The organism is Mesorhizobium sp. UC74_2, assembly GCF_042701485.1.
In the GTDB taxonomy this organism is placed as follows: Bacteria; Pseudomonadota; Alphaproteobacteria; order Rhizobiales; family Rhizobiaceae; genus Mesorhizobium.
Genome location: NZ_CP170562.1, coordinates 2,654,609 through 2,710,854 on the forward strand (window position 1 = coordinate 2,654,609; position 56,246 = coordinate 2,710,854).

The 56,246-nt window shown below is 61.1% G+C and carries 55 protein-coding genes and 2 pseudogenes (2 of these 57 running past the window's edge); 22 read left to right on the forward strand and 35 right to left on the reverse strand.

The genetic code is table 11. From position 1 onward, the window contains the following. The 4 genes from ACFJIU_RS12820 to ACFJIU_RS12835 form a co-directional block, all read left to right on the forward strand. Nucleotides 1-23: the end of a DUF1127 domain-containing protein gene (locus ACFJIU_RS12820; RefSeq protein ID WP_129415560.1), read on the forward strand. 118 nt of this gene lie to the left of the window's left edge; only the last 23 of its 141 coding nucleotides appear in the window; the start codon falls outside the window, past its left edge; it ends in the stop codon at nt 21-23. A 45-nt stretch (nt 24-68) separates the two neighbouring features. Beyond that, entirely contained in the window at nt 69-209 is a 141-nt protein-coding gene (locus ACFJIU_RS12825; protein WP_129415561.1) for a DUF1127 domain-containing protein, read from the forward strand. A gap of 684 nt (nt 210-893) precedes the next feature. Beyond that, nucleotides 894-2,321 carry a methylenetetrahydrofolate--tRNA-(uracil(54)-C(5))-methyltransferase (FADH(2)-oxidizing) TrmFO gene (gene trmFO, locus ACFJIU_RS12830; protein WP_379071967.1) on the forward strand — a complete coding sequence of 476 codons (1,428 nt, stop codon included), beginning with the start codon at nt 894-896 and terminating at the stop codon, nt 2,319-2,321. Nucleotides 2,322-2,384: 63 nt separating this feature from the next. Continuing rightward, nucleotides 2,385-2,948 (forward strand): hypothetical protein, encoded by a 564-nt coding sequence (locus tag ACFJIU_RS12835; RefSeq protein ID WP_379071969.1) that lies wholly within the window; start codon nt 2,385-2,387, stop codon nt 2,946-2,948. A 73-nt stretch (nt 2,949-3,021) separates the two neighbouring features. Here ACFJIU_RS12835 and ACFJIU_RS12840 read toward each other — a convergent pair whose 3' ends face one another. The 6 genes from ACFJIU_RS12840 to yajC all read right to left on the reverse strand — a co-directional run bounded on the left by ACFJIU_RS12840 (nt 3,022) and on the right by yajC (nt 8,736). Further along, complete coding sequence (locus ACFJIU_RS12840; RefSeq protein ID WP_379071972.1) at nt 3,022-3,972, reverse strand: sterol desaturase family protein; 951 nt, start codon at nt 3,970-3,972, stop codon at nt 3,022-3,024. After that, entirely contained in the window at nt 3,972-4,409 is a 438-nt protein-coding gene (locus ACFJIU_RS12845) for a hypothetical protein (RefSeq protein WP_379071975.1), read from the reverse strand. The genes ACFJIU_RS12840 and ACFJIU_RS12845 overlap by 1 nt, the downstream gene beginning before the upstream one ends. Before the next feature lie 128 nt (nt 4,410-4,537). Then, nucleotides 4,538-5,362, reverse strand: a complete 825-nt coding sequence (locus tag ACFJIU_RS12850; protein WP_379071976.1) for a phytoene/squalene synthase family protein — start codon at nt 5,360-5,362, stop codon at nt 4,538-4,540. A 20-nt stretch (nt 5,363-5,382) separates the two neighbouring features. After that, nucleotides 5,383-5,778, reverse strand: a complete 396-nt coding sequence (locus tag ACFJIU_RS12855; RefSeq protein WP_379073080.1) for an Mth938-like domain-containing protein — start codon at nt 5,776-5,778, stop codon at nt 5,383-5,385. A 23-nt stretch (nt 5,779-5,801) separates the two neighbouring features. Then, a complete protein-coding gene (secDF, locus tag ACFJIU_RS12860) occupies nt 5,802-8,348 on the reverse strand; it encodes a protein translocase subunit SecDF (protein WP_379071979.1) in 2,547 nt (848 codons plus the stop codon). Nucleotides 8,349-8,397: 49 nt separating this feature from the next. Continuing rightward, nucleotides 8,398-8,736, reverse strand: coding sequence for a preprotein translocase subunit YajC (yajC, locus tag ACFJIU_RS12865; protein WP_379071981.1), 339 nt, complete (start codon nt 8,734-8,736; stop codon nt 8,398-8,400). A 231-nt stretch (nt 8,737-8,967) separates the two neighbouring features. Here yajC and ACFJIU_RS12870 point away from each other — a divergent pair, with 231 nt between their 5' ends. Then, nucleotides 8,968-9,837, forward strand: a complete 870-nt coding sequence (locus ACFJIU_RS12870) for an ATP-binding protein (protein ID WP_379071984.1) — start codon at nt 8,968-8,970, stop codon at nt 9,835-9,837. A 116-nt stretch (nt 9,838-9,953) separates the two neighbouring features. On the opposite strand, the gene ACFJIU_RS12875 is transcribed toward ACFJIU_RS12870, so the two are convergent. The 5 genes from ACFJIU_RS12875 to ACFJIU_RS12895 form a co-directional block, all read right to left on the reverse strand. Continuing rightward, the gene (locus ACFJIU_RS12875; RefSeq protein WP_379071987.1) at nt 9,954-11,546 is read right to left on the reverse strand and encodes a peptidoglycan DD-metalloendopeptidase family protein; all 1,593 of its coding nucleotides are present in this window, start codon (nt 11,544-11,546) and stop codon (nt 9,954-9,956) included. A 136-nt stretch (nt 11,547-11,682) separates the two neighbouring features. Then, complete coding sequence (locus ACFJIU_RS12880; RefSeq protein ID WP_379071990.1) at nt 11,683-12,333, reverse strand: protein-L-isoaspartate(D-aspartate) O-methyltransferase; 651 nt, start codon at nt 12,331-12,333, stop codon at nt 11,683-11,685. Continuing rightward, nucleotides 12,330-13,088: a 5'/3'-nucleotidase SurE gene (surE, locus tag ACFJIU_RS12885; RefSeq protein WP_379071992.1), complete on the reverse strand. Its 759-nt coding sequence runs from the start codon at nt 13,086-13,088 to the stop codon at nt 12,330-12,332. The genes ACFJIU_RS12880 and surE overlap by 4 nt, the downstream gene beginning before the upstream one ends. After that, on the reverse strand, nt 13,088-14,392 hold the full coding sequence (serS, locus tag ACFJIU_RS12890) for a serine--tRNA ligase (protein WP_379071995.1): 1,305 nt from the start codon (nt 14,390-14,392) through the stop codon (nt 13,088-13,090). The genes surE and serS overlap by 1 nt, the downstream gene beginning before the upstream one ends. Before the next feature lie 80 nt (nt 14,393-14,472). Continuing rightward, nucleotides 14,473-14,997 (reverse strand): hypothetical protein, encoded by a 525-nt coding sequence (locus tag ACFJIU_RS12895; protein ID WP_379071998.1) that lies wholly within the window; start codon nt 14,995-14,997, stop codon nt 14,473-14,475. 59 nt (nt 14,998-15,056) lie between these two features. Between ACFJIU_RS12895 and ACFJIU_RS12900 the strand changes: the two genes are divergently transcribed. Beyond that, nucleotides 15,057-15,230, forward strand: coding sequence for a hypothetical protein (locus ACFJIU_RS12900; protein ID WP_379072001.1), 174 nt, complete (start codon nt 15,057-15,059; stop codon nt 15,228-15,230). Here ACFJIU_RS12900 and tatC read toward each other — a convergent pair whose 3' ends face one another. From tatC to nagZ, 6 genes and pseudogenes are all read right to left on the reverse strand, one after another. Then, nucleotides 15,231-16,103, reverse strand: coding sequence for a twin-arginine translocase subunit TatC (gene tatC / locus ACFJIU_RS12905; RefSeq protein WP_379072004.1), 873 nt, complete (start codon nt 16,101-16,103; stop codon nt 15,231-15,233). Then, a complete protein-coding gene (gene tatB, locus ACFJIU_RS12910) occupies nt 16,100-16,777 on the reverse strand; it encodes a Sec-independent protein translocase protein TatB (RefSeq protein ID WP_379073082.1) in 678 nt (225 codons plus the stop codon). The genes tatC and tatB overlap by 4 nt, the downstream gene beginning before the upstream one ends. A 152-nt stretch (nt 16,778-16,929) precedes the next feature. Continuing rightward, nucleotides 16,930-17,147 (reverse strand): annotated as a pseudogene (locus tag ACFJIU_RS12915) (twin-arginine translocase TatA/TatE family subunit). A 178-nt stretch (nt 17,148-17,325) separates the two neighbouring features. Continuing rightward, on the reverse strand, nt 17,326-18,066 hold the full coding sequence (scpB, locus tag ACFJIU_RS12920) for an SMC-Scp complex subunit ScpB (RefSeq protein ID WP_379072007.1): 741 nt from the start codon (nt 18,064-18,066) through the stop codon (nt 17,326-17,328). Then, nucleotides 18,063-18,860, reverse strand: a complete 798-nt coding sequence (locus tag ACFJIU_RS12925) for a segregation and condensation protein A (protein ID WP_379073083.1) — start codon at nt 18,858-18,860, stop codon at nt 18,063-18,065. Before ACFJIU_RS12925 ends, scpB begins: the two co-directional genes overlap by 4 nt. 67 nt (nt 18,861-18,927) lie before the next feature. Continuing rightward, nucleotides 18,928-19,948 (reverse strand): annotated as a pseudogene (nagZ, locus tag ACFJIU_RS12930) (beta-N-acetylhexosaminidase). Between the two features lie 114 nt (nt 19,949-20,062). Between nagZ and ACFJIU_RS12935 the strand changes: the two are divergent. After that, nucleotides 20,063-20,362, forward strand: a complete 300-nt coding sequence (locus tag ACFJIU_RS12935) for a putative quinol monooxygenase (protein ID WP_379072010.1) — start codon at nt 20,063-20,065, stop codon at nt 20,360-20,362. Between the two features lie 52 nt (nt 20,363-20,414). Here the strand turns inward: ACFJIU_RS12935 and ACFJIU_RS12940 are convergent, their stop codons facing one another. Next, entirely contained in the window at nt 20,415-20,537 is a 123-nt protein-coding gene (locus tag ACFJIU_RS12940) for a hypothetical protein (RefSeq protein ID WP_379072013.1), read from the reverse strand. Here ACFJIU_RS12940 and ACFJIU_RS12945 point away from each other — a divergent pair. Then, a complete protein-coding gene (locus tag ACFJIU_RS12945) occupies nt 20,536-21,357 on the forward strand; it encodes a DMT family transporter (RefSeq protein WP_379072016.1) in 822 nt (273 codons plus the stop codon). The genes ACFJIU_RS12940 and ACFJIU_RS12945 overlap by 2 nt on opposite strands. 13 nt (nt 21,358-21,370) lie before the next feature. Here ACFJIU_RS12945 and ACFJIU_RS12950 read toward each other — a convergent pair whose 3' ends face one another. The 3 genes from ACFJIU_RS12950 to ACFJIU_RS12960 all read right to left on the reverse strand — a co-directional run bounded on the left by ACFJIU_RS12950 (nt 21,371) and on the right by ACFJIU_RS12960 (nt 23,538). Then, complete coding sequence (locus ACFJIU_RS12950; protein WP_379072018.1) at nt 21,371-21,838, reverse strand: hypothetical protein; 468 nt, start codon at nt 21,836-21,838, stop codon at nt 21,371-21,373. A gap of 9 nt (nt 21,839-21,847) precedes the next feature. Then, nucleotides 21,848-23,053 (reverse strand): MFS transporter, encoded by a 1,206-nt coding sequence (locus tag ACFJIU_RS12955; protein ID WP_379072021.1) that lies wholly within the window; start codon nt 23,051-23,053, stop codon nt 21,848-21,850. Between the two features lie 164 nt (nt 23,054-23,217). Continuing rightward, nucleotides 23,218-23,538, reverse strand: coding sequence for a DMT family transporter (locus tag ACFJIU_RS12960; protein WP_379072022.1), 321 nt, complete (start codon nt 23,536-23,538; stop codon nt 23,218-23,220). Nucleotides 23,539-23,877: 339 nt separating this feature from the next. Here ACFJIU_RS12960 and cml point away from each other — a divergent pair, with 339 nt between their 5' ends. After that, nucleotides 23,878-25,074 carry a CmlA/FloR family chloramphenicol efflux MFS transporter gene (gene cml / locus ACFJIU_RS12965; protein WP_379072025.1) on the forward strand — a complete coding sequence of 399 codons (1,197 nt, stop codon included), beginning with the start codon at nt 23,878-23,880 and terminating at the stop codon, nt 25,072-25,074. Between the two features lie 47 nt (nt 25,075-25,121). On the opposite strand, the gene ACFJIU_RS12970 is transcribed toward cml, so the two are convergent. Together ACFJIU_RS12970 and ACFJIU_RS12975 are read right to left on the reverse strand one after the other, a co-directional pair. After that, nucleotides 25,122-25,721, reverse strand: a complete 600-nt coding sequence (locus ACFJIU_RS12970; RefSeq protein ID WP_379072028.1) for a YdeI family protein — start codon at nt 25,719-25,721, stop codon at nt 25,122-25,124. Continuing rightward, complete coding sequence (locus ACFJIU_RS12975; protein WP_379072030.1) at nt 25,721-26,086, reverse strand: hypothetical protein; 366 nt, start codon at nt 26,084-26,086, stop codon at nt 25,721-25,723. The genes ACFJIU_RS12970 and ACFJIU_RS12975 overlap by 1 nt, the downstream gene beginning before the upstream one ends. Before the next feature lie 100 nt (nt 26,087-26,186). Here ACFJIU_RS12975 and ACFJIU_RS12980 point away from each other — a divergent pair, with 100 nt between their 5' ends. After that, on the forward strand, nt 26,187-26,840 hold the full coding sequence (locus ACFJIU_RS12980) for a CGNR zinc finger domain-containing protein (protein ID WP_379072033.1): 654 nt from the start codon (nt 26,187-26,189) through the stop codon (nt 26,838-26,840). A 129-nt stretch (nt 26,841-26,969) separates the two neighbouring features. Here ACFJIU_RS12980 and ACFJIU_RS12985 read toward each other — a convergent pair whose 3' ends face one another. The 3 genes from ACFJIU_RS12985 to ACFJIU_RS12995 form a co-directional block, all read right to left on the reverse strand. Then, nucleotides 26,970-30,017: an SPOR domain-containing protein gene (locus ACFJIU_RS12985; RefSeq protein WP_379072036.1), complete on the reverse strand. Its 3,048-nt coding sequence runs from the start codon at nt 30,015-30,017 to the stop codon at nt 26,970-26,972. 102 nt (nt 30,018-30,119) lie between these two features. Then, the gene (gene argS / locus ACFJIU_RS12990) at nt 30,120-31,877 is read right to left on the reverse strand and encodes an arginine--tRNA ligase (protein ID WP_379072039.1); all 1,758 of its coding nucleotides are present in this window, start codon (nt 31,875-31,877) and stop codon (nt 30,120-30,122) included. Between the two features lie 62 nt (nt 31,878-31,939). Beyond that, entirely contained in the window at nt 31,940-33,154 is a 1,215-nt protein-coding gene (locus ACFJIU_RS12995; RefSeq protein WP_379072041.1) for a deoxyguanosinetriphosphate triphosphohydrolase, read from the reverse strand. A 73-nt stretch (nt 33,155-33,227) separates the two neighbouring features. On the opposite strand from ACFJIU_RS12995, the gene erpA reads away from it, so the two are divergent. From erpA to ACFJIU_RS13015, 4 genes are all read left to right on the forward strand, one after another. Then, on the forward strand, nt 33,228-33,575 hold the full coding sequence (erpA, locus tag ACFJIU_RS13000) for an iron-sulfur cluster insertion protein ErpA (RefSeq protein ID WP_379072044.1): 348 nt from the start codon (nt 33,228-33,230) through the stop codon (nt 33,573-33,575). Next, nucleotides 33,572-34,084: a hypothetical protein gene (locus tag ACFJIU_RS13005; RefSeq protein WP_379072047.1), complete on the forward strand. Its 513-nt coding sequence runs from the start codon at nt 33,572-33,574 to the stop codon at nt 34,082-34,084. The genes erpA and ACFJIU_RS13005 overlap by 4 nt, the downstream gene beginning before the upstream one ends. A gap of 1 nt (nt 34,085) precedes the next feature. Then, nucleotides 34,086-34,469 (forward strand): VOC family protein, encoded by a 384-nt coding sequence (locus ACFJIU_RS13010; protein WP_379072049.1) that lies wholly within the window; start codon nt 34,086-34,088, stop codon nt 34,467-34,469. 120 nt (nt 34,470-34,589) lie between these two features. Further along, a complete protein-coding gene (locus ACFJIU_RS13015; RefSeq protein WP_379072052.1) occupies nt 34,590-35,495 on the forward strand; it encodes a DMT family transporter in 906 nt (301 codons plus the stop codon). Between the two features lie 30 nt (nt 35,496-35,525). Here ACFJIU_RS13015 and ACFJIU_RS13020 read toward each other — a convergent pair whose 3' ends face one another. After that, complete coding sequence (locus tag ACFJIU_RS13020) at nt 35,526-36,416, reverse strand: response regulator transcription factor (RefSeq protein ID WP_379072054.1); 891 nt, start codon at nt 36,414-36,416, stop codon at nt 35,526-35,528. 212 nt (nt 36,417-36,628) lie between these two features. Here ACFJIU_RS13020 and ACFJIU_RS13025 point away from each other — a divergent pair, with 212 nt between their 5' ends. Then, the gene (locus ACFJIU_RS13025) at nt 36,629-38,329 is read left to right on the forward strand and encodes an amidohydrolase (RefSeq protein WP_379072057.1); all 1,701 of its coding nucleotides are present in this window, start codon (nt 36,629-36,631) and stop codon (nt 38,327-38,329) included. A 72-nt stretch (nt 38,330-38,401) separates the two neighbouring features. Here ACFJIU_RS13025 and ACFJIU_RS13030 read toward each other — a convergent pair whose 3' ends face one another. Then, nucleotides 38,402-39,022: a cysteine hydrolase family protein gene (locus ACFJIU_RS13030; protein WP_379072060.1), complete on the reverse strand. Its 621-nt coding sequence runs from the start codon at nt 39,020-39,022 to the stop codon at nt 38,402-38,404. Nucleotides 39,023-39,144: 122 nt separating this feature from the next. Between ACFJIU_RS13030 and ACFJIU_RS13035 the strand changes: the two genes are divergently transcribed. The 3 genes from ACFJIU_RS13035 (at nt 39,145) to xth (ending at nt 42,322) form a co-directional block, all read left to right on the forward strand. Continuing rightward, nucleotides 39,145-40,113 carry a GlxA family transcriptional regulator gene (locus ACFJIU_RS13035; protein ID WP_379072063.1) on the forward strand — a complete coding sequence of 323 codons (969 nt, stop codon included), beginning with the start codon at nt 39,145-39,147 and terminating at the stop codon, nt 40,111-40,113. Continuing rightward, complete coding sequence (locus ACFJIU_RS13040; protein ID WP_379072066.1) at nt 40,106-41,335, forward strand: nucleoside hydrolase; 1,230 nt, start codon at nt 40,106-40,108, stop codon at nt 41,333-41,335. The genes ACFJIU_RS13035 and ACFJIU_RS13040 overlap by 8 nt, the downstream gene beginning before the upstream one ends. Before the next feature lie 192 nt (nt 41,336-41,527). After that, a complete protein-coding gene (gene xth / locus ACFJIU_RS13045) occupies nt 41,528-42,322 on the forward strand; it encodes an exodeoxyribonuclease III (RefSeq protein WP_379072069.1) in 795 nt (264 codons plus the stop codon). 35 nt (nt 42,323-42,357) lie between these two features. On the opposite strand, the gene ACFJIU_RS13050 is transcribed toward xth, so the two are convergent. The 4 genes from ACFJIU_RS13050 to ACFJIU_RS13065 form a co-directional block, all read right to left on the reverse strand. Then, nucleotides 42,358-43,191 carry a tetratricopeptide repeat protein gene (locus ACFJIU_RS13050; protein ID WP_379072072.1) on the reverse strand — a complete coding sequence of 278 codons (834 nt, stop codon included), beginning with the start codon at nt 43,189-43,191 and terminating at the stop codon, nt 42,358-42,360. Beyond that, nucleotides 43,178-43,429 (reverse strand): hypothetical protein, encoded by a 252-nt coding sequence (locus tag ACFJIU_RS13055; RefSeq protein WP_379072074.1) that lies wholly within the window; start codon nt 43,427-43,429, stop codon nt 43,178-43,180. Before ACFJIU_RS13055 ends, ACFJIU_RS13050 begins: the two co-directional genes overlap by 14 nt. 287 nt (nt 43,430-43,716) lie before the next feature. Beyond that, the gene (locus tag ACFJIU_RS13060) at nt 43,717-44,922 is read right to left on the reverse strand and encodes an outer membrane protein transport protein (RefSeq protein ID WP_379072077.1); all 1,206 of its coding nucleotides are present in this window, start codon (nt 44,920-44,922) and stop codon (nt 43,717-43,719) included. Between the two features lie 423 nt (nt 44,923-45,345). Further along, nucleotides 45,346-48,252 carry a valine--tRNA ligase gene (locus ACFJIU_RS13065; RefSeq protein WP_379072080.1) on the reverse strand — a complete coding sequence of 969 codons (2,907 nt, stop codon included), beginning with the start codon at nt 48,250-48,252 and terminating at the stop codon, nt 45,346-45,348. A 235-nt stretch (nt 48,253-48,487) separates the two neighbouring features. On the opposite strand from ACFJIU_RS13065, the gene ACFJIU_RS13070 reads away from it, so the two are divergent. Continuing rightward, the gene (locus tag ACFJIU_RS13070) at nt 48,488-49,123 is read left to right on the forward strand and encodes a VOC family protein (RefSeq protein ID WP_379072083.1); all 636 of its coding nucleotides are present in this window, start codon (nt 48,488-48,490) and stop codon (nt 49,121-49,123) included. 53 nt (nt 49,124-49,176) lie between these two features. On the opposite strand, the gene ACFJIU_RS13075 is transcribed toward ACFJIU_RS13070, so the two are convergent. Beyond that, entirely contained in the window at nt 49,177-49,821 is a 645-nt protein-coding gene (locus tag ACFJIU_RS13075; RefSeq protein ID WP_379072086.1) for a TetR/AcrR family transcriptional regulator, read from the reverse strand. Between the two features lie 141 nt (nt 49,822-49,962). Here ACFJIU_RS13075 and ACFJIU_RS13080 point away from each other — a divergent pair, with 141 nt between their 5' ends. Continuing rightward, on the forward strand, nt 49,963-51,486 hold the full coding sequence (locus ACFJIU_RS13080; RefSeq protein ID WP_379072089.1) for a DHA2 family efflux MFS transporter permease subunit: 1,524 nt from the start codon (nt 49,963-49,965) through the stop codon (nt 51,484-51,486). A gap of 5 nt (nt 51,487-51,491) precedes the next feature. Here the strand turns inward: ACFJIU_RS13080 and ACFJIU_RS13085 are convergent, their stop codons facing one another. Beyond that, nucleotides 51,492-53,264, reverse strand: a complete 1,773-nt coding sequence (locus ACFJIU_RS13085; protein WP_379072092.1) for a gamma-glutamyltransferase family protein — start codon at nt 53,262-53,264, stop codon at nt 51,492-51,494. A 117-nt stretch (nt 53,265-53,381) separates the two neighbouring features. Continuing rightward, nucleotides 53,382-54,896 (reverse strand): NAD(P)H-hydrate dehydratase, encoded by a 1,515-nt coding sequence (locus ACFJIU_RS13090; RefSeq protein ID WP_379072095.1) that lies wholly within the window; start codon nt 54,894-54,896, stop codon nt 53,382-53,384. A gap of 304 nt (nt 54,897-55,200) precedes the next feature. Here ACFJIU_RS13090 and ACFJIU_RS13095 point away from each other — a divergent pair, with 304 nt between their 5' ends. Further along, the gene (locus ACFJIU_RS13095) at nt 55,201-55,539 is read left to right on the forward strand and encodes a P-II family nitrogen regulator (RefSeq protein WP_379072098.1); all 339 of its coding nucleotides are present in this window, start codon (nt 55,201-55,203) and stop codon (nt 55,537-55,539) included. Nucleotides 55,540-55,597: 58 nt separating this feature from the next. Beyond that, a protein-coding gene (glnA, locus tag ACFJIU_RS13100) for a type I glutamate--ammonia ligase (protein WP_379072101.1) crosses the window boundary here: on the forward strand, nt 55,598-56,246 show its 5' portion. The gene runs 761 nt beyond the window's last position; the window shows 649 of its 1,410 coding nt (coding positions 1-649); it begins with the start codon at nt 55,598-55,600; the stop codon falls past the right edge of the window.

Below are 56,246 nucleotides of genomic sequence, written 5' to 3' on the forward strand. Positions count from 1 at the left end.
ACGTGGCCCGCAAGGCTGCGTAACCAGTCGGGCCGAACCCGGCCCGAACCGAATTGAGAGACACGACAATGAACCTGATCCGCAGCTACCGTAACTGGCGCGCCTACCGCGACACGGTCGAACAGCTCGGTCGCCTGTCGAACCGCCAGCTGGAAGACATCGGCCTGTTCCGTATGGAAATCAAGCAGGCCGCTCGCAAGGCGAGCTAAGCAATTTCGCCAGGGTCTACCTCCTCCCAGACCCTGACGGATACGGTCACCCCTTACCTCCTCCCAAGGGTTGACCACCGAAATGGCGCCCGCCGCACTCCTCCTCCCAGCGGCGGGCGTTATTTCCGAATGAGAGTTTCGTCCTCTCTGATTGGCGAAAGAGATTTTGTCAGAGCCGACCTCCTCCCCGGCGATGACGAATAGGTCGGCTTCCTCCTCCTCCCTGAGGCCGACCACCGAAACGGTGCCCGCCGCACTCCTCCTCCCAGCGGCGGGCATTGTTTCCGAAAGAGAGTTTCGTCCTCTCTGATTGGCGAAAGAGATTTTGTCGAAGCCCACCTCCTCCCGGGCAACGACGAATAGGTCGGCTTCCTCCTCCTCCCTGAGGCCGACCACCGAAACGGTGCCCGCCGCACTCCTCCTCCCAGCGGCGGGCATTGTTTCCGAAAGAGAGTTTCGTCCTCTCTGATTGGCGAAAGAGATTTTGTCGAAGCCCACCTCCTCCCGGGCAACGACGAATAAGGCCGACCTCCTCCTCCTCCCTGAGGTCGGTCACCCAAACGACACCCGCCGGACCTCCTCCCCCGGCGGGTGTTGTGTTATTCGGGCTCCTGCAACAGCTTTGAAAACCGGTCGGCATCGCGAGAATTGCATTCGCACTGCCGAAGGACTATTGCGGGCCGCATGAGCAAAGACCCTATTCACATTGTTGGCGGTGGCCTCGCCGGTTCGGAAGCAGCCTGGCAAGCCGCACAGGCCGGCGTGCCGGTGATCCTGCATGAAATGCGCCCGGTGCGCGGTACCGACGCGCACAAGACACAGGATCTTGCCGAACTGGTCTGTTCGAACTCCTTCCGCTCGGACGATGCAGAAGCCAATGCCGTCGGCCTGTTGCACGCTGAGATGCGACTGGCCGGTTCGCTGATCATGGCCGCGGGCGACGCCAACCAGGTTCCGGCCGGCGGAGCACTTGCCGTCGACCGCGATGGTTTTTCGGCCGCAGTTACTGCCAGGCTCGAGGCACATCCGCTCATCACTATCCAGCGCGAGGAAGTGACTGGCCTGCCGCCGGCGGAATGGGGTCAGGTCATCGTTGCAACGGGACCGCTGACGGCACCTTCACTCGCCGAGGCCATCGCCACCGAAACCGGAGCCGATGCGCTCGCCTTTTTCGATGCCATCGCACCGATCGTGCATTTCGAGACGATCGACATGAACGTGGCCTGGTTCCAGTCCCGCTACGACAAGGTCGGCCCCGGCGGCACCGGCAAGGACTACATCAACTGCCCGATGGACAAGGCACAATACGATGCCTTCGTTCAGGCCCTGATCGAGGGCGGCAAGACCGAATTCAAGCAGTGGGAAGGTACGCCCTATTTCGACGGTTGCCTGCCGATCGAGGTCATGGCCGAACGTGGCGTCGAAACACTGCGACATGGGCCGATGAAGCCGATGGGCTTGACCAACGCGCATAACCCGACGGTCAAGGCCTATGCGGTCGTGCAGCTGCGGCAGGACAATGCACTGGGCACGCTCTACAACATGGTCGGCTTCCAGACAAAGCTGAAGCATGGCGAACAGGTCCGCATCTTCAAGACCATCCCGGGTCTGGAAAATGCCGAGTTCGCTCGTCTCGGCGGCCTGCATCGCAACACCTACATCAACTCGCCAACCCTGCTCGACGGTTCGTTGCAGCTGAAGAGCCGTCCAGGCCTGCGTTTTGCCGGCCAGATCACCGGCTGCGAAGGATATGTCGAAAGTGCCGCTATCGGGCTGTTGGCAGGACGCTTCGCCGCGGCCGAGCGGCTCGACGCGGCGATTTCGCTGCCACCAGCCACCACGGCCTTTGGCGCGCTGCTCAACCACATCACCGGCGGTCACATCACCTCCGACGACGAACCAGGCAAGCGCTCGTTCCAGCCGATGAACGTCAATTTCGGTCTGTTTCCGCCGCTTGAAGCTGGCACGAAACTACGCCCCGATGGTTTCGAGGGCCGTTTCCGCGGCAAGGACAAATCGATCGCCAAGAAGAAAGCGACAACCGCACGGGCACTGGCCGATTGCCGCGCATGGCTCGGTCTGCCGGCGCGCGCCGCCCAGGCAGCAGAATAAGCGGATTTACGTTTAAGCGATGGCGGATTAGCCTGCGACCCTCATATCGGTCGGGGGGCCATCATGTTTTCACGCAGAAGGATGCTGGCCTTCGTTGTTCTGTCGGCCTGCGCCGGCTGTACCACGGCACCGGAAGCGCTGCAGTCGCTCGGTGATCGCAACTACATGCGGTATGCGACCGGCAAGCCTTACATGCAGATCGCATCGCAAAGCCAGATGTCGGTCGAAGGTCTGGCGGGTGCGACCATCTATGGGCCGATGATCGGCGAGTATCGTCTGGCGGACGGCGATACTGTCTACCGGCATATCGACAATGTGGAGTCCACGCGAACGAATGTGGACGCCGGCGTGCTGATGCAGCGCGAAAGCGTGGGCACGCGCTATCGGCTTGCTTATTTTCGTGTCGGGCCCGACGGGGTCGTCAAGGATTGGGCCACGGGCGCCTTGCCGGGCGAACGGCTCGGTTGTACCTGGTACGCGGGTGGCTTCGTCCGGCAATGCAGCAGCGAAACGCAGCGCCTGCAGAGTCTTGCCGTCTATGATTCGCTGGTGAGGACGTCGAACGACAGCCCCCTGCCTTCATGGGGTGCTCCCATCAATGGCGCGCAACAGCTCAAAGCCGGTTGACCAGGGCATAGTTGGACTTGGCCGAGATCAAGTCTGCGGCACGGCTAGCGCGGCACAAATCTCAATATGCCGCCTATTCGGCAGCTTCGATCTTCTGATCGGGCAGCCCCGGCTTGCCCGCTTCAGCTGGATTTCGACGCACATAGGCCGCCTTCAGCGTTTCGGAGGTGTCGCGTGAGCCGTCATGGCTCCAGCCTGGTGGCATGAACAGATACCGAAGCCGCTGGCCAAAGGTCAGGCCTGGAGAAAATGCGTCCCTGAACATGCCGATCCATTCGTGGAACGCTACCTTCACCGGATTGAAGGTGCCGATGTTCTTGACGATGCCATAGCGCGGCCGGTCCTCTTCCAGTTCCTCGACAAAGGTGCCGAACATCCGGTCCCAGATGATCAGTGTACCGGCGTAGTTGGCGTCGAGGTAACGCGGATTGGTGGCGTGATGCACACGGTGATGCGAGGGCGTGTTGAAGACAAACTCCACCCAGTTCCACATCTTGCCGATGGTCTCGGTGTGGATCCAGAACTGGTAGACGAGGTTGAAGCCATACACAAAGGCGATTACGGCCGGATGGAAGCCTAGCAGCACCAATGGCACCTGCAGCACGAACATGCCGGTGAACAGCCCTGTCCAGCTCTGTCTGAGCGCGGTCGAGAGATTGTAGTGCTGGCTCGAGTGATGGTTGACGTGCTCGGCCCACACCCAACGGCAGCGATGGGCGATACGATGATAGACGTAGTAGCGGAGATCATCGATCAGGAAAGCGGCAATACAGGTCCAGACCGAGACACCAAGGTCGAAGAAACGGAACTGCCAGACCCACATCAGCGCGGAGAAGGAAACGATACCCAGGAGAATTCCCGCCGCGACATTGCCGGTGCCCATCATCAGGCTGGTCAGCGTGTCGCGTGTTTCGAACTCTCCCTTGGCCCGGCCGGTGCGCACCAGCCAGACTTCCAGAAGTATGGCGACGACGAAGAATGGAATCGCGAGTTTGGTGACATCCGGAAACTGATAGGTCTGCATCAGACGGCCTCCTGCCTAGCCTGGTGATTTTTCGGATCCAACGCCGAGAAAACCGCAGAAGCGGTTGCGGCATCCGCAAAGGCAAAGCGTCCTTCCCGCCATGTGAAATCCTTGAAGCGCAGCGTCAGGATCCTGCCATCGCCGATTCTGGCGAGTTCGATCTCCGACGGCGCCACGAGACGAGTCAAAAACCGGTCGCCGATGGCGTGGACGATACCGGTGCGCCCATCGCCGAGGTCGATGAAAGCCGTATCGCCATTTTCAGTGAGCTGCACCGCTCCCGGCGTAAGATCAGGGAAATCCACGGCAAAGCGGTCCAGAGCCTGTCCGGCATCAACCAGCCGCGTGACCCGGCTGCCGCCGGTGAAATGCACGGCTGCGACGGCCATCGAAATACCGACGACGACCATCACCACGAGAACTGGCAGACTGATCAAAGGCGCTCCTCCGGGCGAACGCCTCCTCGCGCCCAACCCCCGCGCGAAAACTAGCACGGTTGACGTTTACGTCAAAGAAAATCGACGTAGCCGCGAACCCCAGGAGCAGCAGACTATTGGATGCGCGGTCAGGCCCAACCGCGCCCGGCCCGGCGAAACAGCAGCCAATGCCGCTTCAAAGCCGACAACTGCACAGTTCCGGAAACTGATGCAACCGCATCGCGGCTGTTCATCGAAGTCAGGTACGCTTTGGTCAGCGTCAGCGGGAGAAAGGCTGGGCGCAGTGTAGCCGGCAGCTTTGCCGCGCCACGTTCGAAAGCGGCCATATGCTCCTGCGCCAAGGCGATCATCGCGGTGACGACTCGGCCAGCCGCCGGACCGCCGTTGCCTGCCAGGAACTCCTGCGGCGACGAACCGACCGCGGACAGGATATCCGAGGGCACATAACATTGCCCCCTCGCCCGGTGCTGAGGCAGCAAAAGCAGCAGACCCGTGATCGCCTGCGCGCAGCCCGCATGGCCTGCAAGTTCGGCAAAACTCGGCGCTTCGGCACGGTCGAGGACCAGGGCGACCAGTTGGATCAGGGCCGACGCCGTCTCACCGCAATAGCCCTCGAGATCGGTGCGCGACGGCATCGGGTCGTCATAGAGATCGAAAATCCGAGCCTCGAGATAGTTGTCGAAGGCTTGCCTTGGCAGGTCGTACTGCCGGATCGCCGCCGTCAGCGCCTCGGCAAGCGGATGGCCAGCGCCGGAATCCGGCGCGTTCGACGCGATGACGTCCCGCCACCACTGCAGACGCACTTCGCCCGGCAACGCTTCACGAATGCGGTCACGCACACCGGCGATTTCGGCGTTGAAAGCATAGAGCGCCAGCAGCGCATCACGCCTGTCGCCGGGAGCATAGAGCGCGGACAGGTAGCGGTCATGATCAGCCGCTCGCACCGTGTCCATGACGGTCGCGCCGGGCACGGTCAATCAACCGCGATGAAAGCGGCGGCGACGGCGCGGTCTTCAGCAAGCAGCACGTTGTAGGTCCGCACGGCAGCACCGGTCGACATCGGATCGGCGGAAATCCCGGCCTGCCTGAATGCCGCCTTCAGGGCGGCGGGCAAGGGCCGCAGGTCCGGCCCCATGCCGACCAGAAGGATCTCAATGCTGGCGGCTTCAGCCAGAACCTTGTCGAAATCCGCAGCGGTCAAGGCAGCCGGATTGGCTGGCTGCCAACCGTGGACGCCCGATGGCAGGCACAGCAGCGAACCGCGATGCGACATGTCAGCGAAGCGGAAGCCGCCATTGCCGTAGGCCTCGATCGCCGCGCGGCCGGGGAAGTGGGCCTCGCGGATGATTATGCCTTTGCCGCCGAACAGGCTCTTGGCCACGTTCTTGCCTATCAGGTCGTGAGTGCCTTGCCGTTCGCTGGCTTCTCTTCGGCTGCATCAGGGGCCTGGCGCAGCTTGAAGAGGATGAGCAACGGCGCGGCGATGAAGATCGACGAATAGGTGCCGAACACCACACCGAACAGCATTGCCAGCGTGAACGAGCGGATCACTTCGCCGCCGAACAATACCAGCGCCAGCAGGGCCAGAATCGTCGTCACCGCGGTCAACGTCGTTCTGGACAGCGTCTCGTTGATCGCCGTGTTCAGAATCGTCGGCATCGGCGTCTTCTTGTATTTGCGCAGATCCTCGCGGACACGGTCATAGACCACGATGGTATCGTTCAGCGAATAGCCGATGATCGTCAGAATCGCGGCGATCGATGACTGGTTGAACTCTATGCCGGTTATACAGAAGAAGCCGATCGTCATGACAATATCGTGCACGGTCGCCACGATGGCGCCGACAGCGAACTGCCATTCGAAACGGAACCAGACGTAGATCAGGATGCCAACCAGCGCGACCAGCATGCCGATCGTGCCTTGCGTGGCGAGTTCGCTCGATACCGTCGGACCGACAACTTCGACGCGGCGGAATTCATATTTGTCCTGCAGTTCCGCGCGCACCTTGTCGATGACGCTCTGCTCGGCATTGTCGCCTTCCTCCTGCGCCGCCACGCGGATCAGGACATCGGTCGGACTGCCGAATTGCTGCACCTGCACATCGCCGATGTTGAGTTCCGACAGCTTGCCACGGATATCTGCGATGTCCGCCGGTCCGCTCTTCGACTGCACCTCGATCGTCGAGCCGCCCTTGAAGTCGACGCCATAATTGATGTCGACGGTCATGAACAAGACGACCGACATGATCGACAGCAGCGTCGACAACGCGAAGGTCCATCGGCGCAAGCCCATGAATGGGAACTTTGTGCCGGGCTTCACGAAGGTCACGGGAGCCCGCGGGAGTTCCTTCGGCTTTGCGCGGCGCAGCCAGATCGAAACCAGCAGGCGCGTAAAGGTGAAGGCAGTAAAGACCGTAGTCAGGATGCCGATGGCGAAGGTAACGGCAAAGCCCTTGACCGGACCGGAACCGAGCCAGAACAGCACGATAGTGGCGATGAAGGAGGTGACGTTGGAATCGACGATGGTCGCCAGCGCTTTGGCAAAACCGGTATCGATCGCCTGGATGACCGAGCGCCCCTGTCGTCGTTCCTCGCGGATACGCTCGTAGATCAGCACGTTGGAGTCGACCGCCATGCCGATGGTCAGCACGATACCGGCAATACCCGGCATTGTCAGCGTGGCGCCAAGCAGCGACAGCAACCCGACGATCATGGCAACGTGCACGGCCAGTGCAATGTTGGCCAGGAAGCCGAGGAAACCGTAGGCGACGAACATGAAGCCGACGACCAGGATCGAGCCGATGATGCCGGCGATCTTGCCGGCCTGGATCGAGTCCTGTCCGAGGCCTGGACCGACGGTGCGTTCTTCGACGACGGTCAGCGTTGCAGGCAAAGCGCCGGCACGCAACAGGACCGCAAGGTCATTGGCGCTCTGGGCCGTGAAATTGCCAGATATCTGGCCAGTGCCCCCGAGGATCGGCTCGCGAATCTGCGGCGCAGAAATCACCTGGTTGTCGAGGATGATGGCGAAGAGCTTGCCGACATTCTGCTGGGTCGCCTGGCCAAAACGCGTGGCGCCCTTGGAATCGAAGCGGAACGAGACGACCGGTTCGTTGGTCTGCGAGTTGAATGTCGCCTGAGCATCCGTCAGGTTCTCGCCCGAAACGATGACACGGTTCTCGATCAGATATGGAACCGGCGGATCATCCTTCGAATAGAGCACACTGGAGCCCGCGGGCGGACGGCCATTGATGGCCTCCTGCACCGGCATCGTCTGATCGACCATCTGGAAGGTCAGCTTGGCGGTCTGGCCAAGAATTTCCTTCAACCGTTGCGGGTCCTGCAGACCAGGCACCTGCACGACGATACGATCATCACCCTGGCGCTGAACGATCGGTTCCGTGGTGCCGAGTTCGTTGACGCGCCGGTCAACGACCTCGATCGACTGGGTCAACGCGGTTGAGGACCGATATTTGACGCCAGCATCCGTCATGGTGAAGCGTAGCAGACCGGGCTCCGGCTCATCCTCGGTCCACTCGGTGATCGTGCCACCGCTGAACAATCCGGACGTTATCGGTGCCACCAGCCCCTTCAGCGCCTCTTTGGCGGCGTCGACCTGGGCTACGTCACGGATACGGACCTGAACCACACGGCCTGAACCGGACAGACCGGTGTAACCGATCTTGGCGTCACGCAGCAGGGTGCGGATTTCGTCCCGGCTGGCTTCGAGCCGATCCTTGATCAGATCGTTCTGATCGATCTGGAGAAGGATGTGAGAACCGCCCTGCAGATCGAGCCCCAAGGTCATCTGCTTCTTCGGGACCCAACTCGGCAATTTGGCCAAGGTGTCGGCCGGGATGAGGTTGGGCGCGGCAAGGACGAACGTGACGGCAACAGCCAGCCAGATCAGGATTGCCTTCCAGCGCGAAAAATAGAGCATGTTCTACGATCCAGTGCGTCGATCCGGCGTGCCGGGCACGCCGCTGCGCTTAGTTCTTGGCGTTCTGGTTGGCGACCGGCTCGCCCTTGACCCGCACGTCGGCGATGGTGCTGCGCAGTGCGGTGACCTTCAGGCCGTTGCCGAGATCAACCTCGAGTTCATTGTCGTCGACCACCTTGGTGACCTTGCCGACAAACCCGCCGCCGGTAACGACCGTGTCGCCGCGGCGGATGGCGGCCAGCATCTCACCGCGCTTCTTCATCTGGGTGCGCTGCGGACGGATGATGAGAAAATACATGATCACGAAAATGAGGACAAACGGCAAAATGCTGATGAAGACATCAGGTGTGGCGCCAACGCCCTGGGCGTATGCCGGTGTCACGAACATCGAAAACTCCTGAGACGTAGAGGAAAGCCGTTATCCGGCCCACGAAATTTGCGCGGAATATAGTCAGTAAAGCCACTATTGCAACCATTCCCCGCCCTGCTCACACCGCTGTTATGCCACCGTGTCGCTTTGGTCGCACCAATGCTTGCAAAAAGCCAAAGCCCATGAGAGAACCGTACGTTACGGTACGCATGTGAAATGTGTACGTCATCATGATGCCGAGGACGTCCCTTGCCCCAGGAAAACATCGAAGCGCTGTCTGAAAAACTTGACCGGCTGATCGAAGCCGTTGCCCGGCTGGCGCCGCCAGCGCCGCCGAAGACCGACCTTGCCGCGGCCGACTGCTTCGTCTGGCAGGCGGATCCCGGCTATCTCGAGCCAGTCGCCAGGGTGAACCGGGTCGACATTGCCCTTATCCGCAGCGTCGACCGGGTGCGCGATATCCTATTCGATAATACGGAACGCTTTGCCCTGGGCTATGCAGCCAACAACGTGTTGCTGTGGGGCGCACGCGGCATGGGCAAATCCTCGCTCGTCAAAGCCGTCCATGCTGCGATCAACGCATCCGGCAAACTGGACGGCGCGCTCAAGCTGATCGAAATCCATCGCGAGGACATCGACACCCTGCCAAAGCTGATGACGATGCTCAAGGCAGCCCCCTACCGGTTCATCCTGTTCTGCGACGACCTCTCTTTCGATCATGACGACACCTCCTACAAGTCTCTCAAGGCTGCGCTCGAAGGCGGCGTCGAGGGCCGTCCTCACAACGTCATCTTCTACGCAACCTCGAACCGCCGACACCTGTTGCCGCGCGACATGATCGACAACGAGCGCTCGACAGCGATCAATCCGTCGGAAGCCGTCGAAGAAAAAGTGTCATTGTCGGATCGATTCGGGCTGTGGCTTGGCTTCCACAAATGCTCGCAGGACGATTATCTCGACATGGTTGACGGTTATGTCCGCCACTTCGGACTGGACATGGACGCTGACATACTGCGCGCGGAAGCCCTGGAATGGGCAACCACGCGTGGCAGCCGCTCCGGCCGTGTCGCATGGCAGTTCACACAGGATCTGGCCGGCCGCCTCGGCAAACAACTCTAACTCACCGGTTCGCCAGCCATAACCGAAAAAGCCCGCTCCCTGGGGAGCGGGCCAGCACCGGGCCGGACTGGAGGTCGACGACCCGTAATCTTCTTGTTCTTCTATTCGAGCCCGACCTACTCGAGGAACGTCTGCGGATCGACCGGCGACGAATTCTTGCGCACCTCAAAATGCAGCTTCGGCGCGTCGGTGGTACCGCTCATGCCGGAACGGGCGATCTCCTGGCCACGCTTGACCTTCTGGCCACGCTGCACCTCCAGCGAAGAGGCATGACCGTAGACCGTGACCAGCCCATCTTCGTGACGTACAAGCACCGTGTTGCCGAATTCCTTCAACCCGTCGCCGGCGTAGATGACGACGCCGTTCTCAGCAGCCTTGATAGGCGTGCCTTCCGGAACTGCTATGTCGATACCGCCTGCTCCCGACTTGTAGCCGGAGATGACACGACCGCGCACCGGCCAGCGCATCTTGCCAATGCCAGTGGAGTCCGGCGCTTCCGCAGCTTCGCTTTCGGCCTGCTGAATGACCTTCTGGTCCTTCTTCGGCGGCGTGTATGTGGCAAGCGTCGCGCTCGGCTTCTCCGGCGCAGGGATCGACGCAGTCTTGACCGGGTCGACCGGTGCGACGGGCTTTGCTGCCGCCACGGCCGCAGCAGGCGCGGTGCCAGCTGCCGGAACCTTCAGCGTCTGGCCAATGCGCAGCAGGCCATCCTGCATACCGTTGGCCTGCTTCAGCGCGGTGGTCGAAACCCCGGTCTTGCGGGCGATCGAAGACAACGTGTCGCCCTGCTGGACGGTGTAGCCACCGGCGCCCGCCTTCGGCTGCGCTGCAGCGACCTGAGCTTCCTTGGCTGGCTTTGCCTTCGGATCGCTGGCAGCGGCGGATGCATCGACCAGAGCAGCAGCCTTGCCCTCCTTAACCTTCGGCTGCTGCGGCAACACGGCCACTTTCTCGGCAGGCGCATTGCCCGGCAGCGGCACTTTGTTGGCAGGCGCGTTGGTACCGCGCGACGACTTCGCATCGGCAACATTCGGATCGTTGTCGGGTGCGGAAACCGGAGCCTTGTTGGTGTAGACATAAGTCGGGATGACGAGTTTCTGCCCGCTCTTCAGGCCATCGGCGGAGGCCAGGCCATTGGTCTTCATGATGACGTCGGCCGGCACGCCGTAACGGCGCGAGAGGTTGTAGACCGTCTCGCCTTCGCGTGCAGTGATCTGAGTGCCGCCAGCGCGCGACCAGCCCTTCACTTCCTCGGCGGAGGCCTGCGCATTGGCAATGGTCGAATTGATCGGCGCCTGCAGCTGATTGATGCCGCCGGTCACGGTCTGATCGACCTTCGACACCTTGGCCTGCCCTTGTGCGATGACGGGCTCGGCTGCGGCGCGCGCCTTGTTGACCGCGGGAGCAGTGGCCTGCGCGACTGTCGGCAGCGGTTGCGACGAAACCGGCTGCAGGCTCGAGCGGGCAACCGAAGAGCGCGAGTAATTGGCGTTGGAAGCCTGATACTGCGGATCACCTGGATAAGGCTGGGCAGCCGCCTGCTTGGAGATGATCGAACGCTGATTGTCGGTCGAAGCTGTCGCCATCGTATCGACGCCACCGAAGCGGGCAACCTGGGAACTGCATCCAGAAACCGCGCCGATGACCAGCAACATGGCGCAGCCACGCGTCAGATTGCGCTTGTTTGCCTTCAAGGATTTGAGCCGCATCGCAATAACCCGCACTTACCCGGTACTCACTGACCCGGATTAAAGCGCGTTAATGTTACTGGTCGGTTAAGCCGTTAGAATCCGTCGAAATTTTTCTTAAAATGTTTGTCCGGATCGGGGCAGCGCGTGGCGCTGATCAGATAAAGGCTGCAACGCCCGGCAGGATCGACTGGAAGCGCACCGTGCCGATGTCCTCTCGCTCGAAGCGGCTGCCAACCTTGAGCAGCTTGGCCAGCACCTGCTCCCCCTCCTCCGGTCCGATCGGCGCGATCACGGTACCACCGCTGGAGAGTTGGTCGAGCAGAAAACGCGGTAGCGAATCGAAGGCTGCCCAGACAATGATCCGGTCGAATGGTCCTTCATTGACGAGACCGTTGGAGCCGTCCGCGTGGCGCGCGAACACGTTGGCGATGCCCAGCGCCTCGAAGCGCTGCTTGGCGAGCTCGATAAGAGACTTGTAGCGGTCGACAGTGACCACCCGCGCGGCCAACCGCGACATGACCGCCGCGGTGAAACCTGAGCCCGTGCCGATCTCCAGCACACGATTGCCGGGCTCGATGTTGAGCGCGGTGATGACGGCAGCCTGAAGGTCGGCCCCTTCCATCGCCTCACCACATTCGATCGGCAGCATGCGGTCAGTCCAGGCGATGGAATGGAACTGGCCCGAGATGAATGCATGCCGCGGCGTCGCTTCGAAGGCGGCGATCAGCGGTTTCGGAACAGAACCCTTGCCACGCAGGCGAAGCAGAAAGGCGGCAAACCCTTCGCGTTCGTCGGAACCGATCATGCAAGCGCCTTCGTCAGTTGGTCTCGAATTTCATAAGCGGTCAGGTCGAGGTGAAGCGGCGTCACCGATACCAGTCTGTTGCGCATGGCGTGCAGATCGGTGCCAGTCTTGCCTTCCGCAGGCTCGCGCCCGAAGCGCAGCCAGTAGTATGGCAGGCCGCGGCCATCGCGACGCTCATCCACCCATAGCGAGTGCACCAGCTTGCCTTGCGACGTCACCACGGTGCCTTCGACCTCGGCTGGCGTGCAATTCGGAAAATTGACGTTGAGCAGCACGCCCTCCGGCAAGGGCGTGGCAATCAGCTTCTTCAACAATGCCGGGGCCAGCGCCTCGGTCGTCTCATAGGGAACGACGCGGTCCTCGCCGACATATGAATAGGCCTGGCTGATGGCGATGGAACGCACGCCAAGCAGCGTGCCCTCCATGGCTCCGGCAACGGTGCCGGAATAGGTGACATCGTCGGCAATGTTGGCGCCGGAATTGACGCCCGACAGAATAAGATCCGGCAGTTCGGGCAGAATCTTGCGCGCGCCCATGATGACGCAGTCGGTCGGCGTACCGCGCACGGCATAATGCCTCTCGCCGATCTTGCGCAGGCGCAGCGGTTCGGAAATCGATAGCGAATGCGCATAGCCGGACTGGTCGGTCTCTGGAGCCACCACCCACACGTCGTCGGAAAGCGTGCGGGCGATGCGTTCGAGCGACGCAAGTCCCTCGGCATGGATGCCGTCGTCATTGGTCAGAAGAATGCGCATTAGTTCGATTCGATTCTTTCCAAGCCGCCCATGTAGGGCTTGAGGACTTCAGGAATGGTTACGCTGCCGTCCTCGTTCTGGTAATTTTCGATGACGGCAATCAGTGCGCGTCCAACGGCGACGCCCGATCCGTTCAGCGTGTGGACGAACAGGTTACCCTTGCCCTCACGATCCTTGTAGCGGGCGTTCATGCGCCGGGCCTGGAAATCGCCACAGACCGAACAGGACGAGATTTCGCGATAGGCGTTCTGCCCGGGCAGCCAGACCTCGATATCGTAGGTCTTGCGCGCCCCAAAACCCATGTCACCGGTGCACAGCGCCACGGTGCGGAACGGCAATTCAAGCCGCTTGAGCACTTCTTCTGCGCACTGCGTCATGCGCAGATGTTCTGCGATCGACGTTTCCTGATCGGTGATCGAAACCAGTTCGACCTTGTAGAACTGGTGCTGGCGCAGCATGCCGCGCGTGTCGCGACCGGCGGAACCAGCCTCCGAACGGAAGCAGGGCGTCAGTGCGGTGAGGCGCAACGGCAATCTGTCATGCGCAACGATCTCCTCGCGCACCAGGTTGGTCAGCGGCACCTCTGCCGTCGGGATAAGGCCAAGCCTGCTCTCGCCATGCGGGGTGAAGAACAGATCCTCTTCAAATTTCGGTAGCTGGTTGGTGCCGAAAAGCACTTCGTCGCGTACCAGAAGCGGCGGCTGCACCTCCGTGTAGCCATGCTCGGTCGTGTGCAGGTCGAGCATGAACTGGCCGAGCGCACGATCGAGCCTCGCCAACTGGCCTCGCAAAATGGTGAAGCGCGAACCCGACAGCTTGGCGGCGCGCTCGAAATCCATCAGGCCCAGCGCCTCGCCAACCTCGAAATGCTCCTTGACCCAGTTCGGTCGCGTCGCAACCTTGCCGATCTTGTGCACCTCGACATTGTCGTGCTCGTCCCTGCCGACAGGCACGTCGTCGAGCGGCACGTTCGGAATGACGGCGAGGATACTTTCGAGTGCCTCGTCGAGCCGGCGTTCCTCGGCTTCACCACCCTGTATGAAGCTTTTGATCTCGGCGACTTCAGCCTTCAGCTTTTCAGCCAGCTCGGCATCCTTCGTGCTGAGCGCTCTGCCGATCTCTTTGGACGCCGTATTGCGACGCTCCTGTGCCTCCTGCAGCCGGCCGAGATGGGCACGACGGGCTTCGTCCGTAGCGATGATGTCGTCGACAGTGGACTGGGCGTCAGCCTGCGACCACGAGCGCTTCACCAGCGCTTCGACAAGGGCCTGCGGGTTTTCGCGAATCCATCTGATATCGAGCATGTCCATCCATCCTGAAGAGGGAGCCGTGGGGTAACTCTCCTCGGCGCAGGATGCAAGGGCGGGACGACCGGGTGCCAGTCTCAGCGCCTGTAGATGCCGATCTCGTCCAGCGGATGGGTGGCAGGAGTTTTGTCGCCGGAAGCCGCCCCGTTGCAGTCACGGTCGACAATTCCATGCACATAGATATCCAGGGCGTTGTTGAGCTTTTCGTTCCCCTTGCCATCCGGATCTGCGATCGCATTGATCAGATCCTCCAAGGAGATTCCGATCTCATCCAATCCAAGCTTCTTTTCGATCTCCTTGATGACAAGGTAGGCGTTCGGGCTCCGCTGCAATGAGGCAAAGGCCTGCTGCAAGGCAGCGCCGTACTCCCGCGTTGAAGCGTAGTCGGATTGTTTGACGCCGAGTTCCTGACCGGCGCGCTCGATGAGCGACACCTTCAGCGCGGTCACATCAAGGCTGTTCACGCTGAACATGGCTTCGACGGCTTTGGCACGAACCTGCATTGGCAGTTCGCTGCTGCGTGTATCCTTCCGGGGTGGATCGTTGTGAAGCGCCTCGAGAATCTTATCTCCGACAGCCACAGCTTTCTGCGAACGCGGCACAATGGGGGCGATCTGCAGGAAAAGCGACGAAAACCTGGTTGAGTGCAATAGTCGAAAGCATGGCGATCTCGCTGATGCAGCCGCTCGTCATGAAGCAGAACACCGGAAATCAGGCACAGGACATCATGTCTCGTGCGACAGCATCATTCGGTCCGTCGCAGGATGAGGGAATTTTGCTAACGAAACCTCACCAATTGCCGCAATCCGGAAAACGCGGCAATTGGCAGGTCTGATCAGGATTGCGGCGCGGAATCCGTCGATGTCTCGGAAGACTGAGCCTCGGCAGAAGCGGTTGCCTCTTCTTTCTCGCGCGCAAGTTTTTCGCGTTTCTGGCTCTTCTCGATCATGCGCGAGGTGATGATCGCGACCTCGTAGAGGATGATGGTGGGCAGTGCCAGACCGATCTGGCTGAGCGGATCGGGCGGCGTGAGCACCGCAGCAACCACAAAAGCGATGACGATTGCCCAGCGGCGCTTATCGACCAATGCTTGTGAGGACAAAAGCCCGACGCGCGTCATCAGGCTGGTCACCACCGGCAACTGGAAGACCAGGCCGAAGGAGAAGATCAGCGTCATGATGAGGCTGAGATATTCCGAAACCTTGGGCAACAGCGAAATCTGCACCTCGCTGTCGGTGCCCGCCTGCTGCATGGCGAGGAAGAACCACATCACCATGGGTGTAAAAAAGAAATAAACCAACGCCGCGCCCATCAGGAACAGGATCGGCGAAGCGATGAGGAACGGCAGAAAGGCTGCACGTTCGTTCTTATAGAGACCAGGCGCTATGAATTTGTAGATCTGCGTCGCGATCAGCGGGAACGCGATGACCATGCCGCCAAACATGGCGAGCTTGACCTGCGTGAAAAAGAACTCCTGCGGCGCGGTATAGATCAACTCGACCTTGTGCGGATCGAGGCCGGCCCACTGCGTCGCCCATTTGAATGGCACGACGAGCAGGTTGAACAGCTTCTTGGCGAAGAAGAAGCAGACGCGGAAGGCGACAAAGAAGCCTGCAATCGACCAGATGAGCCGGCGACGCAACTCGATCAGATGCTCGATGAGCGGAGCCGACGACTTGTCGATCTCATCCTGTTCCGAAACACTCACTTGGCGGTCCTCGCCGTCTTCTTTGCAGGTGCTTTTGCAGCGGATAGCGCTTTCGCGGGTTTCACAGGCGCCTTGGCTGCAGGAGCTTTCGCAACAGGTTTGGTTCCAACCTTCGGATCGGCAGCCTTTGTCGCGACCGGCTTGGCCGCACCAGCAACGGCCGCCTTTGCCGGTTTGGCGGCGGACTTGCGTTTTGCAGGCGTTGCAGAAGCCACGGCAGCGGCAGCAGGCTCCGTCACCGGAACGACAGGTGCCGCCGGCATGGTCTCCGGGCCATTCACCCCCGGCAGAACAGTGGCGCCATTCTTCAGAGGCTCCGCCGCCTGCGGCTCAGCGGCTGCCGGTGCCGCCGGATCTTCCGCCGGTTTCGGTTTCATCATGTTGTCGACACCGGAGCGCACGTCGGCAGCGGCTTGCTCGAACGGATTGAGCTGCTTGCGGATTTGCGCGGCCGGATTGAGGCTGCGCAGCTCGTCGACCGATTTCTTGACGTCGTCGAGTTCGGCTTCCTTCAGCGCTTCGTTGAACTGCTTCTGGAAATCACCCGCCATGGCACGCAACTTGGCCACTGTGCGGCCGAAGGTGCGCAACATATTCGGCAAATCCTTCGGGCCGACGACCACGATCATGACGATCGCGATCACCAACATCTCGGTCCAGCCGACTTCGAACATCACTATCGGTTCCGACTAGAGCAATTCCAGCAAAAGTGCACAGCGGTTTTGCGTCCGGAATTGCATACAAACAAAGGACCTGAGCGTTTCCGCGCTTCCGTGAAGAAACGGAACCGCTCCAGTGCCTGACGGCGTCTCCGGAAAATTCTGGCTCAGCTCTTGCCAGCCTTTTCCTTCATGTTCGAGACGGTCTCGTCGGCGCGGTGCTCGACGGTACGGGAATCATCGGCTTCATCGTCGGCCATGCCCTTCTTGAAGCTCTTGATGCCCTTGGCCATGTCGCCCATCAGCTCCGGAATCTTGCCCCGGCCAACACCAGGAGCACGATGACCAGCACGATCAGCCAGTGCCAAATCGAAAAGGAACCCATTGTTTTTCTCTCTTGAACTGTTTCCCTGCCGCTGATCTATGCGTTTTCGCATCCGGATTCAAACGGAACCGCGACAGCTTCTATCACGTGCGGCCAATTGTCAGCCGGATTTGTTGGGCGCATCCGGAAATAGGCCGCTACCAAACAGCGCATGAACCGGTTTCCCGGTGGTGACCAATCACTCTTCCGTGACGCGCGGCGTCAGAAGGCCAAGCTCTTCAAGATCGATGTCGGTCAGCGGATCCTCGTCCTCGGTCAACTCGTCGGGATCGGCCGGCGGCAGCGGTACCGAGAAATTGGCCGGCATGCGAGTGGAAAGCAGACCAGCCCCCTTGAGTTCTTCGATGCCCGGCAGATCGCGGATTTCCTCCAGAGCGAAATGGTCGAGGAACTTGTCGGTGGTGCCATAGGTGACAGGTCGGCCCGGGGTCTTGCGCCGGCCACGCATGCGGATCCACTCCGTCTCCAGCAGCGTGTCCAGCGTGCCCTTGGAGGTTTCGACGCCGCGGATGTCCTCGATTTCAGCGCGCGTGACCGGCTGATGGTACGCGATGATGGCCAGCACCTCGAGCGCCGCGCGCGACAGCTTCTTCTGCTGGACCGAATCCCGGCTCATCAGGAAAGCGAGATCGCCTGCGGTGCGGAAGGCCCAACTATCGCCGACACGCACCAGGTTGACGCCGCGGCGCGAATAGATGTCCTGCAGTTCCACCATCGCTGCCGCAACGTCGACACCGTCGGGCAAGCGCTGGGCGAGCTGCTTCTCGGTTACAGGCTCGGCACTGGCAAAGACGATTGCCTCGGCCATGCGCACGGCCTCGGCCTGATGGAGACGTTCCGCCGGATTCTTTACCGAGACCGCTTCCTCCCCGTCTTCCACCGCGAAGGGGATGACCGAAGCGTTGCTGCTTTCGTTCATTGCACGACCTCGACTGCCTTCGCGCGCTGGCGCCCACGCAGATAAAGTGGGGCGAACACCTCATCCTGGCGCATTTCCATGCTGCCTTCGCGCACAAGTTCCAATGTCGCCGCAAAGGAAGACGCCATGGCAGTGCGCTTTTCCGCCGGACTCGCCAGATATTCGATCAGGAAGCTGTCCAGCGCTGTCCAGTCCGCCGACGTACCGATCAGCCGGGCAAGGATGGTGCGCGCTTCCTTGAGCGACCAGACCCCGCGCTTGGCGATGCGCACATTGGAAATCGCCTGACGCTGACGCTGACCGGCATAGGCGGTGAGCAAATCGTAGAGCGTCGCAGAGTATTCGTTGCGCTTCTCGACGATGACCATCTCCGGGATGCCACGCTGGAAAACATCGCGGCCGAGCCGGTTGCGGTTGACAAGACGTGCGGCCGCATCTCGCATGGCTTCGAGGCGTCGCAGTCGAAACTGCAGCACCGCCGCCATCTCCTCGCCGCTCTCCCCCTCCTCGCCTGGCTGCTTGGGAATTAGCAGCTTCGACTTGAGGAATGCGAGCCACGCTGCCATCACCAGATAGTCGGCGGCAAGTTCGAGGCGCAGCGCCCTCACCTTCTCGACGAAGGCCAGATACTGCTCGGCCAGCGCCAGGATCGAGATGCGTGCGAGATCGACCTTCTGGTTGCGGGCAAGATGGAGGAGAAGGTCGAGCGGTCCTTCGAAACCGGCGACGTCGACGACCAGCTCGGGATCTCCGGTGACGCGATCGCCGTCACCCTCAGTCCAGAGGCGGTCCATCGGCGCGGCCTTGCCGGCCCTTTTCTCCGCGAGTTCCGCCACCTTGCCTCTTTTTCACTCCATGCGGTTACGCGACCGCCTCGAAATAATCCGCGAACTCGGCGCGCAGTTCGGCCTCGTCCTTGTCGTCATGTCCCTTGACCGAAGCGAGTGCCCGATTGGCCCGCTCCAGCGCCTTGCCTTCCAGAGGTTTCGCCCGTGAAGCCACGGCCATCATTTCTTCCATGACCCCGTTGCAGTGAAGGACCAGATCGACGCCCGCCGCAAGGATCGAGGCGGCCTTTGTCTGGAAATCCCCAGAAAGTGCCTTCATGGACGTGTCATCCGACACGCAGGAGCCCGTCAAAACCGATCTCGCCGCGGATAATTTCCTCCACGACCTTGCCGGAGGTGGTCGCCGGATTGTTGGGATCGACCGCGCTGAAGATGACATGCGCGGTCATCGCCATCGGCAGGTGGTTGAGCGCCTGGAATGGGGCGAAATCATGCCTGCGCAGCTCTTTCAGTGACGTTGTCACCGTCGGCAACTCGAGATGCGTGTCGGCGAAGGCACGGCCATGGCCGGGAATATGCTTCATGACGGGGATGACGCCACCCGACATCAGACCTTCGGCGGCGGCACGGCCAAGCGCGGTGACGATCGAAGGGTCCTTGGCATAGGCGCGCGCGCCGATGACGTCGTTGGCGCCCTCCACCGGCACATCCAGCACCGGCAGGCAGTCGGCGGTTATGCCGTAGCGCAGGAGATCGAAAGCATGCAGCCGGGCAAGCAGCCAGGCGGCGCGCAGCCCGGCCTCTTCATTTTCCCGGTACAATGCGCCAAACGCCGCGCCGGCCGGATAGTTCGGTGCCAGAGGCGGCCGCAGCCGCTGCACGCGCCCGCCCTCCTGGTCGATAAACACCGGCGCCTGCGGCCGGCCGATGCAATCGCGCATCTCGGCCACGAGATCGCGGATCTGTTCCGGCTCGGAAATGTTGCGGGCAAACAGGATGAAGCCCCATGGACATTCGCTCCGATAGAAGCTCTTTTCCTCACGGGTGAGAGATGTTCCGGCGCAGCCGAGGATGAGGGTCTGTGATTCGGTCATGGCCAGAGTCTAGAGCTTTCGGCAGGCCAAGGGAATCTCGGGCCGAACGGCCGCAATCTGGACGACTGCCGGGCTGCATAAGATGCCAAAACAACACGTCCAAGGCTTCCAAACATGCTTCTGATCATCGGCACTGTCCGCCTACCGCCCGAAAAACTGGCCGAAGCGCGCCCGGTGATGGAGCGCATGATCCTCGCCAGCCGCGTTGAAGCAGGTTGCCTCGAATATTCCTATGCCGAGGATGTGCTGGTTGCCGGGCGTATCCACGTCAAGGAAATCTGGCTCGACCAGGCTTCGCTAGACGCCCATTTTGCTTCCGACCACATCAGGGCCTGGCGGGCGACCTGGGCGCAACTCGGCATCGTTGACCGCAACCTCCTCGTCTACGAGATCGGTGAAGCACGGGCGACGTAGCCCGTCGCCTGGCCTGATAGAAGAGGCGTCCAGCCCGATTGGCACACTGGCCTTATGCCACGTAGATGATGCCTGTCCAGAACCAGACGACGATGAAAAACGATCTCGCTCGCCCCACCATCATGCTATCGGCCGGCATGGCATTGTCCGGGACATCGGGATTGTTCTCGATCATGTCCGGCCAGCCCACGTTCAATGTTGTTTTCTTCCGCTGCCTGTTCGGCGCGGTCGTGTTGTTCGCCTGGGTCTGCTTTCGTGGCGGTTGCAGCGATTACTTCCGTATAGCCAGGCGGCAATGGCCACTGATCCTGATCAGTGGACTGTGCCTCGTCATCAACTGGCTGGCACTGTTCGAGGCATTCAACCGCACCTCGATCGGCTTTGCGACCATCATCTATCATCTGCAGCCGTTCTGGATCGTGCTGATCGCCGGCCTGTTTCTCGGGGAAACGCTGTCGCGCGACAAACTCGGCTGGATCGCGATCGCGTTCATGGGCCTGGTGCTGACCATCCTGCCCAAGATCGGCGCCATGCAGGCAGACCGGGACTGGCTGATCGGTGTCGGCCTGGCAGTTTTGGCGTCGCTGTTCTATGCGGCGACAACCCTGACCACCCGCGCCGTCAAATCGGTCAAGCCGGATGTGCTGAGCACGCTGCATTGCATGATCGGTCTTGTTGCCTTCACCCCGTTCGTGGGGACCGCAACACTCACCGGCGGCTTGCCGATGTGGGGTTGGCTGGCGGGCCTCGGCCTCATCCATACGGGTATTGTGTACGTCCTGCTCTATTCCGCATATCCCAAGCTACCAACCCCGGTGATCGCGGCTGGTGCCTTTTTCAATCCTGCTGCCGCGCTGATCACGGATCTGGCCGTCTTCGGGCGCTCGATCACGCTCACGCAAGGCGCCGGGCTGGTTCTCATTCTTCTGGCTGGGCTGGCAGTCAACCTCGGTTGGCCAATGCTGTCAGGATCTATGGCGCGAAGCCGAAACTGACGGTGTTCGGCCGCTATGCACCTTGTTTGTAGCGAACGGGGTTGTCGGGCTCGGCCTCGAAGATTTCAGCGCTGCGAGTGACAAGCTTTTCCAATGTATCGGCATCGAGATCGGAAAAGCGCTCAAAGCTGAAATTGTTGCGCCCGGCGCGAAGCGCGCCGAGCCGACCGGCATAGAGCGCCACGATAGGACGTCCGTCGACGGTGATTGCACAATAGAGGCTGATGTAGTTCTTCTGCAGCGCCAGCCCGATCACTGGCCATAGTACCTGTTTTTCGCCCCCGACCGCATAGCGGAACTGGCCATAGCCGATCATCTGCAAACGCATGCCGGCCTCGCCAGCCGGCGTGCCATGATGAAAATACCGGAGAAGTCCTGGAGCCGCACGACGGATCAAGCCGTCGACTGCTTCGAGTTCGCCCCGCCGTCGAGGGTCGAACTCGAAATAGCTTTCCAGGTTGTCTGCATGGACCTGAAACACGATCCAGCCTCATGCGGACTGCAGCTGTTGTCTCGGCTGCGGTGGAAACGCCAGAGCGATGGCCACGGCGCCCAGACCAACGATCGCAGAACCGATGAACAGCCACGAATAGCTCGCATAGGCGTCATAGACCCAGCCGCCGGCCAGCGGACCAAAGGCCATTCCGATACAGGAGAGCATGGTTGCCGCGCCGAAGACGGTGCCCAGGATACGTGGCCCGAAATAATCACGCGCCAGCACGGCATAGAGCGGCATGACGCCGCCATAGGTACCGCCGAAAATCAGCGCCAGGGTGTAAAACTCGCCGAGTGTGCTGACCATCAGATAGGCTGCGATGACGACGGACTGGATGAGCAAGCCGGCAATCAGGACCGGCTTGACGCCGAGCCGATCGCCAAGGACACCGAATATTACACGGCCGCCGAGGCCTGCCAGACCTTCGACGCTATAGATGGAGACGGCTGCCATCGGCGCCACCCCGCAGGCCATGGCATAGCTGACCATGTGGAAGATCGGACCGGAATGCGCCATGCAGCAGGCAAAGAACGTCAGCCCCAGAACCAGGAACTGCGTGGACTTTAATGCCTGGCCAACGGTCATGCCGTTGCTGTCGCCGGCAACGGTTCCACCCTCGCCGTCGGCGGCGAGTCCGTCCGGCGCACGCCGCACCAGAAGGGCCGCCGGCACGAGCAATACCCAGGACATCACGCCTATGCAGAACATGGCGGTACGCCAGTCGTAGGCTGTGATCAGCCAGCGCGCGAAGGGCGAAATCGTCATCGGCGCCACGCCCATGCCGGCTGAGACCAGCGAAACCGCCAGGCTGCGATGTTTGTCGAACCATGCCGTTGTGGCGACGATCATCGGCGCGAAAAAGGCACTTGCCGCCAATCCGACCAACACGCCGTAGATACCCTGAAAGATCAGCAATGAATGCACCTGGCTTGCCAGAACCAGAGCGAGCCCGAGCAGAACCGCGCCGATCAGCACCACGATGCGTGGGCCGAACCGATCGGTCGCGGCGCCCCACATGAAGCCGCCAACGCCCATGACCAGGAAATTCAGCGTCATGGCGCTGGAAATGCCGGCTCGCGACCAGTTGGTGTCGACCGAGATCGGCTCGAGGAAGATCGCGAGGGAAAACATCGCGCCCAGCGCGACACAGGTCATCAGCGCACCTGCTGCGACGATCACCCAACGATAAGAAGTACCCATATCCGTCCGCCTCCCAAAGCAGGAAACTGCCGAAGGCGTGCCGACCACCGGCCCGCCGTCATCAAAATGACGTTCCGGGCCGGAGACCGCCGACACATTGGACGAGGTTTTCTTTTTCGGACACGATGATAGCTGCCATGACCTGACAGCAACCGCGGTCCGGGTTAGTGGCTGCTCGACAGCTTCATCAGGACAAGGCCGCTGACGATGAGGACGGCGGCCAGCACACGCATCGGCGTCATTGCTTCGCCCAGCACCATCACGCCAACGGCGAAGGCGCCGACGGCCCCGATGCCGGTCCAGATCGTGTAAGCCGTGCCAAGCGGCAACGTCTTCATGGCAATCGACAACAGCCCGAAACTCGCGATCATCATGACGATGGTGATGATGGTAGGGGTGAGCACGGTGAAACCTTCCGACTTCTTCATCGAAAAGGCCCAGACGACTTCCAGCAGTCCGGCGACTATGAGATAAACCCAGGCCATGACGACCCTCCTTTGGAGAGCCGGGCCGTCCCGGACATTCTTTCCCAAGCTGGGGAGGTCGTCCTCTGGCTCTAATTTAAGGTTTTTCGGCATCAGGGCAATGGCTTGCGGCGCATGGCTGCCATGCGCCTGCCAAACCGCGTTGCCCTGCACGAGACGGGGTGCTAAACGCCGCTCTTCGCGATCATCATCGGAGCACCGGCATGGGAGCCTTACCGCAATCAGACAGATAGGCCGCAACGACGCTTTCGTTGTTGCGGCGTGCTGTCCACTCCCAGCCGATCGACCGGACTGACTGACAGGCGCTGCTCGAACCCTTTTTTGAGCGGACCCTTTATCATGTCTAAGAACAATCCCGTATGGGCCCATGGCCTGCCGGCGGCGCTGCTGCTGATGGCCCCTTTCGACCTTCTCGCCTCGCTGGCGATGGACATCTATCTGCCCGTCGTCCCTGCGATGCCCCAAAAGCTGAACACGAGCCCTGCCCTTATCCAGCTGACGCTCAGCCTCTATATGGTCCTGCTCGGCGCAGGCCAGATCGTGTTCGGACCCCTCTCTGACCGTATTGGTCGCCGGCCGGTACTGCTTGGCGGCGCCATGCTGTTTGCAGCCGCTTCCTTCGCCCTCGCTACGACAACGACCGGAGCGCTGTTCCTCGGCCTGCGTCTGTTGCAGGCTGTCGGAGCATCGGCCGCGCTGGTCGCCACCTTCGCCACGGTGCGCGATGTCTATGCCGAGCGGCCGGAAGGCACTGTCATCTACAGCCTTTTCAGCGCCATGCTGGCCTTCATTCCGGCACTTGGACCGATCCTCGGCGCCTTGATCGCCAGCCAGGGCGGTTGGCGCGCCGTGTTTGTCGCGCTGGGCCTGCTGGCGCTGCCAGCCGTCGCCAATGCGTTTGTGCGGTGGCATGAAACCCGGCCGGCAGCGATCACGAAGACTGCCCCCGCGATACTGCCCATACTGCGCAGCCCGGCATTCTGGACGTATACGCTGGCCTTCAGCGCCGCGATGGGAAGCTTCTTCGTGTTCTTCTCGACGGCGCCGCGCGTGCTGATTGCCCAGGCCGGTTACTCGGAACTGGTGTTCAGCCTCGCGTTTGCCACCGTCGCCGGCATCATGATTGTGACGACGCGCTTCGCCAGGCGTTTCGTGACCCGCTGGGGCATTCCCGGATGCACGAAACGTGGCATGGTGCTGCTGCTGGCAGCGGCATTGATCCTTGGCCTCGGGCAAATATTCGTCGAACCGTCCTTCGTCACCTTCATCCTGCCGATGTGGGTAGCGGCTATCGGCATCGTGTTCACCGGCGCGGTGACGGCAAATGGCGCGCTGGCCGATTTCGGTGATCGCGCGGGAACGGCCGTGGCACTGTACTTCTGCATCGAAAGCCTGATCGTCGGCGTCGGCGGCACATTGGCTGTGCTGGCATTCGACGGCAACACGGCCTGGCCACTCGTGGCTTACATGGTCGTCATGGCGACAATCGTGCTGACAGCGCTGACCATGCATCGCGATCAGGACCGGTCACGCTGATGACATCCCTCTCCCGCGTGGCGCGCCGTCGCCCTGCGGGAGAACCGTCACTTCCTGCTCTGCGGGTAGATGGTCTCGCCGCGCATCAGCATCGCCACGAATTCCGCGACCTTTTTCCTGCGGCCGGCCTCCGTCTTCAAATTGTGGATGCGGAACACGAGCGCGAAGCGATTCTGCGAACTCAATTTGGCAAACATTTCGCGCGCCAATGGCTCGGCGTCGATAGCGGCCCGCAGGTCTTCGGGAACCGTCAAGTTCTTGCTGCCACTGTAGGCGTTGGCCCATCGTCCGTCGGACTTGGCGGCATCCACCTCACGCAGACCATGCTCCGTCATGCGCCCTTCCTCGATCAGTCGAGCGACATTGTCGACATTGATCTGGCTCCAGATGCTTTTCCTGCCGCGTGGCGTGTAGCGCTGCAGATAGCTGGTCTTGTCCAACCCCTTGCGGATGGCATCGATCCAGCCCCAGCACAGGACGACGTCGATGGCCTCAAGCGGTGTGATCGAGGGCAATCCCGAACCGACCTTGTGGATCTTGATCCAGACCTCCGTTTCACCGGAATGATTTTGGGCAAGCCAGCGATAGAAACTGTCTGCGTCCGGGAACTCACATACCTTCGCGGGGTCAACGAAAACCGGCGCCATCAGTGCGCCTTGGCCGAATAGGCAAGCGTCAACGGCGTCGGCAGCGTGCTGGCCTTCACTTCAAAGATCTCGACCGTCTCGGGCAAATTGGTCAGGAATTCCTCATCCCGCTCAAGGTGCCTGATCTTCGTGGGATCGCTGCCGGCGAAACGCGACATGGACGGAATGTCCTTCCAGAAGGACATGACGACAAAATCGCTTTCGCTCGCACGATCCCGCCGCAGCATCTGCACGCCGACGGTATATTCCTTCAGATCCGGAAGACCTTCCGCATAGAGGTAGGCTTCATAATCGTCGGCGCGACTGGCCGGAGTGCTGCCGCGCCAAACGCGCACGATCTGCGTCATCAGGCTTGCCTGCGTCATGACTTCCTCCATTGAGCATCGCGTCCAAGGGCAGTAGCGCGCCGGTTGCCCAGGCCGCACCTCCACGCTACTAATGGCTCCAGGCGTTAGCAAGAATTGAGTGCCGATCGAGGCAATCATCCTGACAAAAGAGGTTCATGTGCCTGCAGAACCGGTCTGGCCGCACCGCTTTATCGCAGGCACCCTGTGTCTGGATTTCGTCAACACGATCGATCTGACCGGTACGCCAAAAGAACGCGACCTGATCGCCGACTACGACGCACTTGTCGGCTGGAGCGTGGCACGCGGTACGATGCCCTCGGCGACGGGAGAAAAGCTGCGGCGGCGGGCACGTACGGCGCCCTTAGACGCCGCCAAAGCGCTGGCGGACGCGCTGGCGCTGCGCAGCGTCATCCGCCAGCTCGCTGAAACGGCACAGGCAAATGGCGACCTTTCGCCATTACTGCCCTTGATCAACACCTATCTCGCATACCTCACCTCCCCACCCCGGCTGCAGAAAATGCGAGGGACGGGAGAAGCCACCTACGATCTGCCGGGCCAAAACCTCGCCGAGCCGCTATGGCCCGTTCTGTGGACACTTTCGTCATTGCTGGTTTCGGAGGACCTCGGCAGGCTGGGGACCTGTCATGCGAAGGACTGCCGGGCGATTTTCATCGATCACACCAACAACCGCTCCCGTATCTGGTGCGCCAGCGACCTGTGCGGCAATCGCGAGCGTGTGCGCCGCGCCTACTGTGCAAGGCGAGTGAAATGAACCCCGTCAAGGAACCGCTGACGTCGGGGCTTGGCTGCCGGCAAAGTCGTGGGAACGGAACAAGGATTTCTTCAAAAAGCAAACGGCGCGGCAAAGGCCGCGCCGTTCTTGTTGAAACGTTTGTCCTGCCTACTTCGAAACGAAGCAGTTGCCACCGGCCGCCTTGTAGCTGGTGCACAGCTTGATGGCGTCTTCACGGGACTGCGCCATGACGCGTACCCGGTAGAAGGTGCCTTTACCGGCAACGTCTGCCTTCACAATGTTGGCGCTGCGCCCAGCCAGCACATTCGAATAGCGACGAGCCAGGTCCTGATAAGTCGACTGCGCGCCCTCGACACTCGGCTGCGATGCGATCTGCATCGACCAGCCAGATGCTGCGGCGGCCGGAGCCTGCTGCTGCGCCGCAGCAACCTGCTGCTGTGCCTGCGGCTTGACCTCACCGGCGATATCGACCGGCTGGTCGGACGGACGCTGCGGGACAACCGGAGCAGCGGACGGCGTTGCAGCGACGGTGCTCGGCTTGGCCGGCTTCAGCACAGGTTCGGCAGCTTGCGGCACAGTGCCGGTCTGATCCTGGCCAACACGCTGCGGCGTCGGGTCAGTCGGTTCGGAAGCGGCAACCGGAGCGAGGGCCGGCTCTTCACGCGGTGCAAGCGTGCCATCGGGCTTGACCACCATGGTACGGACCTTGCGCGGTGTTACCAGCGCACCTTCCTGCGTGCCTGCGTTCTCCTGTGCGACCTGGGCAACGCGGTCTTCCGACTTGACCGGCTGCTGCGCGGCATTCTGTGCCCCGCCTTCACTGTCGTCTGTTCCTGAGAAGGCAGCAGTGCGCTCAGCCTGAGCGGCTTGCTCCTTGGCTACGACATCGACCGGTTCCTCGGCATTGGCAACCAGCTTCGGCTGCACCGGATTGGCCGGGCGCGCGCCCTTGGCGACCGCGTCATAGACCTTGTTGTCCTGGTTCGGGATGACGGTGCCACCGGGATTTTCCGGCTTCACTTTCATCGGCTGGCTGTCGGCCTTGACGATCGCCGGCGCTTCCGAGCTCGAACCGCCACCGAACGAGAAGGCGAAGGCACCGATGCCTCCAACCACAGCGACTGCACCGACCAGGGCCGCGATCATCAAACCGCGGCGACGCGGCGCCTCGTTGGGTTCGGCAGCAGATGCGTCCGGGATGGTCATGCTCTCGTCGAAATCCGGATCGTAGTCGAAACCGTCATCGGCGATCTGGCCGGCTGCAGGTGTGGAACGCTGAGCGCCACGAGGATCGTAAGCCTGGTAGCCGAGATCCGCATAGGCGGCGGCGGCTGCCGCGGCCTGCGGCGAGTCGGCATATGCCGGCATCTCGACACGGTCGCGCTTGTAGCCGTTGCCGGCGTCGTCGTCATACTGTGCCGTCTGCTGAGGTGCAGCCGATTCACCTGGCAGCATCTCGTTCAGAAGAGTCGAGAATTCGGCGTCAAGTTCGTCGAAATTGGAATTTTCCGGCTTGTCCTGTTCGAACGGCACTTCCGGAATGTCGAGATCGTCCGCGAGCGCGACCACACGCTCCGGCACATCCATGGTCTCGATATCCGGCACATCTTCGCGAACAGCGGCCTGATGCGCAGGCTTCTGCCAGGACGGAGCAGCGGCTTGAACGGCCGGTTGCGGCGCTTCTGCCACGCGCGGCTCCATCTGCATCGCCGGCTGAACCGGTGTCAGCTGCGTCGGCGCAGAGAACTGCTGCACGGATGCAGAGTACGGCTGTGCAGGAGCCGCGTATGGCTGCGCCGAAGGCGCCACGGGATTACCGCGGCTCCATGCGCGAATCGGCTGAGCGAAGGTCGCGGTGGCAGCAGCAACCGCTGCGGCCGGAGCCGCCCATTTCAATGCTTCGACAGGGTCTTCGATCTGCTCGGAAGGTTCCTCGTCGAGCGTGTCCAGGCCACCGGCCATTGCCGCATCAAAAGCGTCGGTATCAAAATCGATGTCGGCCTCCGCACGCGGAGCTTCTTCGATTTCGGCCGCTGCAAACTCCTGAACCAGCACAGCGTCGAGATCGGCATCGACCTCATGCGGAACCTCGGGCTCGCTCATCGCAGGAGAAGCTGCAAATTGCGGGCGCCAGGTCTCGACCTCTGCGGCCGGAGCCGCTGCCGGCCGCGCCGTCATGCGCCCCAGCAGCGCGTTCAGTTCATCTTCCAGACTGCGGTCCTGCGCAGCAACGGAGGGCACTTCGGCCACGGGCTCGGGAGCCATTGCAACAGGCTCGACCATCTCGGGCTCGGCGGCAGCCAGCGCCACGGCCTGGCTCTCGTCGGTGAAAGCATCGTCCAGATCGATGTCGAAGTCAGGCTCGCTCTCGGCAACGACGTCCGTTGCCTGCGCGTGATGACCGAACGTTGGCATGAAAGTCTGCTCGGAGCGCAGCGGATCGGCATCAACCTCTGCCTCGGCGACAACGGGCGCTTCTTCGTGCGCGCCGAAATCCATATCGACACCGGCAATGGCCGTGTCGAAATGGTTGTCGAAATCATCGACGGCAGCCGGTTCGGCCGCGAGGCTTGCCGATACTTCGGCGACAGGCTCGACCGCAACTTGTCCGGCAGCGACAGGCTCAACTGCCGCGACAGGCTCTCGTACCGTTTCATCGGTGAAATCGAGATCACCGAAATCAACGTCGCCCATAGCGGCTTCATAGTCTTCAAACTGCTGCCCGGTCGGCGTGATTTCCGAAACGATCTCTTCATCGACCGTGACGGCATCAAAAGCCCGCTCGTCCATGTTTCCGGCTGCGGCCGTGAAATCGAAATCAGGCGCGTCGTCTTCCACCGGGCCTGCGATCGCCGGAACAGCGGGGTCGGCGACATTGAACTCGTGCTCCATCGAAGCCACGAAGTCATCGTCCAGTCCGTTGTCTGCATACGATTCGGCCGCCAGATGCGAAACGCCGGCCATAGGCTGAACCGCTGCGACAGGCTCCTCCTGATAGACCCCGAACTCGCCCATCAACTCCTTTTCGAGGTCGATATCGAAGTCCTCGGACGGCCCCGCAACGGGCTGCGGCGCAGCCTGGCGCTGCACAGGTTCGCGAGGATCAAAGCCCATGATGCGGGTCAGTTCCGCGAACGGATCGTCACTTGCGATGTCGTTGTGGTTGGCTACACGCGCCTGGGTTCTGTCTGCCATTGTCGTTCCCGAACTCGCACTCATCGGACGCCATGGACGTCGCGGAAGGTTGGCCCCTACCAGCGCAATGTGGGCAAATGGTGACAGGCTTTTCGGTCGAACCTAGCGCATTTCGGTCGGGGCATCCGCTCCGATCAACGCAAGGCCAGACGACAATACGTCCAGAACAGCCTGCACCAGCCCGAGTCTGGCATAGGTCAATTGTGGGTCGTTAACCTTAACAAAACGTAAGTCCACGTGATCATTGCCGCGGTTCCACTGTGCGTGGAAACCACTGGCGAGATCGTACAGGTAAAAAGCCAGCCGGTGCGGCTCCTGCGACTGCGCCGCCTGCTCGATCAGGCGCGGATATTCAGCAAGCTTCTTGGTCAGCGCAAGCTCACCTTCATCCTTCAGCAGATCAAGCCCCGCCGACAGCTGCTGGCGCGACGGATCGACAATGCCGAGCTGCTCCTTTGCCTGGCGGAACACCGAATGGCAACGTGCGGTGGCATACTGCACATAGAACACAGGGTTGTCTTTCGACTGCTCGGTTACCTTGGCGAAGTCGAAGTCGAGCGGTGCATCGCTCTTGCGGTAGAGCATCATGAAGCGCACGGGATCGCGGCCGACTTCCTCGACCACTTCGCGAAGTGTGATGAAATCGCCCGAGCGCTTCGACATGCGAACGGGTTCGCCATCGCGGAACAGCTTGACCAGTTGGCACAGCAGCACGGTGAGCTTGACCTTGCCATCCGTCACAGCTTTCGCCAGGGCCTCCAGCCGCTTGACGTAACCGGCGTGATCGGCACCGAGCACATAAATCAGCTCATCGAAACCGCGGTCGACCTTGTCCTTCAGATAAGCCACATCCGCAGCGAAGTAGGTGAAGGAACCGTCCGACTTGACCAGCGCACGGTCCATGTCATCCCCGACCGCCGTCGAGCGGAACAGCGTCTGCTCGCGGTCTTCCCAATCGTCGGGTTTTTCACCCTTGGGAGGAGGCAGCTTACCCTTGTAGATATGTCCCTTGAGCGTCAGATCGGCAATCGCCGCACGGATCGCCTTGGCGCTGTCGGCATGCAACGTCCGCTCGGAGAAGAAGACATCGTGATGCACGTTGAGCAGCGCGAGATCTTCCTTGATCATCACCATCATGGCATCGATCGTGCGATCCTTGACGATCGCCAGCGCTTCATCTTCCGGCATCTGCAAGAGATTGCGGCCAAATTCGTTGGCCAGTGCCTGACCAACCGGCACCAGATAATCGCCGGGGTAAAGGCCGGAGGGGATCTCGCCGATGTCGTCGCCCAGAGCCTCACGGTAGCGCAGGAAGGCTGAGCGGCCGAGCACATCGATCTGCACGCCGGCGTCGTTGATCACATATTCCTTGGTCACCTTGTAACCGGCAAAGGCGAGCAGGTTGGCCAGCGTGTCGCCGACGACGGCGCCGCGCGTATGGCCGACATGCATAGGCCCGGTCGGATTGGCCGAGACATATTCGACATTGACCGAGAGGCCGTCGCCGATCTTCGAGCGACCATAGTTCTGCCCCTCGGCGACCAGACCAGTGAGATGCCGGTGCCAGAATGCGTCGGTGAGCCTGAGGTTGACGAAGCCCGGTCCAGCGACTTCCGCGCTGGTGACATCCGCGTCGTTGCGCAGCGCTTCGACGATGCGCTCAGCCAGTGCGCGCGGATTCTGTCCGGCAGGTTTGGCCAGCACCATCGCGGCATTGGTCGCAAGGTCGCCATGGCTCGCGTCACGCGGCGGTTCGACCGCGATGCGGCCAAGATCGAGCACGCCGCCATCTTTGTCTTTCAGATCAAGGCTTTCCACGGCCCTGATGACCCGCGCGGTGAAGTCGGCGAAGATGTTCATGAAAACTGCTCAACGTTTATGCAAGAAGAACCGGTCATTGGCCGGCGAAAATCGCGCCCGGCCTAACTCAAATCGGGCGTTCGGTCAAACAAACGTCGGTGTTCCTTCAGCGCGTAGGTATCGGTCATGCCGGCTATGAAGTCGGCAACGTCGCGCGCCTTGATGCGATCTTCGGCGCGGTCGAGCCCTTCGCGCCAGCCGTCCGGCATGGCGCGTGGGTCGGCGAAATAGGTATCGAACAGGTCCTTCACGATCTGCTCGGCTTCGGCGCGCACACGCATGACCTCAGGGTGGCGGTAGAGATGCGCATAGAGAAAGGTCTTCAATTCCCCCTCCGCCCCGGCCATCGCTTCGGAGAACCGGACAATGGTTTCGCCAGCCCCACGCACGGTATCGGGGCTGCCCGGAGCGAGCCGCGCGAGATTGGCCTTGGCCGTGACGATGACGTCCTCGACCATCTGCGTGATCTGGCGCCGCATCAGCTCGTGGCCGGTGCGTACCGGATCAAGCGCCGGGTAACGTTCGCGCACCCCCTTGAGGATAGAGCCCGGCAAACCGACGACCTCCAGCATATCCAGGCTGATCAGCCCCGAGCGGATGCCGTCGTCGATGTCATGGGTATTGTATGCGATGTCGTCGGCAATGGCCGCGCATTGCGCCTCGACGCTGGCATAGCGCGACAATTCGAGGTCATGCAGTTCGGAATAGTCCAGAATCGCCCGAGGGACCGGCCCTTTCAGGCCCTGCCCCGCACCATCGGTCAGCGGGCCGTTGTGTTTGACCAGTCCTTCCAGCGTCTCCCAGGTCAGGTTCAGCCCATCGAACTCGGCGTAGCGCCGCTCCAGCCGTGTGACGACACGCAACGACTGCGCGTTGTGATCGAAACCGCCCCACGGCGCCATCTTCTCGTTCAGGGCGTCCTCGCCGGTGTGACCAAAGGGCGTGTGACCAAAATCGTGCACCAGCGCCACCGCTTCGGCCAGATCCTCATCAACACAGAGAGCCCGCGCGAGCGCGCGAGCGATCTGCGCTACCTCGATCGTGTGGGTGAGTCGGGTGCGGTAATGGTCGCCTTCATGGGCGACGAAAACCTGCGTCTTGTGTTTCAGCCGTCGGAAAGCCGTGGAATGGATGATACGGTCGCGGTCACGCTGGAAAGGCGTGCGTGTCGGGCTTTCCACCTCCTGGAACAGTCGCCCACGCGAACGCGCAGGATCGCACGCATAGGCTGCGCGTGGCCGGTAGCCGAAGCCGATATCGCCAAGCTCGCTGGTCATCGCCCCTGTCGCTGTTGACTTGCCCCGTCCCGCTTCATACCTATCATGCAGAACAGAACGCAAGGTGACGCCCATGGGTGCCGACGCCAAAACCGCCATGAAAGTCGAGATGACGGAATCCGCCGCGAAGCGGATTTCCAAAATCGTGCGCGACGAACCCGGCAAAACCGCGTTGCGCGTTGCCGTCGAAGGTGGCGGCTGTTCCGGCTTCTCCTACAAGTTCGACCTGGTGGATGGCCGCAACGATGACGACATTGCCATCGAGCGCGACGGCGCCACCATTCTCATCGACGACATATCACTGATCTATATGGGTGGCTCCGTCATCGACTTCGTCGATGATCTGATGGGGCAGTCGTTCCAGATCCGGAATCCGAATGCCGTCGCCTCCTGCGGTTGCGGAACCAGCTTCAGCATATGAAGTCAGTTCTCGAAGGGCATGAGAATCCGACGACGGTTCTCATTGCGCGCGAGATCAATGCGATTTCCGATCTGGACATCATAATTTGGGCAAATCGCCACCGGCCAAGCGAGAGCTATGCCGACGACGCGGATTTTCTGAATTTGGCGCGATCAAATCCGCGAAATGAAAGCAACTTGGGCAAGGCCCGCCAGCATCTCGATGAATTGGTCGGGCGCCGCTTCCCCGCTTTCTCTCTGACCTCCAAGGAGGGTGAGGAAATCGCGCGATCCATCTTTCTTCGGCGCATCAGGGCGTACCTGGATGATGCATCCAAGCCATTCCAGACATGTCGGATGCTGAGCCCGATCGAATCCCTATATGGATATCCTGAATGGCTGGGTGACTTTGACAATGGCTGTGATTGGATTGATCAACGCACAGAGCGGGAAGACGCACAACATCTGCATGATGTGATTGCAGCGCTTCTCGCCGCGAACAGAACTCATCTGTCTCTGGAGAAAAGCTAGCATGCCTTCGATCGGCGCGGTTCGTCAGGTTGCGCTGTCGGCCGGGCGCAATCTCGATGCCACGCTCGGCTTCTGGCATGATGTGCTCGGTCTGCCATTGCATTCGCGCTTCGATCCGCCCGGCATGGCTTTCATCATGGCTGGGCATGTGAGGCTGTATTTTGCCGACGGCGTGCCAGCGGGCACCGTTTACCTCGACATAGCTGACATCGAGAACTTCCACGCGCAGGCCAAAGCAGCGGGCGTGCCGTTCACCGCGGCACCGGCAATGGTGCACCATGACGTGAACGGCCTGTTCGGGCCGGCGGGCGAAAGCGAATGGATGGCTTTCCTGAAAGATCCTGCCGGCAACACCATCGGCCTGGTCGAGCGCAAGACAAGCTAACGGCCTGTTCTGAGCGCACGGCCTCTGTACGAGGATGTGGCCCAACACTTCGACCCATATCGAAACATTGCATGGCGGCAGCAAGCTAGATGACGGTAAAACGTCACAAGGACCAGCGCGATGCCCGCCAGGACCGTTCCAGTCACAGAACTCGCCCTTCTCGTTCTCCTCTCGACGCTGTGGGGCGCCTCTTACACATTCATCAAGATAGGCGTGGAGACCATTCCGCCGGTAACGTTCATCGCAGCGCGCACGCTGATTGCCGGACTGATCCTGCTCGGCGTCTTGCATTGGCGTGGCCTGCGGTTGCCGAGGGATGCGGTGATGTGGCGCCGGTTCGCGCTGCAGGCGGTGCTCAACAGCGCAATACCGTTCACGCTGATCGCATGGGCCGAACGCTCTATCGATGCGGGTCTCGCCGTCATCCTCAATTCACTGACACCCATCTTCGCCTTCCTGCTCACGGCCCTCGTGACCAGGCACGAGCAGGTCACCAGCCGGAAACTGTTCGGCGTGACAGCCGGACTTGCCGGCGCATGCCTGATCATAGGATTGCAGGCTCTGAACGGACTGGGCACCGAGCTATGGGCACAGCTCGCCATGGTGGCCGCGACCGTCTGTTACGGCGCGGCGGCAATAACCGGAAAGGGTTTCAAGGGGATGGACCCGATGATGCCAGCAGCCGGCTCGCTGATAGCGGGAGCCATGATGCTCATCCCGCTCAGCCTTGTCGCCGATCGTCCCTGGACATTGACCCCTTCGACACACTCGCTGCTGGCGCTTCTTGGCCTTGCGATCTTCTCGACCGCATTGGCCTTTGCGATCTATTTCCGGCTGTTACAGACGTTGGGCTCAGTCGGCGCAACCGCGCAGGCTTACCTGAGGGTCCCCATCGGCGTGGCAATCGGTGTGGTCGTCCTCGGCGAAACCGTCACGGCGACCGCCGGCATCGGCCTGGTGGCCGTGATCGCGGGCGTAATCGCGATGACACTGCCCGAGCGGAAGAAAGCGGCAGCTGAAGCCTGAAGCGACCGGACAGGCAGGCGACAGCCAGCTTCAATTGGACACAAATTGCCCCGTCAGCAGGCCGCGCCGACCGAGATAAGTGATCAGCGGATCTTCCGAGGCATTGCCCGCGGACGCGACTGCATCGATAAAAAGCGAAAACAGCGCGGTCTGGGAAGGAATGTCGAGCTTCGCATAAAGATTGCGGCGGTGCAGCTTCACCGTCGCCGGCGAAATACCGAGCCGCGCCGCGGCCCCCTTCACGGAAAAGCCACGCAGGATCAACTGAGCAACTTCGCATTCGCGCGCGGTCAGCATGCTGCGTCCGAAATTCCTCAGCGCCTGGGCCAATGCGCTCTGCAGTAATGATCCTTGATCTTCAATGGCTTCCGGCCGCAAGTCGCGATAGTGCTTGAGCACCGCCTGGCTCAACAACGGGGCAGCCATCTGCAGGAACTCGGCATCTTCGCCGCTGAAGATCTCGTGCGACCTGCGCCGGGCGAGCGAGATCGCAACCTTGGTGTCGACGTCGAGACTGACGAAGATGTTGAACTCGTCGTGCAATCCGGAATGCCGATAGTAGTCGCGATAGTATCGCGAGCGGTCGAGCGATGGTTCGATCTGGTTCAGTCGGTAAAGTCCGTCATCGCCATTGTCCAACGCAAGCCGATAGAATGGATCCAGCCGATAGGAACCCTGCAGATAGCTGCGGATGTCGGAGAGCCCCCTGTCGTTGCACCAGTCGTTGAACAGTATTTTGGGCGCGGCGTCCCTGCGATAGAGCAGGATCAGGCCGGCGTCGACCTTGACGTGCCGTTTGAGCGACCGCGCAAGCTGCTCCTGAAAATCAGGCGAGCCGACTCCCGCAAGCAGTGAAAGCGCCAGTTCGGTTATCGCCGATGTCTCGCCACCGGCTGTTTGGGCGAATAGCTCGCCATGCATCTTGGGTCTCCTCTCCCGGGCGCAGCGTAGGACAACGCCACAAGGTCGGCAAGCAGCGCGGGCGCCCCGGCACGACACTGCTAGAAACCTCTCACAGCAGCACCTAGCCCGAAGGCGTATTTTCAATCTCCCGCAGCGACCCACAATGCCCGATGCATCTGTCCAGGCGCCCGTCAGGAATTGCGTCCGCCGGACTGCACTCGAGGGGAACCATGAAACACAAAGACCAGAAAAAGAAACTGCTGGCGTCTTGCCTGATAGCGTTTGCCGTCAGTGTCGGTCCAGCGATCGCTGCCGCCGATCTGATCGTCGTCAATGCCGATGTGCGTACGGCCGATCCGGCCAAGCCGAAGGCGCAGGCTTTCGCCGTGGAGGGCGGCAAATTTGCAGCCATCGGCAGCAATGACGAGATCAAGGCACTGGCCGACAGCAGCACCAGGACCATCGATGCCGGCGGCAAGACCATAACGCCCGGCTTCATCGATGGGCACACCCACCTGACCATGGGAACCGATATGGTGCTCGGAGCCGACCTCTCCTACATCCCGGACAAGAAGACCTGGCTCGAAAAGATCAAGGAAGCCGACGCCCGTCTGCCGAAGGGCGCGTGGCTGACAGGCGGTGGCTGGGACTACACGCTGGGCGAAGGCAAGCTGCCGACAAAGGAAGACCTCGATGCCGTCGTTCCCGATCGCGTCGTGATCCTGCGCGATATCGATTTCCATTCGGTCTGGGTCAATTCCAAGGCGCTGGAGGTTGGTGGCGTCACCGCGAAATCGGAGGTCAAGGAAGGTGGGCAGATCCTGCTCAACGACAAGGGCGAGCCGAGCGGTATTCTGCTTGAGGCTGCCGGAGAGCTTGTCGAAAAGCACCGGCCGGTAGCGACCGATGCCGAACGGCGCGCAGGCCTGCTGGAAACGCTGAAATTCGCCAACAGTGTCGGCATCACCGCCGTCAACGACATGTCCGACCTTGCCGCGGTGCACGACTATGCCGCCCTTGTCGCGGACAAGAAGATGCCGCTGCGCGTCTGGTATGGCTTCTTTGAAGGTGATCCGAAAAAGATCGCGGCAGCTGTCAACGACCGGCGAGCGGTCGACAAGATCTCGAGCGAAAGCGGCGAACAGGAGAAAAAGGGACCGCTGTTGAAACTCGGCTACACCAAGTCGGTGATGGACGGCGTTCTCTCCACCCGTACAGCCTATCTTCACCAGGACTATTCGGATCAGAAGGGCTGGAAGGGCAAACCGTTCGAGACCAAGGAACAGCTCGCTGCGGCCATCCGTGCCTCCAACGAGAACGGCTTCCCGACCGCGGTGCACGCGATCGGAGACGGCAGCGTCAGCCTGGTGCTCGATGCCTTTGCAGAAGCCTCCGTTCCGCGCGCCCAGCCAAACCGGATCGAGCATATCGAAGTTGTCGAGACCTCGGATATCAAGCGTTTCAAGGATCTCGGCGTCGTTGCCTCCATGCAACCGAACCATGCCACCGGCACGATCGGAAAATACATTACCGAGCGCATCGGCGAAAACCGCGAACCCAGAGCCTATGTCTGGCATTCCATGCTGGAGGCCGGAGTGCCGTTGGTATTCGGCTCGGACTGGCCGACATCGCCACTCAGTCCCCTCACCCAAATCAATGATGCCGTCTTCCGCGAAAGCCCATTCGGACTAGGGACCGGACCGTGGCATCCCGAGCAGGCGGTGAGTTTCGACCAGGCATTGTTTTCCTACACCCAGGCCGGAGCCAACATGACCCCATGGGGCAACCAGATCGGATCGATCAGTGTCGGCAAATGGGCTGACTTCGTCGTCATTGACGGCAGTCTCCCGGATCCGCTCGATCGCTCGATCCGCCAGCGCAAGGTCGAGGCAACCTACCTGGCCGGCAACGAAGTCTATCGTAAGCCGTAGCGACAACAGCCCGACACAAGATGTCGGGAGGGCCTTCCCGCCGGGGCCAGCCAGCGGGAAGGCTGCCCGTTGCTACTTTGCCACGCGCTGCAGCTTCAGGATCTGCTCGGTCGTAAGGATGTCGCCGAAGGTGTCGTCGATCGAGGCTAAAGCGGCGCGATGCAGCGAATCGTGAGCTATGGTCCGATCATTGCCGGTATCGAGATCGCGAGTTGCGCAGGCGTCCTCCGCCACGATCACGTTGTAGCCGAGCGGCACCGCGTCGCGTGCCGCACCGGCCACGCAGGCGTGGGTCATCAGGCCTGTGATGATCAAGGTATCGACCCCGGATTGCTTCAGGCGCTGGTCGATGTCCGTTGTCGGAAAAACGCTGACCGACGATTTGCGCAGGATCACATGATTGGCTGCCGGCTGGCTGTCGCGGTGGAATGCGGAGGTCTCGCTGTCTTCGGCGAAAACCGGGCTGCCGGCGGGGGTGACATGCTGGATGTGATAGACTGCGGTGCCTTCGGCGTCAGCGCGCTCAATCAGGCGCCTGGCGTTATCCAGCGCCTTCGTACCATTCGGGATCGGCATTCTGCCGCTGAAATACTCGTTCTGGAAATCGATCACCAACAGCGCTGTTTTTGTCGGATCGAGTTGCTGAGGCGCGGGCGCGCCGGCGATGGCGCGGATGGTTGGGTGCTGTGCCACGGAACTTCCTTTCCTTGCAATTTTCCGATGGCGCTTGGTCCCAAAATCGGTGGATCGACAGAAGTGGCCTGAATGACAATATGTGATAGGTTCCGGCCAACTTGTTCCTGGATCGTCTTCCTATGCACACAATCGCCATCGTCGCCTTCGAAGGCATCAGTCCGTTTCATCTCTCGGTACCCTGCGTCGTATTCGGGGACGATCTGCTGAAGCTGGGCGCACCACGCTATCGCCTCTTGATCTGCGGCGAGCAGATCGGGCCGGTCGCCACCATGTCCGGTTTCCGGATCGATGTGGAACACGACCTCACCAGACTGAGGGAAGCGGATACGATCATCGTACCCGCCTGGCGTGATCCCGACGAGCGACCATCACAAGCGCTCCTGCAGGCTCTCCGGACGGCGCATGCGCGCGGCGCGCGCATGGTCGGCCTGTGTCTCGGCACCTTTGTCCTCGCCGAAGCCGGCCTGCTTGACGGGCGCACGGTCTCCACGCATTGGGCCTGGGCCGAGGAGTTCGAGCGCAACCACCCGCATGTCGCCCTGGACCAGAATGCACTTTACATCGATGACGGCGATGTCCTGACGTCAGCCGGAACAGCCGCCGCTCTTGATTGCTGCCTGCATATCGTGCGCCGCGATCACGGTGCGGAGATCGCCAACCGTGTCGCCAGACGCCTGGTGGTCGCACCGCATCGTCATGGTGGCCAGGCGCAATACATCGAAAAGCCCTTGCCGACAGGTGGCGACCAGGATCGGATCGGCGCGGCGATCGGCTGGGCAATCGAGCATCTCGGTGAACCTTTGAGCCTTGACCGGCTCGCGTCGCGCGCGGGCATGAGCCTGCGCAGCTTCACCCGACATTTCCGCAACAAGACCGGCACGACCTTCACGCAGTGGCTGCTGAACCATCGCCTCGCCTCAGCGCAACGCCTGCTGGAGACCGGATCATGTTCGATCGACCATATAGCCGTGATGGCCGGCTTTGGCTCGACGGTGTCGCTGCGCCAGCATTTCACGCGGGCCTTTTCGATCTCGCCGGCCAGCTATCGCCGCCAGTTCCAGAAGAAACCTGCCCTGGAAGATGCCTGACCACGGGAGGCCCGTTCGCCGCCCCCTACCATTCCCCCAAGACAACCCTGCCAGCTTGACTTGGGCAGATCTGTCGTCTGTTGATACGCATGGGCGGATCAAGGACGAAATTGACGGGAGGTATCTTCTTCAAATGAAACGTTTCATCACGATGTTACTGGCTGCTGCGGGGGCCGTTTTGGCGTCGGTGGCCAGCGCGGCACCGGAGAAAGTCATTCTCGACACGGATTTCAGCACCATCGGCGACGATGGCCAGACACTCATCATGGCGGCGCAGCTGCAAAAAGAGGGAGTGATCGACCTGCTCGGCGTCACGGTGGTCACCGGCAACAACTGGCTCAAACAGGAGGTCGTCGATGCGTTGCGGGCCGTCGAGCGCCTCGGGATCGACGAAAAGGTTGGAGTGTATGCCGGTGCAAACCTTCCACTGGTCCATGATCCACGCAGTTTCGAACACGAACGTGCCCTGTTTGGCTTCGGCGAAAGCTACAAGACTGCATTCCATCGTCCGCAACCGACCGAGAAGGATCTGATCGCTCCGCCGGATGGTTTTGCCATGAAGGCGAAGTTGCGGCAGGAAAACGCGGTCGACTTCATTATCGATACAGTCAAGGCGAATCCCGGGGAGGTGTCGCTCCTGGTGATAGGTCCGGCCACCAACATCGCACTCGCGATCCGCAAGAATCCGGAAATCGTTCCCTTGATCAAGCAGATCGTCTACATGGCCGGTGCCGTTGACGTGAAAGGCAATACGACGCCGGCTGCCGAAATGAATGTCTGGATCGACCCGGAGGCCGCCCGCATCGTCATGCGAGAGCCCATCGCGCAAGCCCTCATCCCGCTCGACGTCACCGACATCACCCAGATCGGAAAAGCGGAATTCGACCGCATCGTCGCCAAGGAAGGGCCGGTGCAGAAACTGCTCGGCGACAGTTGGATGGCCAAGCGCTTCGCCAGGGATGCCAACGCCAAGGCAAATGTCTTCGACACGCTGGCTCTTGCCTACCTTGTCGACCCCACTTTCGCGACCAGGGTGGAAGACCTCTTCATCGACGTGGATGTAGCCTTTGGTCCCGGGTACGGCCGCACGTTCGGTTACTGGAAGGAGCAGCCGACTCAGCTTTTGCAAAAGGTCAAGGTGGTGAAGGAGTTCGACAACAAACGCTTCAATGACTTCTACGTCGATCTGCTCACCAGACCGGTTCCCGTGACGAAAGACTAGGTTCAAGTCCAACAAGGGCCGTTGTCCAGGCGGCCTTTGTTGCAAGTCATCACGTCTGACCTGCGGACAGGAATTGGCAAGATGATGTGCCCATCCCGGTTACCCGGGTTCCTTTCCCGCAATGGATATTGCAGGATCGAATCGACATGGGTTTGCCCCGCTTGATTTGCCTGAGACAGACGCGAGATTTTCATGAAGATCGTCACCTGGAATATCAACGGCGTACGCGCCCGCATCGAAAACCTCGTCCATTGGCTGGAAGAGAGCCAGCCTGACATCGTCTGCCTCCAGGAGATCAAGACCGTCGACGAACAGTTCCCGCGCCTTGAGGTGGAAGCGCTCGGCTACCATGTGGAGACGCACGGCCAGAAGGGTTTCAATGGTGTCGCCATTCTGTCGAAGCTGCGCTTCGACGAAGTCAATCGCGGCTTGCCGGGCGACGATGCCGATGAACATGCTCGTTTCATCGAGGGCGTGTTCTCCACCGACAAGGGCGCGTTGCGCGTCGTGTCGCTCTATCTGCCGAACGGCAATCCAATCAGCGATCCGGTGAAATTTCCCTATAAACTCTCCTGGATGGCGCGGTTGGAGCGATGGGCCCGACAGAGGCTGGCGCTGGAAGAAGCCCTGGTGCTGGCTGGAGACTACAACGTCATTCCCGAAGCCATCGATGCCAGAAATCCCGAAGCCTGGCTGGGAGACGCGCTGTTCCAACCGGAGACCCGGCAGGCGTTCCGACGCCTGCTGAACCTCGGCTTCACCGAAGCCGTGCGCTCCGTTACGGATGCGCCGGGTGTCTATACGTTCTGGGATTACCAGGCCGGCGCCTGGCAGAAAAACAACGGCATCCGCATCGACCACCTGCTTTTGTCACCCGAGGCAGCGAACCGTTTCTCCGCAGCATCGATTGAAAAGCATGTTCGCGCATGGGAAAAGCCGTCGGACCATGTGCCGGTGGCAGTGGACCTGACGCTCACTGCGGCGTGACCAGCAAGCGGGTATTCCAGTGAAATGACAGCAGACTACTGCTGTTCGGCCCCGGTGACGCCCTTGGCCAGCATGTCATCGGCCAGCGAGATGGCGGTACGCCTGTCAGCCTCGCCGGAAACCGCAAAAGCCTCTTCCTGCATGGAACGAATCCACGGCTGATCGGCCGGTGTCGCGCGCGAAAGCGCGGCTGTCATCATGGCCAGCCCACGCACCACCTTGCCGCTCTGGAACAACAGGTTTCCTAGCGTTGCCTGCGCGCCGGCGTGGCCCTTTTCGGCGGCAAGCTGCAGCCAGCGGCCAGCTTGCCTGACACTGGCCTTTGCACCGCCCTCACCCTTCAGGAACATCTTGCCCAATTCGTACTGGGCATTTGGATTGCGGTAGTTGGCGGCAGCGCGCGTGAAGTACTCCTGCGCCGTGACCGGGTCTGCGCTGACGGGACTGCCAGGGATGCCTTGCTTCAGGTAGTCGCCCAGGGCGACCAGCGCATCAGAGACGTAGCTTTCTTCCGGCGAACCGGGCTCGACATCCTGCTCGGCGATTTCAGAGAAGAATTTATAGGCCGCGTAGTCGTCCTGGGCGACGCCATCGCCTTCGGCATACATGCGCGCCAGCTTCCAGGTCGCACCGATCTGGCCGTTCTCTGCGGCATATTTATAGGCCTCGACAGCCTGTTCCTTGTGGCCGTTCTTATAGGCCGAGAAACCGAACTGAAAGACTTCCCAGGGGCTGGACTTCGGCTTCACGCCACTCTTGTCGTCGAAAACCTTTTCGTCGAAGGCAAAAGCCTGTCCGGCAGCGCCAAGGGTCGCCACCGCGACCAGCACCGTCAGAACAGAAGATCTTGCCAACTCACCAACCCGCATGGCTGCGCATTTCTTTCGTGTCGCCCATGCGGACGATCGAACCCGTACCAGCCAGCGACTTCACGGCCACGCCTTTGCGCGGCGCATGGCGCTGGGACTCATATTCAAACGAATTCTGCCACGCATTTTCGGCCAAACTGCGGTTGAAACCGCGCAGCGAAATGGCGGCCGCGCTGCGGTTCAACTGGCTGGCATTGATAAACACGCTGGCGTTCATTTCCATTCCTGCCGCGGCCATGCGGCCTATCCCCTCACGCCAACCGTCTTCGGTCTTGCCGGGGCCCTATCGAAGTGCTCCGGGTTTATGGCGGGAAATGGGCATCACGCCCATGTCGACTTCTTAGCCGATGGCTTGTTTCGAAACTGTTGCCGAAACGTCACAATTATGAATGAGGCCGTTGATGTTGCATTTACGGCACGGGCTGGCGCGCGGGACGCCCAACGCCACAAAACGGTTGCGCCGGATGCTCCCTGCAACAAAAAAGCCGGGCACTTGGCCCGGCTTTTTTGTTCACAATGAAAGACTTACCACTTGATGCTGTAGCCACCGTTGAAGGCAATGGCATAGCCCGACTTCACACCCTGGTTGGTGCCCGGAGCATATTTGGTTTCTTCGCCGGAGCCGAGATAGCTGAAGCCGACGCCGCCACGGAACTCGCCGCCCATACCGTCCTTGAATGAGCCGCCGACTGCCAGCGTATAGGTGTCGCCAATGACGTCCCAGCCGGTGCCAACACCCTGATCCCAGGTCAGGCTGGCAAAACCGGAAACCTGATCGTTGAATGCGTGGCCAACGCCGCCGGTAACGGTCCAGCCGTCCTTCCAGAAATACTTGTCCGAAGAAACGGTCACACCACCAATCTTGGAACGAACATCAAGCGTGGTCAGCTGGCTCCAGTCGGTCCACTTGACGCTACCAAACGCCAGCCAGCCCGGCGCGACGCCAGTCTGCAGTTTGAACTCGACGCTCTGTGGCAGATTGCCGACACCGATCGCATCGACGGGCACCTGTGCATTCGGGCCTGCCTGCTGAATGATCTGGAGGAAACGGGCCTGAAGCGGCGTGCCTGCCGTTGCCTGGGCCAGCACGGCGGCCGGCGCGGTCAAACCACCATCCGCACCATACTTCGTGCCCGAGCGGTACATGACCTGGCCACGCAAGGCGATGTCCGGAATCTCATAGGCAGCGCCAATGCGGTAGCCGTATTCCTGGCCTTTGAGGTTCAGGGTAGCGTTGCCGAGGCCCAGTGCCGCGTAGGAATTCACGCGATTGTAGTCGAACTTCTCCATGAAGCCGCCGCCGAGCACCCAGAGCTTGCCCTTGCCGACGTCAAATCCGACACCGCAGGTCAGTGCGGATTCATAGGTCGTGAACTCCTCGGAAATCTTGCCGCTCAGCGTCGGAAAGTCATACTTTGCATTGCCGCCGTTGTTGTTCACCAGCGTGCCGGCGCAACGCAGGTTATCGGTCAGGTTGAACTTCACCGCGGCCGACGGAATGACATAGTCCTCGGCATAATCGGTACCGATAAGCTTCGGATTGCCATTCTTGTTGAACTTACGGGTCGGCGTCACATAGGTGACGCTCGAGCGCATGTTGAAGTTGCCCTGTTCGAAAAGAATGTCCGTATCGGCCGAGCCGCGCGAGAAGCCGCCGGCATTCGAAGTGCCGATCATCGCCAGCGACATGCACCCTGCCCCCAGGAGCGCTTTGATACGTAGATTGGTCATGAAATCCTCTCCCCGGAAATTCCGTGCACCAAGCTAGAGCCAATTCGCGTTAATGAGGCAATAAGGAATTTCAAGGCGTACAAGTACAGTTTTTTACTGTGACGCCGAATACACTGCGGATACTCGCCCCAACCCTTGGCCGGACACCAAAAAGCCACCATTTTTGAAGGTTGCGGCAGCAAAATCGCAGCGAAACGCGCTGAAAACACCCGAAAAAGCCGCATTTTGCGGGGTACTCGTTCGCATTGTTACATTATGGCAACAATGCGGTTCAAAACTTTCCCTTTACGTCAATTGTGACGCTGCGGAATGCTCTTTCCGGCTGCCTGCGATCGGTTTGAAAGCAGCGGACGCAACGTCAGAATCGCATTTCCGGCAGGCAGATTTTGCCCACCGGAATCGGCGTCAAATTGCCTGCCGTACTCAGCTGGCGTCGCGCACGCGGGTAAGTGCTGCCGAGAGCTTTGCCTGCTGTTCGTTGTATTCGACGAGTTTCTCGCGCTCGGCTTCGACCACCTCTTCCGGCGCATTGGCAACGAACTTCTCGTTCGACAGCTTCTTGTGCAGGCGGGCGATCTCCTCCGTCACCTTGGCCAGTTCCTTCTGCAGGCGCGCAGCCTCGGCGGTCAGGTCGATCAGGCTTCCCAATGGCAGGCACGCCGTCGCCTCGGCCAGCACGATCTGTGCCGAGCCTTTCGGCGCCGTGTCGCCGTGCGAGATCTCGCCGATCCGCGACAGCCTTTTGATCGCGGCATCATGGCGGACCAGACGCTCCCGGGTGGTGGCATTGGCGCCAATCACCACCAGCGGTGCAATCGCAGCCGGCGGCACGTTCATCTCCGAACGCACCGAACGGATGCCGGTGACCAGATCGATCAGCCAGTTGATGTCGTCCGCGGCTTCGACATCTTCGAAGTCCGGCGACGGCCACGTCGCATGGCAGAGCAGCGAGGAGCGCTCCTTGCCTTCGCCTGCCGTCTCGGCCCACAGCTCTTCGGTCATGAACGGCATCATGGGATGAAGCAGCTTGTAGATCTCATCGAGCACAAAGGCGACGCAAGCACGGCTTTCGGCCTTGGCAGCCTCATCCTCGCCCATGAACACCGGCTTCAGCAGCTCAAGATACCAGTCGCAGAACAGGTTCCAGACGAACCGGTAGGCGGCGCCGGCCGCCTCGTTGAAGCGATACGACGTGATGGCGTCGGTGATCTCGCGCGCCGCACGGGTCAGTTCGGTCAGGATCCAGCGGTTCACCGCCAGCTTGGCGTCGTTCAGCCAGAACGTGTCGTCGCGAGCCACACCGTTCATCTCGGCAAAGCGCGTTGCGTTCCAAAGCTTGGTGCCGAAATTGCGGTAGCCGGCGATGCGGGCTGGGTCGAGCTTCACGTCACGCCCCTGCGCGGCCATGACCGCCAGGGTGAAACGCAGGGCGTCCGCACCATATTCGTCGATCAGTTCGAGCGGATCGATGACGTTGCCTTTCGACTTCGACATCTTCTGCCCGTTCTTGTCGCGCACCAGCGCATGCACATAGACAGTGTGGAACGGCTCCTCGTCCATGAAGTGCAAGCCCATCATCATCATGCGGGCGACCCAGAAGAAGATGATGTCGAAGCCGGTCACCAGCACGTCGGTCTGGTAATAGGTCTTCAGCTCCGGCGTCTTGTCCGGCCAGCCGAGTGTCGAGAACGGCCACAGCGCGGATGAGAACCAGGTGTCGAGGACGTCTTCGTCGCGGGTCAGGATCTCGCCCGGCTGGAAATTCTCCAGCTTCTCCTCGACCCAGGCCTTCCACGGACCTTCGTGCGCCAGATAGTGCTGGATGGCAGCCTCGAGTGCCTCTTCTTCGCTCTTCTCGACAAAGATATGTCCGTCCGGGCCATACCAGGCCGGGATCTGGTGACCCCACCAAAGCTGGCGCGAGATGCACCAGGGCTCGATGTTCTCCATCCAGTCGTAGTAGGTCTTTTCCCAGTTCTTGGGCACGAATTTGGTGCGGCCCTCGCGTACGGATGCCAGTGCCGGCTTTGCAAGGACCTTGGCGTCAAGGAACCACTGGTCGGTCAACATCGGTTCGATCACGACATTCGACCGGTCGCCGAAAGGCTGCATCAGCTTCTTCTTTTCCACGAAGGGAATGTCGTTGCCGTCGGCATCCTTGACCGTAACGGCAAGCCCTTCCGCCGTGATCGCCTCGATGATCAGCTTGCGGGCAGCGTATCGGTCAAGGCCGCGATACTCGTCCGGGACCAGGTTGATGGCATCGACTTCGGCCTCGTTCGGCACGTTTCCGGAGCGAGCTATTTCCAGCGCCTGCGCCGCATAATCGGCATAGGGCTCACCGTCAGCGCGCATCGCGGCCTGCGTGTCCATCAGCCGGTAGAGCGGAATGTTGTTGCGGCGGGCGACCTGATAGTCGTTGAAATCATGCGCGCCGGTGATCTTGACCGCACCTGAACCGAAGGTCGGATCCGGATATTCATCCGTGATGATCGGGATCAGGCGCCGGTGCTCCTTCGGGCCGACCGGGATCTCGCACAGCTTGCCGACGATTGGCGCGTAACGCTCGTCCGAAGGATGAACAGCGACCGCGCCGTCGCCCAGCATCGTCTCCGGCCGGGTGGTCGCAATCGAGATGTAGTTGCGCTCCTCCTCCAGCGTGACGTTGCCGTCCGCGTCCTTCTCGACGTAGGTGTAGGTTTCGCCGCCGGCCAGCGGGTACTTGAAGTGCCACATATGGCCGTCGGCTTCCCTGTTCTCGACCTCGAGGTCCGAGATCGCCGTCTCGAATTGCGGATCCCAGTTCACCAGCCGCTTGCCGCGGTAGATCAAGCCTTGCTTGTGCAACGTGACGAACACTTCGAGTACGGCCTTCGACAGGCCCTCATCCATGGTGAAGCGCTCGCGCGACCAATCCGCAGAGGCGCCCAGCCGCTTCAGCTGATTGAAGATAGCGCCGCCAGATTCGTCCTTCCACTCCCAGACCTTTTCGACGAACTGCTCCCGGGTGAGGTCGCGGCGGTGGATCTGCCGTTCCATCAACTTGCGCTCGACCACCATCTGGGTGGCGATGCCGGCATGGTCCATGCCCGGCTGCCACAGCACGTTCTTGCCGCGCATGCGCTCGAAGCGCACCAGAATGTCCTGCAGCGTGTTGTTGAGCGCATGGCCCATATGCAGCGAGCCGGTGACATTGGGCGGCGGGATGACAATGGAAAAGGGTTCTGCGCCTTCCTCGGCGCCAGCACCGGCGCGGAAGGCATCCGCCTCCTCCCAAATCTTGGCGATCTTCGGCTCGACGCTTTTTGCGTCATAGGTTTTTTCGAGCATGGGAAAGGCGTCCGGACTGTCGGGATTTGCTGGTGACGGTAAATCGGAAGGACTTGACCAAGTCAACCACGCGAACAACCGCCATCCGACAGATAGGAGCACCAGACGGCCGAACCAAGGCGACCTCTTGCCTTGGCGGCGTGCTCCGCCTACGATCCTGCTGCTGCTGTAGGGCGCACCGGTTTCGGCCGAAGGGGCATTGCCCGCCTACGCCACATCAACCCAGAATGCGCCCATGTCCCAGTTCGAGCATTTCCGCAAGCAGGCAAAACTTTATCTCAAATGGCATCGCGAGGGCCGTTATCCCGCCGCGGCGGCGATACGTTCCCTGCTGCCGCGCTTTCGAGATCTCAGCGACACGCAGATCCTCGAGCAGGAGTTCAAGCTCGCCGACGCCCAGGAGCTTGTTGCCCGCAAGGCCGGTTTCGAAAACTGGGAGGCGCTCAAAAAAGGATCTTCAGACATGAGCACCTCCACCACAGCTGAAAAAGAACCCTTCCTTGCCCTGTCGGAACCACAGCTGTTCGTTGCCGATATCGGCCGGGCCTGCGATTTCTACACAGGCAAGCTCGGCTTCACGCTCCGGTTCACCTATGGCGAACCACCCTTTTTCGCCCAGGTCTTTCGGGATGGCGCGCGCATCAACCTGCGCCATGTCGATACACCGGTGGTGGATACCAGCAGGATCGTGCCCGAACATCTCGTCGTGGCCACGATCGTGCTGGATCACGGCATCAAGAAACTGTTCCTCGACTATCAGGCAGCCGGCGTTTCCTTCTTCCAGCAGCTCAAGACAGAACCCTGGGGCTCGCGTGCCTTCATCGTGAGCGATCCTGATAACAACCTCGTGTGTTTCACCGCAGCTCCATGATCCGTGGGACGGCGAGCCGGCATCGAAAGCGCGAGTCGGCTCTCACCGCTCGATCACCCGGCGGCCTTCGGCAGGAAGCTTCCGCCGGCCGACAGCATCCTGGAAAACAACTCCAGCAGAATGTCGCAGAGCGGCTGCGGATCGCGGATCTCACGCGCAATCGCGTCGTCCACCACACCGTGCATGCCATCAAACAGAATGAGCGCAGTCATGCGCGCATCGGGCATGGTCCAGACCCCGGCCGCCTGGCCGGCTTCGAGCAGGGCAACAAGCTGAGCAATCACGACGTCCTTTTCCCGTGATTGCCGCCTGGAGTGACTGAAATCGTGAAAGACGACATCGTGCAGTTTGAAATTGGCGAGATAGGCCTGCACCGCGCCATGGACCCATCCTGACAGCCGCGCCGGGAAGTCCTTTGCGGGACAAGCCTCGATTGCCTCATTCACCCTGCTCAAAAAATCCTGCGAGAAACGCTCCCGCAGGGCCAGGACAACATCCGTCTTCGTCGCGAAGTAGTGATAAAAGGTTCCCTTGGCCACACCGGCGCGCGCGACGATCTCGTCGATCGTCGTCGCCTCGATCCCTTTCGCGATGAAGAGGGCTGCCGCAGATGTCATCAGATCATCCGTTCGCACCTCGGGCGGCAAGGTGCGCCGCCGGGGGCGCGATCGGCGTTCTGCAGCTACGTTTGCGTTCATCCCGATTCCCGTCAGCGAAGGCGTCGTCAGTTTAAGACAACCGACCTCCCCTCGCATAGCAGTAATGATTTCAACATGTTTTCGTATTGACCGACGGTCGGTCGAATAATATTGTTGAGTTAAATCATCAGGATTTATCCCATGCCATCATCTCGCAGACGCGACCTTGTCGCGGCCGTCTACCTTGGCACCTTCATGGCAACGCTGGCCATCAGCATCGTCACCGTCGCACTTCCGTCCATCCAGGCGGCGCTCGGAACCGATCTATCCGGGTTGCAGTGGGTCGTGGGGTCCTACGCGCTTTGCCTTTCCGCCTTCATGCTGTCCGCCGGACCAATCAGCGACCGCTACGGGCGCAAGCGCGTCTGGTTGGTGGGCGTGGCGCTGTTTTCGACTGGATCGGCGATCTCGGCCATGGCTTCGTCGCTCGGCACCCTCATCGCCGGCAGCGCCTTGCAGGGTATTGCCGGTGCGCTGGTCATCCCGGGCGCCTTATCCATTCTGACGCAGGCATTTGCCGATCCCGCGCAACGTGCCCATGTGATCGGAGGCTGGGCATCCTTCAGCGCCGTGTCGCTTATCCTCGGACCGATGCTCGGCGGATTCCTGGTCGACACTGTCGGCTGGTCGAGCATCTTCCTGATCAACATACCGCTGGGTGCGATCACCATGGCACTCGGACTGAGAGGCATCAGCGAGAGCGCAGACCCTGACCACGCTGCCCTCGACCCTGTCGGACAGGCGCTGTCTGTCGTCTTTCTCGGTGCACTGACCTATGCGCTGATCGGGGCTGGCGATGCCGGCTGGACGTCACCACACATTGCCGGCGCGCTTGCTGTCGCGATTGCCGGGTTCGTTGCCTTCATAGCAATGGAATTGCGCGCGGCGCGCCCGGTGCTGCCGGTCGACCTTTTCCGTGACCGGCAGTTCGCAGCGGTCAACTTCGCTTCCTTCGCACTCGGCTTTTCAGGTTACAGCAGCCTGTTCTTCTTTTCCCTGTTTCTCCAGCAGGTGCAAGGCCTGTCAGCAACGGCGGCGGGATGGCGAATGACCCCCGTCTTCGTCGCAATGGCGCTCACCTCTTCCTTGTTCGGCAAGCTTTCGTCGTGGTGCGGAACCCGTTGGCCGATGATCGTCGGCTATGCCCTGCTCGGCAGCTCGATGCTGGCCATGGCCCTGTTCACGCCGGGCACGCCCTACCCGATCATCGCCTCGGTTTTCGCGATCCTGGGCATCGGCATGGGGCTGGCCGTCCCCTCTACCGGGGCGGCGGCAATGGCAGCCACGCCACGCGAAAGAAGCGGGGCCGCCTCGGCAACGATGAACGCACTTCGCCAGGGCGGCATGACGGTCGGCATCGCCCTGCTCGGCACGCTGATGAGCGCCCGCGCCATTTCCTCGCTGACAGACTACCTCTCCACCACGAATGCGACTGACGCCCTCGGTGCCGCAACCACCGCGGTCAGGCAGCACGCGATGCCGGCCGGCCTCGACATGGCGCCCGACCTGTTCCGATCACTGCTTGCAGAGGCCATTGGCCAGGGATTTTCTATGGCCGTTGCCTGCGCCGGGGCCTTGGGTCTGCTGGCAGCCGCCGTGCTCGTGGCAGTTGGACAGCACACCCTCCGCGATCACGGCCCGAACCTCGCGATCGATCCTGGATAATGCCGTTACCATCCTACTGCTTGCCCATCCTTGCGTGGATCGGAACCTGCACGATAAACGCCATTTACGGGAGCCTGCTCGGGGTATCTCGGCGGCGCGGGCATCGACTGGTCCTGCTGAAACAATATCCCCTGAAAACCACCCACACTCATATCCGCCTTCATGGTTTCGACCGGATGACCGAGCGCCCGCAATTGCTGGCCGACCCGTTCGAACAGGCGAGGTTCCAGGACAAGCTTGCCCGGGCCGTCATTCCTCTGCTCATGCACGTAGCGGGCCGCATCCGCTGTTGCCTGCGGACTGAAGCCGAGGTCGATCATGTTCGCCAGGTGCGTGGTGAGCGAATAGGCCTGGATGGAGCCCTGCATATTGCCGAAGCCCAACAGCGGCTCACCATCCTTCATCACAAAGCCGGTTATGATGGTGTGGAAAGGGCGCTTGCGCGGCTCGACACGGTTTGGGCTGACCGGATCCAACGAGAAGCCGCTCCCCCTGTCGTGCAGGAGGAAGCCGCAGCCCGGAACCGTTATCCTGGAGCCATAGACGTTGTAGACGCTGTGAACCACTGAAGCCATATTGCCCCAGCGGTCGGCGGCGATCAGATTGACCGTCCCACCTTTCGGGGTACCGGCAACGTCGGGCGTTCTGGCTTTCTTCATGTCTATCCTGGAGCAGGCCTCAGCCGCGTGTTCCTTGGACAACAGCCTGCCCAGCGGGACATCCGCGAATCTGGGATCGGCGTTGTATCGAAGCAGATCTGAGTAGGCGAGCTTCTTCGTCTCCACCAGAAGATGCCAGTATTCCGGGAAGCTATGATTGAATTTGCTCAGGTCGAGCCCGAGCTTTTGGCCACAAGCTTCAAGCAGATTCAACTGGAGAAGCGTCGCCCACCCCTGACCGGGCGGCGGCACCTGAAAGACATCGTAGCCACGATAGCTCGTCGTGATCGGCTCGTTCCATTCCGGTTCGAATGCTTCGAGATCCGTGTTGGTCATCACGCCACCGCCCGCCTTCACGCGGGCAACGATCGCGTCAGCCACCGGGCCTTTGTAGAAACCGTCACGCCCGTTCTCCTGCAGCAACCGCAAGGTCCTGGCCAGGTCGGGATTTCTGAGGATGCTGTAAAGTGGCGGTACATCACCATCGCGGAGGAAGACACGCGCGGATTCCGGATCCTTGCGTACAACATCCAGGTTATGCACCAGATCCCTGTGGTGGCGCTCGCTCATTCCCCAGCCTTGTTCGGCAATGGTTGCGGCGCGTTCGAAGGTCTCCTTGAAAGTCATCGTGCCGCAGCGCTTCAACATGGCGTCGAAACCTGCGACCGCACCCGGCACGGTAACGGAATTCACGCCTTCAGGCTTACGGTCCCTGAAATAGTCGGTCGTCCAGCTTTCGGGGGACCAGCCTGCCGAACTGAGGGAATGGAGCTTGCGGTCGCTGGCCGACCAATAAAGAACAAAGACATCGCCGCCGATGCCGGTATCGTTGGGCGACACCACATCGAGCGTCGCCAGTCCAGCAACGGCCGCATCGATTGCGTTGCCGCCCTTCTGCAGGATTTCCAGTCCAGCCTGAGCAGCAAGCGGATGGCTTGTGGTGACCATGCCGTTGCGCGCGACAATCTCTGACCGTCCCTGTTCGGACCATCCCATCGGGCGCATCCCGGGCACGGTCGTGCCATTGAGCCGCCCGCCTGGATTTTCCGTACCGGTCGGCGTGCCGAAGGGCGTCGCCGATGGCGCAAAACTGCTCGTGACACCCAGGATAGAAGTCATTGCCGCAACACCGGAAACCAGGCAGGAGCTTCTGCTTCTCAAAATACCGCTCGACTTGGCAAGCATAAACGTCAACCGCGCCTCACCCCTCGGGCAGCAGAACCGCCTTGGCCCCAGCTACCCTCCGTAAAGTTCGGCGAGAACCGGGAGCAGCGCCGTGGGCAGATCCTCGGCGATGAGGCCGGGACCAAAGCGTCGGCCCGCCTCGGCGTGCAGCCAGACACCCGCGCACGCCGCCTCGAAGGCTGGCATGCGCTGCGCGATGAGCCCGGTGACAATGCCGGCCAGCACGTCGCCGGAGCCCGCCGTTGCGAGCCATGGCACTCCATTGGCGTTGATCGCTGCGCGACCGTCCGGCGCGGCAATGACCGTATCCGCACCTTTGTAGATGACGACCCCATTCGCTCTTCCGGCGGCGGCACGCGCCTTGCCGAGCTTCGACAGGTCATCGCCCCCGGCAATGTCGGGAAACAGCCGGGCGAACTCACCCTCATGCGGTGTCAAAACCAGCTCGGGGGCACCGGGACGGGCAGCAGCCTCGAACAGCCATTGCGGCGCTTCACGAAAGGCCGTGATGCCGTCGGCATCGAGAACCAGCCCCGCGGCGCGGGGCTCGCTGAACCGGTCACCGGCGGCCAGCACCGCCAGCGCAAAATCGCGCGCCTTTTCACCGACACCAAAGCCTGGTCCCAGCACGAACGCGGAGGAGCGCCCCTCGCCCAACATCGCCGCGAACTCCGCAACGTCCTCAACCTTGCGCAGCATGATCGAAGTCAGGTGCATGGCGTGGATCGCCAATGCGCTGCCAGGCGCCAGAACTGTGACAGCACCAGCCCCGGCGCGCGCGGCGGCCAGCGCCGAAAGCCTGGCCGCGCCCGTCGAGGTCGGCCCTCCTGAAAAGACGCCGACATGGCCGCGGCGATACTTGTGTGTATCGACATCGGGTAATGGGAAGGCTTTCCGCCACAGTGCCGGCTGGTTTTCAAAGGTGCCCACAGCAAGGGAATCGATAACACCCGCGGCGATGCCAATGTCGGCGACGACCACCTCGCCGCAGGATGCGCGGCCCGGCAGCAGCAGATGGCCTGGTTTCTTGCGCGCGAAGGTCACGGTTACAACGGCTTGAAAGGCGTTGCCCTGCACCCTGCCACTTTCACCCGAGACACCGGACGGCAAATCGACCGCGACGACCGGCAATCGTCTGGTGGTGACGAGCGAAAGCGCGCGCGCGGCGTCATCGGCAAGCGGCTTCGACAGGCCGGCGCCATAAAGCGCGTCGACGATCAAATCATCGGCCCCGGCATCGAAATCAGCAATAGGCCGCCCCGACACCGGGCACTCAGCAGCTGCGACGGCGGCATCGCTGCCGTCGCGCGGCGCACCCGAAAACCAGAGTGAAACGGCTACACCGCTCTCATGCAGCATCCTGGCCGCCACGTAGCCATCGCCACCATTGTTGCCCGGACCAGCCAACACATGGACGCGGTTGCTGGACGGAAAGCGCTCGAGCACGACGGCAGCGACAGCCGCACCTGCGTTGCGCATCAAGCCGATGCCGTCGAATGGCCCGTTGGCGATGGCAAGTCGATCGGCCTCGGCCATTTCAGTGGGCGTGAGCAACTCAAGGTTCATGCCGTATCTCCCATTGGCGCGCCCGAACAGACATTCGGACAGTTTGAGACGGGAGGCAAATGCGCAATCCGCGCGCAATTTGCTCAAAAATTGTGCAAACGGTTGGAAATTCGGGCTATGAGGCGACACGCAGCACAATCTACCCGTCACAGGACGAGCGGCGCAAACCTGTTGCGTCATGTGCTTTCCATGAAAATTCGCAACGATACCTTCTCAGCGGAGCCAATTGGCACGCTTCATGCTTCAAGGATGCGCGAGCGGGACTGACAACCCGTTTTACCGGCAGTGGAGGCCCCATATCGACATGAAAAAGATCGAAGCGATCATCAAGCCGTTCAAACTGGATGAAGTGAAGGAAGCGCTTCAGGAGGCCGGCCTGCAAGGCATCACCGTAACGGAGGCCAAGGGCTTCGGCAGACAGAAGGGCCATACCGAACTTTATCGCGGCGCAGAGTATGTCGTCGACTTCCTGCCCAAGGTGAAGATCGAGGTCGTGCTCGGTGACGAGTTCGTCGAGGCTGCCATCGAGGCCATCCGCAAAGCCGCCCAGACGGGTCGCATCGGCGACGGCAAGATTTTCGTCTCCAACATCGAGGAAGTCGTGCGTATCCGGACCGGCGAAACTGGCCCGGACGCGATCTGACGCTCCGCGCCACCGTTTTCAGTTTTCGAATTTCAACGTCATCATACAGGAAAGAGACATGACGACAGCCAAAGACATCTTGAAGCAGATCAAGGACAACGACGTGAAATTCGTCGACCTGCGCTTCACCGACCCCAAGGGCAAGCTGCAGCACGTCACCATGGATGTGGCCGAAGTCGATGAAGACATGTTCGCCGACGGCGTCATGTTCGACGGCTCCTCGATCGGCGGCTGGAAGGCCATCAACGAGTCCGACATGGTGCTGATGCCCGATACCGACACGGTTCACATGGACCCGTTCTTCGCGCAGTCGACCATGGTCATCCTGTGCGACATCCTCGATCCGGTCTCCGGTGAAGCCTATAACCGCGATCCACGCGGCACCGCCAAGAAGGCCGAGGCTTATTTGAGAGCCGAAGGCATCGGCGACACCATCTATGTCGGCCCGGAAGCCGAATTCTTCGTGTTCGACGACGTCAAGTACAAGGCCGATCCGTACAATACCGGTTTCAAACTGGACTCCTCGGAACTGCCGTCCAACGACGACACCGACTACGAAACCGGCAACCTCGGCCATCGCCCGCGCGTCAAGGGCGGTTATTTCCCGGTTCCGCCGATCGACAGCTGCCAGGACATGCGTTCCGAGATGCTCACGGTGCTCACCGAGATGGGCGTGCGCGTCGAGAAGCATCACCACGAAGTGGCTG

Coding starts and splice junctions, on each gene's coding strand:
- ACFJIU_RS12825 (WP_129415561.1), top strand. CDS start 69: ATGAACCTGATCCGCAGCTACCGTAACTGGCGCGCCTACCGCGACACG.
- trmFO (WP_379071967.1), top strand. CDS start 894: ATGAGCAAAGACCCTATTCACATTGTTGGCGGTGGCCTCGCCGGTTCG.
- ACFJIU_RS12835 (WP_379071969.1), top strand. CDS start 2,385: ATGTTTTCACGCAGAAGGATGCTGGCCTTCGTTGTTCTGTCGGCCTGC.
- ACFJIU_RS12840 (WP_379071972.1), bottom strand. CDS start 3,972: ATGCAGACCTATCAGTTTCCGGATGTCACCAAACTCGCGATTCCATTC.
- ACFJIU_RS12850 (WP_379071976.1), bottom strand. CDS start 5,362: ATGGACACGGTGCGAGCGGCTGATCATGACCGCTACCTGTCCGCGCTC.
- secDF (WP_379071979.1), bottom strand. CDS start 8,348: ATGCTCTATTTTTCGCGCTGGAAGGCAATCCTGATCTGGCTGGCTGTT.
- yajC (WP_379071981.1), bottom strand. CDS start 8,736: ATGTTCGTGACACCGGCATACGCCCAGGGCGTTGGCGCCACACCTGAT.
- ACFJIU_RS12875 (WP_379071987.1), bottom strand. CDS start 11,546: ATGCGGCTCAAATCCTTGAAGGCAAACAAGCGCAATCTGACGCGTGGC.
- ACFJIU_RS12880 (WP_379071990.1), bottom strand. CDS start 12,333: ATGATCGGTTCCGACGAACGCGAAGGGTTTGCCGCCTTTCTGCTTCGC.
- surE (WP_379071992.1), bottom strand. CDS start 13,088: ATGCGCATTCTTCTGACCAATGACGACGGCATCCATGCCGAGGGACTT.
- serS (WP_379071995.1), bottom strand. CDS start 14,392: ATGCTCGATATCAGATGGATTCGCGAAAACCCGCAGGCCCTTGTCGAA.
- ACFJIU_RS12900 (WP_379072001.1), top strand. CDS start 15,057: ATGGCGATCTCGCTGATGCAGCCGCTCGTCATGAAGCAGAACACCGGA.
- tatB (WP_379073082.1), bottom strand. CDS start 16,777: ATGTTCGAAGTCGGCTGGACCGAGATGTTGGTGATCGCGATCGTCATG.
- scpB (WP_379072007.1), bottom strand. CDS start 18,066: ATGAACGAAAGCAGCAACGCTTCGGTCATCCCCTTCGCGGTGGAAGAC.
- ACFJIU_RS12925 (WP_379073083.1), bottom strand. CDS start 18,860: ATGGACCGCCTCTGGACTGAGGGTGACGGCGATCGCGTCACCGGAGAT.
- ACFJIU_RS12935 (WP_379072010.1), top strand. CDS start 20,063: ATGCTTCTGATCATCGGCACTGTCCGCCTACCGCCCGAAAAACTGGCC.
- ACFJIU_RS12945 (WP_379072016.1), top strand. CDS start 20,536: ATGTCCGGCCAGCCCACGTTCAATGTTGTTTTCTTCCGCTGCCTGTTC.
- ACFJIU_RS12940 (WP_379072013.1), bottom strand. CDS start 20,537: ATGATCGAGAACAATCCCGATGTCCCGGACAATGCCATGCCGGCCGAT.
- ACFJIU_RS12955 (WP_379072021.1), bottom strand. CDS start 23,053: ATGGGTACTTCTTATCGTTGGGTGATCGTCGCAGCAGGTGCGCTGATG.
- ACFJIU_RS12960 (WP_379072022.1), bottom strand. CDS start 23,538: ATGGCCTGGGTTTATCTCATAGTCGCCGGACTGCTGGAAGTCGTCTGG.
- cml (WP_379072025.1), top strand. CDS start 23,878: ATGTCTAAGAACAATCCCGTATGGGCCCATGGCCTGCCGGCGGCGCTG.
- ACFJIU_RS12970 (WP_379072028.1), bottom strand. CDS start 25,721: ATGGCGCCGGTTTTCGTTGACCCCGCGAAGGTATGTGAGTTCCCGGAC.
- ACFJIU_RS12975 (WP_379072030.1), bottom strand. CDS start 26,086: ATGACGCAGGCAAGCCTGATGACGCAGATCGTGCGCGTTTGGCGCGGC.
- ACFJIU_RS12985 (WP_379072036.1), bottom strand. CDS start 30,017: ATGGCAGACAGAACCCAGGCGCGTGTAGCCAACCACAACGACATCGCA.
- argS (WP_379072039.1), bottom strand. CDS start 31,877: ATGAACATCTTCGCCGACTTCACCGCGCGGGTCATCAGGGCCGTGGAA.
- ACFJIU_RS12995 (WP_379072041.1), bottom strand. CDS start 33,154: ATGACCAGCGAGCTTGGCGATATCGGCTTCGGCTACCGGCCACGCGCA.
- erpA (WP_379072044.1), top strand. CDS start 33,228: ATGGGTGCCGACGCCAAAACCGCCATGAAAGTCGAGATGACGGAATCC.
- ACFJIU_RS13005 (WP_379072047.1), top strand. CDS start 33,572: ATGAAGTCAGTTCTCGAAGGGCATGAGAATCCGACGACGGTTCTCATT.
- ACFJIU_RS13010 (WP_379072049.1), top strand. CDS start 34,086: ATGCCTTCGATCGGCGCGGTTCGTCAGGTTGCGCTGTCGGCCGGGCGC.
- ACFJIU_RS13015 (WP_379072052.1), top strand. CDS start 34,590: ATGCCCGCCAGGACCGTTCCAGTCACAGAACTCGCCCTTCTCGTTCTC.
- ACFJIU_RS13020 (WP_379072054.1), bottom strand. CDS start 36,416: ATGCATGGCGAGCTATTCGCCCAAACAGCCGGTGGCGAGACATCGGCG.
- ACFJIU_RS13025 (WP_379072057.1), top strand. CDS start 36,629: ATGAAACACAAAGACCAGAAAAAGAAACTGCTGGCGTCTTGCCTGATA.
- ACFJIU_RS13035 (WP_379072063.1), top strand. CDS start 39,145: ATGCACACAATCGCCATCGTCGCCTTCGAAGGCATCAGTCCGTTTCAT.
- ACFJIU_RS13040 (WP_379072066.1), top strand. CDS start 40,106: ATGCCTGACCACGGGAGGCCCGTTCGCCGCCCCCTACCATTCCCCCAA.
- xth (WP_379072069.1), top strand. CDS start 41,528: ATGAAGATCGTCACCTGGAATATCAACGGCGTACGCGCCCGCATCGAA.
- ACFJIU_RS13050 (WP_379072072.1), bottom strand. CDS start 43,191: ATGCGGGTTGGTGAGTTGGCAAGATCTTCTGTTCTGACGGTGCTGGTC.
- ACFJIU_RS13055 (WP_379072074.1), bottom strand. CDS start 43,429: ATGGCCGCGGCAGGAATGGAAATGAACGCCAGCGTGTTTATCAATGCC.
- ACFJIU_RS13060 (WP_379072077.1), bottom strand. CDS start 44,922: ATGACCAATCTACGTATCAAAGCGCTCCTGGGGGCAGGGTGCATGTCG.
- ACFJIU_RS13065 (WP_379072080.1), bottom strand. CDS start 48,252: ATGCTCGAAAAAACCTATGACGCAAAAAGCGTCGAGCCGAAGATCGCC.
- ACFJIU_RS13070 (WP_379072083.1), top strand. CDS start 48,488: ATGTCCCAGTTCGAGCATTTCCGCAAGCAGGCAAAACTTTATCTCAAA.
- ACFJIU_RS13075 (WP_379072086.1), bottom strand. CDS start 49,821: ATGAACGCAAACGTAGCTGCAGAACGCCGATCGCGCCCCCGGCGGCGC.
- ACFJIU_RS13080 (WP_379072089.1), top strand. CDS start 49,963: ATGCCATCATCTCGCAGACGCGACCTTGTCGCGGCCGTCTACCTTGGC.
- ACFJIU_RS13085 (WP_379072092.1), bottom strand. CDS start 53,264: ATGACTTCTATCCTGGGTGTCACGAGCAGTTTTGCGCCATCGGCGACG.
- ACFJIU_RS13090 (WP_379072095.1), bottom strand. CDS start 54,896: ATGAACCTTGAGTTGCTCACGCCCACTGAAATGGCCGAGGCCGATCGA.
- ACFJIU_RS13095 (WP_379072098.1), top strand. CDS start 55,201: ATGAAAAAGATCGAAGCGATCATCAAGCCGTTCAAACTGGATGAAGTG.